Annotated in this window: 54 protein-coding genes and 2 tRNA genes (2 of these 56 only partly in view); 35 read left to right on the top strand and 21 right to left on the bottom strand. The window is 61.4% G+C overall.

Annotated features, from left to right (window positions below; translation table 11 throughout):
• The 3 genes in view from gmk to LCM24_RS08160 are tightly spaced (at most 51 nt apart) and all read right to left on the bottom strand, a layout consistent with a single transcriptional unit that may run on beyond the window.
• Positions 1-115, bottom strand: the 5' end (the start) of a protein-coding gene (gene gmk, locus LCM24_RS08150) for a guanylate kinase (RefSeq protein ID WP_224803583.1). 533 nt of this gene lie to the left of the window's left edge; 115 of the gene's 648 nt are visible here — the first part of the coding sequence; the start codon lies at positions 113-115; the stop codon falls past the left edge of the window.
• A 51-nt stretch (positions 116-166) separates the two neighbouring features.
• The gene (locus tag LCM24_RS08155; RefSeq protein ID WP_224803584.1) at positions 167-607 is read right to left on the bottom strand and encodes a hypothetical protein; all 441 of its coding nucleotides are present in this window, start codon (positions 605-607) and stop codon (positions 167-169) included.
• A gap of 36 nt (positions 608-643) precedes the next feature.
• Positions 644-1,144 (bottom strand): SspB family protein, encoded by a 501-nt coding sequence (locus LCM24_RS08160; RefSeq protein WP_090477681.1) that lies wholly within the window; start codon positions 1,142-1,144, stop codon positions 644-646.
• 113 nt (positions 1,145-1,257) lie between these two features.
• On the opposite strand from LCM24_RS08160, the gene hisB reads away from it, so the two are divergent.
• The 14 genes from hisB to LCM24_RS08230 all read left to right on the top strand — a co-directional run bounded on the left by hisB (position 1,258) and on the right by LCM24_RS08230 (position 10,267).
• Positions 1,258-1,851 (top strand): imidazoleglycerol-phosphate dehydratase HisB, encoded by a 594-nt coding sequence (gene hisB, locus LCM24_RS08165; RefSeq protein WP_090477685.1) that lies wholly within the window; start codon positions 1,258-1,260, stop codon positions 1,849-1,851.
• On the top strand, positions 1,844-2,470 hold the full coding sequence (gene hisH, locus LCM24_RS08170; RefSeq protein WP_224803585.1) for an imidazole glycerol phosphate synthase subunit HisH: 627 nt from the start codon (positions 1,844-1,846) through the stop codon (positions 2,468-2,470). Before hisB ends, hisH begins: the two co-directional genes overlap by 8 nt.
• Entirely contained in the window at positions 2,467-3,195 is a 729-nt protein-coding gene (gene hisA / locus LCM24_RS08175) for a 1-(5-phosphoribosyl)-5-[(5-phosphoribosylamino)methylideneamino]imidazole-4-carboxamide isomerase (protein WP_224803586.1), read from the top strand. Before hisH ends, hisA begins: the two co-directional genes overlap by 4 nt.
• Positions 3,192-3,965, top strand: coding sequence for an imidazole glycerol phosphate synthase subunit HisF (hisF, locus tag LCM24_RS08180; RefSeq protein WP_221562460.1), 774 nt, complete (start codon positions 3,192-3,194; stop codon positions 3,963-3,965). The genes hisA and hisF overlap by 4 nt, the downstream gene beginning before the upstream one ends.
• Positions 3,966-3,983: 18 nt before the next feature.
• Complete coding sequence (locus tag LCM24_RS08185) at positions 3,984-4,298, top strand: phosphoribosyl-ATP diphosphatase (protein WP_224803587.1); 315 nt, start codon at positions 3,984-3,986, stop codon at positions 4,296-4,298.
• Entirely contained in the window at positions 4,298-4,675 is a 378-nt protein-coding gene (locus LCM24_RS08190) for a histidine triad nucleotide-binding protein (RefSeq protein WP_224803588.1), read from the top strand. The genes LCM24_RS08185 and LCM24_RS08190 overlap by 1 nt, the downstream gene beginning before the upstream one ends.
• 98 nt (positions 4,676-4,773) lie before the next feature.
• Positions 4,774-5,229 (top strand): YbgC/FadM family acyl-CoA thioesterase, encoded by a 456-nt coding sequence (locus tag LCM24_RS08195; RefSeq protein ID WP_090477706.1) that lies wholly within the window; start codon positions 4,774-4,776, stop codon positions 5,227-5,229.
• Positions 5,226-5,924 (top strand): protein TolQ, encoded by a 699-nt coding sequence (gene tolQ, locus LCM24_RS08200; RefSeq protein ID WP_224803589.1) that lies wholly within the window; start codon positions 5,226-5,228, stop codon positions 5,922-5,924. The genes LCM24_RS08195 and tolQ overlap by 4 nt, the downstream gene beginning before the upstream one ends.
• Position 5,925: 1 nt before the next feature.
• Positions 5,926-6,402, top strand: coding sequence for an ExbD/TolR family protein (locus LCM24_RS08205; RefSeq protein WP_090477711.1), 477 nt, complete (start codon positions 5,926-5,928; stop codon positions 6,400-6,402).
• A gap of 9 nt (positions 6,403-6,411) precedes the next feature.
• Positions 6,412-7,212 carry an energy transducer TonB gene (locus tag LCM24_RS08210; RefSeq protein ID WP_224803590.1) on the top strand — a complete coding sequence of 267 codons (801 nt, stop codon included), beginning with the start codon at positions 6,412-6,414 and terminating at the stop codon, positions 7,210-7,212.
• The gene (tolB, locus tag LCM24_RS08215; RefSeq protein ID WP_224803591.1) at positions 7,209-8,594 is read left to right on the top strand and encodes a Tol-Pal system beta propeller repeat protein TolB; all 1,386 of its coding nucleotides are present in this window, start codon (positions 7,209-7,211) and stop codon (positions 8,592-8,594) included. The genes LCM24_RS08210 and tolB overlap by 4 nt, the downstream gene beginning before the upstream one ends.
• A gap of 81 nt (positions 8,595-8,675) precedes the next feature.
• Positions 8,676-9,191, top strand: coding sequence for a peptidoglycan-associated lipoprotein Pal (pal, locus tag LCM24_RS08220; RefSeq protein WP_224803592.1), 516 nt, complete (start codon positions 8,676-8,678; stop codon positions 9,189-9,191).
• A gap of 165 nt (positions 9,192-9,356) precedes the next feature.
• A complete protein-coding gene (locus LCM24_RS08225) occupies positions 9,357-9,890 on the top strand; it encodes a J domain-containing protein (RefSeq protein WP_090477725.1) in 534 nt (177 codons plus the stop codon).
• Positions 9,891-9,985: 95 nt separating this feature from the next.
• Positions 9,986-10,267 carry a PilZ domain-containing protein gene (locus LCM24_RS08230; protein ID WP_224803593.1) on the top strand — a complete coding sequence of 94 codons (282 nt, stop codon included), beginning with the start codon at positions 9,986-9,988 and terminating at the stop codon, positions 10,265-10,267.
• A gap of 8 nt (positions 10,268-10,275) precedes the next feature.
• Here the strand turns inward: LCM24_RS08230 and LCM24_RS08235 are convergent, their stop codons facing one another.
• From LCM24_RS08235 to pdeM, 7 genes are all read right to left on the bottom strand, one after another.
• Positions 10,276-11,166 (bottom strand): ATP-grasp domain-containing protein, encoded by an 891-nt coding sequence (locus tag LCM24_RS08235; protein WP_224803594.1) that lies wholly within the window; start codon positions 11,164-11,166, stop codon positions 10,276-10,278.
• A gap of 1 nt (position 11,167) precedes the next feature.
• The gene (locus LCM24_RS08240; protein WP_224803595.1) at positions 11,168-12,481 is read right to left on the bottom strand and encodes a cystathionine gamma-synthase family protein; all 1,314 of its coding nucleotides are present in this window, start codon (positions 12,479-12,481) and stop codon (positions 11,168-11,170) included.
• A 144-nt stretch (positions 12,482-12,625) separates the two neighbouring features.
• The gene (locus LCM24_RS08245; RefSeq protein ID WP_224803596.1) at positions 12,626-14,035 is read right to left on the bottom strand and encodes an SLC13 family permease; all 1,410 of its coding nucleotides are present in this window, start codon (positions 14,033-14,035) and stop codon (positions 12,626-12,628) included.
• An 86-nt stretch (positions 14,036-14,121) separates the two neighbouring features.
• Entirely contained in the window at positions 14,122-15,288 is a 1,167-nt protein-coding gene (locus LCM24_RS08250; protein WP_224803597.1) for a DUF547 domain-containing protein, read from the bottom strand.
• 78 nt (positions 15,289-15,366) lie between these two features.
• Positions 15,367-16,563, bottom strand: a complete 1,197-nt coding sequence (locus LCM24_RS08255; RefSeq protein WP_224803598.1) for a DUF547 domain-containing protein — start codon at positions 16,561-16,563, stop codon at positions 15,367-15,369.
• Between the two features lie 230 nt (positions 16,564-16,793).
• Positions 16,794-17,312 carry a translation initiation factor IF-3 gene (gene infC, locus LCM24_RS08260; protein WP_090477735.1) on the bottom strand — a complete coding sequence of 173 codons (519 nt, stop codon included), beginning with the start codon at positions 17,310-17,312 and terminating at the stop codon, positions 16,794-16,796.
• Positions 17,313-17,412: 100 nt separating this feature from the next.
• A complete protein-coding gene (pdeM, locus tag LCM24_RS08265; RefSeq protein WP_224803599.1) occupies positions 17,413-18,114 on the bottom strand; it encodes a ligase-associated DNA damage response endonuclease PdeM in 702 nt (233 codons plus the stop codon).
• Positions 18,115-18,159: 45 nt separating this feature from the next.
• Between pdeM and hemF the strand changes: the two genes are divergently transcribed.
• Entirely contained in the window at positions 18,160-19,017 is an 858-nt protein-coding gene (hemF, locus tag LCM24_RS08270) for an oxygen-dependent coproporphyrinogen oxidase (protein ID WP_224803600.1), read from the top strand.
• On the opposite strand, the gene LCM24_RS08275 is transcribed toward hemF, so the two are convergent.
• Complete coding sequence (locus LCM24_RS08275) at positions 19,018-19,917, bottom strand: family 16 glycosylhydrolase (protein ID WP_224803601.1); 900 nt, start codon at positions 19,915-19,917, stop codon at positions 19,018-19,020.
• A 177-nt stretch (positions 19,918-20,094) separates the two neighbouring features.
• Between LCM24_RS08275 and LCM24_RS08280 the strand changes: the two genes are divergently transcribed.
• The 4 genes from LCM24_RS08280 to LCM24_RS08295 all read left to right on the top strand — a co-directional run bounded on the left by LCM24_RS08280 (position 20,095) and on the right by LCM24_RS08295 (position 25,570).
• Positions 20,095-21,993, top strand: a complete 1,899-nt coding sequence (locus LCM24_RS08280) for a M1 family metallopeptidase (protein WP_224803602.1) — start codon at positions 20,095-20,097, stop codon at positions 21,991-21,993.
• 87 nt (positions 21,994-22,080) lie between these two features.
• Positions 22,081-23,064 carry a hypothetical protein gene (locus LCM24_RS08285; protein WP_224803603.1) on the top strand — a complete coding sequence of 328 codons (984 nt, stop codon included), beginning with the start codon at positions 22,081-22,083 and terminating at the stop codon, positions 23,062-23,064.
• Positions 23,065-23,114: 50 nt separating this feature from the next.
• On the top strand, positions 23,115-25,208 hold the full coding sequence (locus tag LCM24_RS08290; RefSeq protein ID WP_090477753.1) for a RelA/SpoT family protein: 2,094 nt from the start codon (positions 23,115-23,117) through the stop codon (positions 25,206-25,208).
• Positions 25,205-25,570: a VOC family protein gene (locus LCM24_RS08295; protein WP_090477756.1), complete on the top strand. Its 366-nt coding sequence runs from the start codon at positions 25,205-25,207 to the stop codon at positions 25,568-25,570. Before LCM24_RS08290 ends, LCM24_RS08295 begins: the two co-directional genes overlap by 4 nt.
• Here the strand turns inward: LCM24_RS08295 and LCM24_RS08300 are convergent.
• From LCM24_RS08300 to hspQ, 5 genes are all read right to left on the bottom strand, one after another.
• Positions 25,567-26,019, bottom strand: coding sequence for an META domain-containing protein (locus LCM24_RS08300; RefSeq protein WP_224803604.1), 453 nt, complete (start codon positions 26,017-26,019; stop codon positions 25,567-25,569). The genes LCM24_RS08295 and LCM24_RS08300 overlap by 4 nt on opposite strands.
• Positions 26,016-26,333 (bottom strand): DUF1905 domain-containing protein, encoded by a 318-nt coding sequence (locus LCM24_RS08305; RefSeq protein ID WP_224803605.1) that lies wholly within the window; start codon positions 26,331-26,333, stop codon positions 26,016-26,018. Before LCM24_RS08305 ends, LCM24_RS08300 begins: the two co-directional genes overlap by 4 nt.
• Positions 26,330-27,397 carry a peptidylprolyl isomerase gene (locus tag LCM24_RS08310; protein ID WP_224803606.1) on the bottom strand — a complete coding sequence of 356 codons (1,068 nt, stop codon included), beginning with the start codon at positions 27,395-27,397 and terminating at the stop codon, positions 26,330-26,332. The genes LCM24_RS08305 and LCM24_RS08310 overlap by 4 nt, the downstream gene beginning before the upstream one ends.
• 200 nt (positions 27,398-27,597) lie before the next feature.
• Positions 27,598-27,688, bottom strand: a tRNA-Ser gene (locus tag LCM24_RS08315).
• A 123-nt stretch (positions 27,689-27,811) separates the two neighbouring features.
• Positions 27,812-28,192, bottom strand: coding sequence for a heat shock protein HspQ (gene hspQ, locus LCM24_RS08320; RefSeq protein ID WP_090477763.1), 381 nt, complete (start codon positions 28,190-28,192; stop codon positions 27,812-27,814).
• Between the two features lie 161 nt (positions 28,193-28,353).
• Between hspQ and LCM24_RS08325 the strand changes: the two genes are divergently transcribed.
• The 11 genes from LCM24_RS08325 to LCM24_RS08375 all read left to right on the top strand — a co-directional run bounded on the left by LCM24_RS08325 (position 28,354) and on the right by LCM24_RS08375 (position 42,204).
• A tRNA-Ser gene (locus LCM24_RS08325) sits at positions 28,354-28,443 on the top strand.
• 94 nt (positions 28,444-28,537) lie between these two features.
• Positions 28,538-29,551, top strand: a complete 1,014-nt coding sequence (locus LCM24_RS08330; RefSeq protein ID WP_224803607.1) for a helix-turn-helix transcriptional regulator — start codon at positions 28,538-28,540, stop codon at positions 29,549-29,551.
• A gap of 92 nt (positions 29,552-29,643) precedes the next feature.
• Positions 29,644-30,489 carry an NAD(P)H-binding protein gene (locus tag LCM24_RS08335; protein WP_224803608.1) on the top strand — a complete coding sequence of 282 codons (846 nt, stop codon included), beginning with the start codon at positions 29,644-29,646 and terminating at the stop codon, positions 30,487-30,489.
• A complete protein-coding gene (locus tag LCM24_RS08340; protein WP_224803609.1) occupies positions 30,486-30,989 on the top strand; it encodes a DUF1772 domain-containing protein in 504 nt (167 codons plus the stop codon). The genes LCM24_RS08335 and LCM24_RS08340 overlap by 4 nt, the downstream gene beginning before the upstream one ends.
• Positions 30,990-31,186: 197 nt before the next feature.
• Complete coding sequence (locus tag LCM24_RS08345; RefSeq protein WP_224803610.1) at positions 31,187-31,891, top strand: CPBP family intramembrane glutamic endopeptidase; 705 nt, start codon at positions 31,187-31,189, stop codon at positions 31,889-31,891.
• Positions 31,892-32,023: 132 nt separating this feature from the next.
• The gene (locus tag LCM24_RS08350; RefSeq protein WP_160594196.1) at positions 32,024-33,220 is read left to right on the top strand and encodes an acyl-CoA dehydrogenase family protein; all 1,197 of its coding nucleotides are present in this window, start codon (positions 32,024-32,026) and stop codon (positions 33,218-33,220) included.
• Positions 33,221-33,248: 28 nt separating this feature from the next.
• Complete coding sequence (locus LCM24_RS08355) at positions 33,249-34,379, top strand: acyl-CoA dehydrogenase family protein (protein WP_224803611.1); 1,131 nt, start codon at positions 33,249-33,251, stop codon at positions 34,377-34,379.
• 207 nt (positions 34,380-34,586) lie between these two features.
• Complete coding sequence (locus tag LCM24_RS08360) at positions 34,587-36,272, top strand: BCCT family transporter (RefSeq protein ID WP_224803612.1); 1,686 nt, start codon at positions 34,587-34,589, stop codon at positions 36,270-36,272.
• A gap of 359 nt (positions 36,273-36,631) precedes the next feature.
• Positions 36,632-39,280, top strand: a complete 2,649-nt coding sequence (locus tag LCM24_RS08365; RefSeq protein WP_224803613.1) for a TonB-dependent receptor — start codon at positions 36,632-36,634, stop codon at positions 39,278-39,280.
• 80 nt (positions 39,281-39,360) lie between these two features.
• A complete protein-coding gene (locus LCM24_RS08370) occupies positions 39,361-41,328 on the top strand; it encodes a tetratricopeptide repeat-containing sulfotransferase family protein (RefSeq protein WP_224803614.1) in 1,968 nt (655 codons plus the stop codon).
• Between the two features lie 9 nt (positions 41,329-41,337).
• Positions 41,338-42,204 carry an aldose 1-epimerase gene (locus LCM24_RS08375; protein ID WP_224803615.1) on the top strand — a complete coding sequence of 289 codons (867 nt, stop codon included), beginning with the start codon at positions 41,338-41,340 and terminating at the stop codon, positions 42,202-42,204.
• Here LCM24_RS08375 and galK read toward each other — a convergent pair.
• From galK to LCM24_RS08395, 4 genes are read right to left on the bottom strand one after another with little or no spacing between them, the layout of a single operon-like run.
• Complete coding sequence (gene galK / locus LCM24_RS08380; RefSeq protein WP_224803616.1) at positions 42,201-43,283, bottom strand: galactokinase; 1,083 nt, start codon at positions 43,281-43,283, stop codon at positions 42,201-42,203. The two genes, LCM24_RS08375 and galK, sit on opposite strands and share 4 nt — an antisense overlap.
• A complete protein-coding gene (locus LCM24_RS08385) occupies positions 43,280-44,287 on the bottom strand; it encodes a UDP-glucose--hexose-1-phosphate uridylyltransferase (RefSeq protein ID WP_224803617.1) in 1,008 nt (335 codons plus the stop codon). The genes galK and LCM24_RS08385 overlap by 4 nt, the downstream gene beginning before the upstream one ends.
• Complete coding sequence (locus tag LCM24_RS08390) at positions 44,284-46,386, bottom strand: alpha-galactosidase (RefSeq protein WP_224803618.1); 2,103 nt, start codon at positions 46,384-46,386, stop codon at positions 44,284-44,286. The genes LCM24_RS08385 and LCM24_RS08390 overlap by 4 nt, the downstream gene beginning before the upstream one ends.
• Positions 46,383-47,876, bottom strand: coding sequence for an SLC5 family protein (locus LCM24_RS08395; protein ID WP_224803619.1), 1,494 nt, complete (start codon positions 47,874-47,876; stop codon positions 46,383-46,385). The genes LCM24_RS08390 and LCM24_RS08395 overlap by 4 nt, the downstream gene beginning before the upstream one ends.
• Positions 47,877-47,943: 67 nt before the next feature.
• On the opposite strand from LCM24_RS08395, the gene LCM24_RS08400 reads away from it, so the two are divergent.
• Both LCM24_RS08400 and LCM24_RS08405 read left to right on the top strand, forming a co-directional pair.
• Positions 47,944-49,800, top strand: coding sequence for a beta-galactosidase (locus LCM24_RS08400; RefSeq protein ID WP_224803620.1), 1,857 nt, complete (start codon positions 47,944-47,946; stop codon positions 49,798-49,800).
• 75 nt (positions 49,801-49,875) lie between these two features.
• The gene (locus LCM24_RS08405) at positions 49,876-51,300 is read left to right on the top strand and encodes an aldehyde dehydrogenase family protein (protein ID WP_224803621.1); all 1,425 of its coding nucleotides are present in this window, start codon (positions 49,876-49,878) and stop codon (positions 51,298-51,300) included.
• Positions 51,301-51,342: 42 nt separating this feature from the next.
• Here LCM24_RS08405 and LCM24_RS08410 read toward each other — a convergent pair whose 3' ends face one another.
• On the bottom strand, positions 51,343-53,313 hold the full coding sequence (locus tag LCM24_RS08410; RefSeq protein ID WP_224803622.1) for a glycoside hydrolase family 3 C-terminal domain-containing protein: 1,971 nt from the start codon (positions 53,311-53,313) through the stop codon (positions 51,343-51,345).
• Between the two features lie 317 nt (positions 53,314-53,630).
• Between LCM24_RS08410 and LCM24_RS08415 the strand changes: the two genes are divergently transcribed.
• The 3 genes in view from LCM24_RS08415 to LCM24_RS08425 are tightly spaced (at most 17 nt apart) and all read left to right on the top strand, a layout consistent with a single transcriptional unit that may run on beyond the window.
• A complete protein-coding gene (locus LCM24_RS08415) occupies positions 53,631-54,590 on the top strand; it encodes an ArsR/SmtB family transcription factor (protein ID WP_224803623.1) in 960 nt (319 codons plus the stop codon).
• Between the two features lie 17 nt (positions 54,591-54,607).
• Entirely contained in the window at positions 54,608-55,507 is a 900-nt protein-coding gene (gene metF / locus LCM24_RS08420) for a methylenetetrahydrofolate reductase [NAD(P)H] (RefSeq protein ID WP_263617997.1), read from the top strand.
• Positions 55,508-55,509: 2 nt separating this feature from the next.
• Positions 55,510-56,327: the 5' portion of a homocysteine S-methyltransferase family protein gene (locus tag LCM24_RS08425; protein WP_224803625.1), read on the top strand. 223 nt of this gene lie beyond the right edge of the window; only the first 818 of its 1,041 coding nucleotides appear in the window; it begins with the start codon at positions 55,510-55,512; the stop codon falls past the right edge of the window.

Consider the following 56,327-nt stretch of genomic DNA (forward strand, 5'->3'; position numbering starts at 1 on the left):
CCGCTTCCAGCAGCATGCGCGAGATGGTCGTCTTTCCCGCTCCGCTGGGTGAGGAAAGGATGAACATGAGCCCGCGTCGAGCGAGCGCTTCCTGTGCAGGTGTGGAATCGGCCATGCGCGCTGTTGGCGCATCTGACGGGCAATGATCAAGCCCGTGGACGAGAAATCACACGGCGCTGTCTTCTTTCGCCTGCTTGCGAAGCACCTTCTGGCCCGACCGGCGAGCCTTGCGCCGCGACTGGCTCCTGTCGAAGAGAACTTTCAAGGCCAGGGCCGAGGACACCGCAATCGCGCCGGGCACAGACTTGGTCGCGACCTTGGTCACGCCATAGGCTGCCAGCGTGTGGACGATGGACCGGTTCTCGACCGCGTCCTTGGCGAACTGGCTACCGTACTGTCGGCCAAGAACCATCTTTTCTACCGTCAGCCGCGAAAGGCGTCCGACGCTGCGAAGCAGGATGTCGTTGATGATGAGATTGGTCGACGGGTTTGAGCTGGGCCCCGGTACCGGATCATCCTGCGCCGGATTGCTATCGGTCGCCTTCTCCAGCGCATCTGCCGCGCGATCGGTGATGTGGTTCGGTTTCTTCTTGCTGGAAAAGCCCATGTCCTGCCCCTTGGTGGCGCGGGAAAGGCCGCGCGACTATTTCTTGCGGCCGAAGTCGACCGTGACGACATTCGAGCCGTCTTCTGCACCTTCAACGGGCGCGCCCTCGGCCTGTTCCTCGTCATTGCCGGCCGGGTCGGTCGGTGCGGGGGCCATGTCCGCCACGGTCGCCTGGAACTGGAGGCCGAAGTCGACCGCGGGATCGACGAATTGCGTGATCGCGGAATAGGGAATGTCGAGGGCAGCCGGGATCTGGTTGAAGGACAGGCCGACGCTGAAGCCGTCTTCGCGCACATTCAGGTCCCAGAACTTGTTCTGCAGGACGATGGTCATTTCGTCCGGGAATCTCTCGCGCAGGCTGTCGGGGATCGATACGCCCGCGGCGTGGGTCTTGAACGTTATGTAGAAATGGTGTGCGCCCGGCAGTTCGCTGCCGCCCGCTTCGATTTCGCCGAGTACACGGCCGACCACGGCGCGCAGGGCTTCCTGTACGATCGTGTCGTAGGGAATAAGGCTGTCGGGCGTCTCGTCGCTCATGCGCCCCTAGGTGATACTCCAAGGCCCTTGGGTCAAGCGGTTTAAGCCTGTGTTTGCCGCCCGCGTAGCTGCATTTTCTTGCGCGTAGCGGTGGCTCGCCTATAGCGCGGGCCATGCGAACAGGCCGTATCGAACGAAACACCGCCGAAACGAAAATCCTTGTCGAGGTCGATCTCGACGGGACCGGCTCCTACGATATCTCCACCGGTATCGGGTTCCTCGACCACATGGTCGAACAGTTTTCGAAGCACTCGCTTATCGACGTCACCATGAAGGTCGATGGCGACCTGCATGTCGACCAGCACCATACTACCGAAGACAGCGCCCTGGCGCTGGGGCAGGCGCTTGCCCAGGCGCTTGGGGACAAGGGCGGGATCGCGCGATACGGCAGCGCCTATTCGCCGATGGACGAAACGCTTGCGCGCGTCGCGCTCGATATTTCCGGGCGTCCCTATTTCGTATGGAAGGCCGGTTTCAGCCAGGAAAAGCTGGGTGAATGGGACACCGAGCTGATCGAGCACTGGTTCCACTCGGTCGCGCAAACCTGCGGCCTGACGCTGCATATCGAACTGCTTTACGGCACCAACAACCACCACATCTGCGAAAGCATCTACAAGGGCTTCGCCCGCGCAATGCGGATCGCCTGTGAAATCGACCCCCGAAAGGGTGGGGCAATTCCGAGCACGAAGGGGCAGTTGGGTGGCTGAGGTGATCGCCCTCGTCGATTACGGCGCGGGTAACTTGCATTCGGTCGAAAACGCGCTGCGCAAGGTCGGGGCACAGGTCACGGTGACCGCCGATCCCGACGTGCTGCGTGCGGCCGACCGGATCGTCTTGCCGGGCGTTGGAAGCTTTGGTGCCTGTGCAGCCGGTCTGCGCGCTGAAAACGGCGTGATCGAGGCGATGCACGAGCGGGTATTCGTCGGCGGGGCGCCCTTTCTCGGTATCTGTGTCGGAATGCAATTGCTGGCGACGCGCGGTCTAGAGCATGGCGAGACGCCCGGTCTCGACTGGATTGGCGGCGAGGTGCGCCTCATCCAGCCGCGCGATGAAAGCGTGAAGGTCCCGCATATGGGCTGGAACGACGTCGCGCTCACGCATCACGCCGAAGACCATGCGGTGGTCGAAGAAGGCGAGGCCTATTTCCTCCATTCCTATCACTTTCACGCCGATCGGGGCCGCGACGTACTCGCGATGACCGACCATGGAGGTGGCCTCGTTGCGGCGGTTGGCCGGGACAATCTACTCGGCGTGCAATTCCATCCCGAAAAGAGCCAGACCTTCGGGCTCGGCCTCCTCACCCGTTTTCTCGAGTGGAAACCATGATCGTATTCCCCGCCATCGACCTCAAATCGGGCCAGGTCGTGCGCCTTGCCGAAGGCGACATGGACCGTGCCACCGTTTACGGTGACGATCCTGCGGCGCAGGCGAAGATTTTCGCCGAAGCTGGCGCGGGCCATCTCCATGTGGTCGATCTTGACGGCTCTTTCGCCGGGTCGGCGCAGAACCGTGCAGCGGTCGAACGCATCGTCGAAGCTTTCCCCGGCCATGTCCAGCTGGGCGGCGGCATCAGGCGGCGCGAGGATGTCGAAGGCTGGTTCGATGCCGGGGTTTCACGCATCGTCATGGGGTCGGCGGCGCTCAAGGACCCGGAATTCGTCAAGGACATGGCCCGCGAATTCGAGAACGGCATCGTCGTCGCTGTCGACGCGAAAGACGGCATGGTTGCGACCGAAGGCTGGGCAGAAGTGTCCGATGTGCCCGTCGTGGACCTCGCGCGCCGGTTCGAGGATGCAGGCGTCGCCGCTCTCCTGTTCACCGACATAGGCCGGGACGGGCTGCTCAAGGGTGTGAACCTCGACGCGACAGTCGATCTCGCGCGCCGCGTGGACATTCCGGTCATCGCCAGCGGCGGCGTGAAAGGTATCGATGACATTCGTGTCCTGAAGCTGCACGCGCACGAGGGGATCGAGGGTGTCATCACGGGCCGTGCGCTTTACGACGGACGGCTGGATCTGGCCGCAGCTTTGGCGGTGGCGGGGCAGGAATGACCGTCCGCATCCGCGTCATACCCTGCCTCGACGTGCGCGACGGGCGCGTGGTCAAAGGGGTGAACTTCGTCGATCTCAAGGATGCCGGCGATCCGGTCGAGCAGGCGCAGGCCTATGACCGGGCGGGCGCGGACGAACTTTGCTTCCTCGACATTTCTGCCAGCCACGAGGGGCGGGGAACGCTGCTCGACATGGTGCGGCGCACGGCTGCGGTTTGTTTCATGCCACTGACCGTCGGTGGCGGCGTTCGCAGCGTTGAGGACGCTCGTGCCCTGTTGCTCGCGGGCGCAGACAAGGTTGCGGTCAATTCTGCGGCTGTCTCCCGTCCTGAACTCGTGCGCGAGATTGCGGAAAAGTTCGGGAGCCAGTGCGTGGTCGCGTCGGTCGATGCGCGCGCGAAGACCGAAGGCGAGGGCTTTCGCGGCTGGGAAATCTACACCCACGGCGGGCGCAAGCCGACCGGCATCGACGCGGTCGAACACGCGCAGAAGCTTGCCGAACTGGGGGCGGGCGAATTGCTCGTCACCTCAATGGATGGCGACGGAACGAAGCAGGGCTACGATCTCGAACTCACGCGCGCGATAGCGGACAGCGTCTCGGTGCCGGTAATCGCCAGCGGCGGTGTCGGCACGCTCCAGCACCTGGTCGACGGGGTGACCGAAGGCCATGCAAGTGCGGTTCTGGCGGCCTCGATCTTCCATTTCGGACAACACACCGTCGCCGAAGCGCACAGCGCCCTGCGTGCTGCGGGCTTGCCTGCGCGCGGCTGATCGGTGCAGGAGGACTTCATGGAAACCCTGACCCGTCTCGAAGCGACCATTGCAGAACGCCGCAAGGCCGATCCCAAGTCGAGCTACGTTGCGCAGCTCTCGCATCGCGGAACGCCCGTCATGGCGCGCAAGCTCGGCGAAGAAGCAGTGGAAGCCTGCGTGGCAGCGCTCTCCGGCAGCCGCGAGGAACTGGTCGGCGAAGCTGCCGATGTGATGTTCCACCTGATGGTGCTGCTAGCCGACAAGGGCGTCTCCCTTGAAGAGGTCATGGCCGAGCTCGACCGCCGCGAGGGCGTCTCCGGGCTCGACGAGAAAGCCAGCAGGAGTACGTGATGCCGATCGACCCGACCTTGCCCTATGACGACGACAATATCTTCGCGAAAATCCTGCGCGGCGAAATTCCGTCGACCAAGGTCTATGAAGACGAGTGGGCTTTCGCTTTCGAGGACATCAACCCCCAAGCCGAAGTGCACACGCTCGTCATCCCCAAGGGACGCTATGTCAGCTGGGACGATTTCAGCGCCCGGGCAAGCGATGAGGAAATTGGCGGTGTCGTCCGCGCTGTCGGCAAGGTCGCCCGCGACAAGGGATTGGTAGAGCCGGGCTACCGGATGATGGCCAATATCGGCGCGCATGGCGGGCAGGAAGTGCCCCATCTCCACGTGCATATCTTCGGCGGGCAGCCGCTGGGGCCGATGATCGCGCGATAGATTTCGTCGCGCGGGAATCTCGTTTCACCCCCGTTCATGTAAAACAGACGAAATGCCGCTTTGCCGCGAATCCTCGCTGCGCTAGAGCGCCGTCATAAATGTCACTGCCCAATTTCCCCGACGGTGTAATTCAAGGCGACCGGCATCTCTATGCCGTGCGCGCCTATTACGAGGACACGGACCTCTCGGGCATCGTATATCACGCGAATTACCTGCGCTGGTTTGAACGCGCGCGCTCCGATTTGCTGCGCCGCCTCGATATCGACCAGCGTGCCGCGATCGAGAGCGGCGAGGGCGCCTATGCCCTCTCGGAAGTAAATCTCAAATATCTCCGCCCGGCCAAGCTCGATGACGACGTCCTGATAGAAACACGCTGCACCGAGCTCAAAGCCGCCTCGTGCCGCATGCACCAGAAAGCTTTTCGCGGTGACGAACTTCTTGCCGAGGCACATTTGCGCGTCGGCTTCATTTCATTGGAAGGGCGGCCGAAACGCCAGCCCGACGAATGGCGCGCGGCCTTCGCGCGTTTTACAGAATCACCAGAGGACCGATGACCACACTCGAGACGCTTGCTGCGGCTGCTCCTACCCGGCTCGACCCTATCCAGCTTTTCCTCGATGCCGATATCGTGGTGCAGCTTGTAATGCTTGGCCTGATCCTCGCGAGTATCTGGGTCTGGACCATCATCGTCTCCTTCTCGCTGCGCATGAAGACGCTTCGCCGCCGCACCCGCAAGTATGAAGAAGACTTCTGGCAGGCGGAGAATTTCGATCGCTTCATGTCGGAGCGGGGCAACAAGGATGTCCCCTCCGCCCGCGTCGCGCAGGCGGCTGTCGGTGAATGGCGCAAATCCACCAAGGGCGAGATCCGCGACCGGGAAGGACTGCGCAGCCGCATTGCCACTGCCATGGAAAGCCAGGTCGCTCTTGAAGCCGACGACATTGCGGAGCGCCTGAACTTCCTTGCTACGGTTGGCGCTGTCGCGCCCTTCGTCGGCCTGTTCGGGACGGTGTGGGGCATCATGAACAGCTTCTTCCAGATCGGCGCGCAGGAAAGCTCCTCGCTCGCGGTCGTTGCGCCCGGCATTTCCGAAGCGCTGTTTGCTACGGCCATCGGTCTCTTTGCGGCAATTCCGGCGGTGATCGCCTACAACCGCTTCAGCCATTCGGTCGAACGGTTCGAGGCCGGTCTTCACCGGTTCTCGGACCGACTCTACGCGACCTTCAGCCGCCAGCTGGAGCAGCGCTGATATGGCGATGAGCCTCGCCTCCTCCAGGGGATCGCGGCGCGGGAGGGGGCGCTCGCGCCGTCCCATGTCGGAAATCAACGTGACGCCGTTCGTCGACGTCATGCTCGTCCTGTTGATCATTTTCATGGTCACTGCACCGCTGCTGACCGCAGGTGTACCGATCCAGCTGCCGGACAGCCGCGCCAACGCTCTCCCGCAGGAAGCGCAGCAGGTTTCGATCAGCATCGATTCCGAAGGCTACGTCTATATCGACGATACCCAGATCGCTGTCGGCGGTCTGCCTGCAGCGCTGGAAAATATTCCGCGCCAGGGAGAGGGACCCGACATCACGCTGCGAGCTGACAGGTCGCTCGATTACGGGCGGGTCATGGCCGTTATGGGCGAACTGAACCGCGCAGGCCTCAATCGCATCTCGCTGGTCACGAATGGCGGCCAGGCCAGTGCGCCGGTCAATTCCGGTTCATCCGGCGAGGAATAGCCAGCGCTTATGGAGAGGACAGGCATCAGGACTGAGGAGCGCACCGGGCTGCTGATCGCGGTCGGGCTGCACCTTGCCCTGTTTGCCGCGCTGCTCGTGCAGGCTTTGATGCCCGCCGCCGAAATCCCTCGCACGGAACGCATGACGGTTAGCCTTGCGGAAGATGTCGGCCTCGAAGCGACGGCACCCGAACCCGTGCCCGAAAGCCGTGCCGCTATCGCGCCGGAGCTTTCTGACAGCCCTGCTCCCGCGCCCGAAATGCTGGAGGCACCGGACACGCCGCAAGTCGACCGGCCAACACCGCAGGTTCAGCCCAATCCGGCCCCGGCTCGCGAAACGCGTCCGCAGCCACGGCGAGAACAGCCGCGCGAACAAGCCCAGCCTCGCCGTACCGAACGTTCCGGTGGATCGCGGGTGGGTGACAATTTCCTCGCAGGCGCGGGCGATAGCACCACGACCAACGAGACGCGCGTCCCGGCTTCGCAGATCGGCGCCAGCGCGAAGGCGTCGCTGGTCCAGCGCATCTCGCGCGAGATCAAACCGCACTGGCAGCCGCCGAGCGGTCCGGAAGTCGAACAGATCACGACCTTTCTGAGGTTCCAACTGAACCCCGACGGCAGCCTCGCCGGCAGGCCGACCGTCGTCCGCCAGACCGGGGTTAACGACACCAATCGTGCACAGGCAGGCCGCCATGGCGAGCAAGCCATTCGCGCCGTACAACTGGCCGCGCCGTTCGAATTGCCGGAAGAATACTATGAAGCTTGGAAGGTGGTTGGACCCTTCGGCTTCGACTGGAGACTTGCCCAATGAAATACCTAGCCCTCATCCCCCTCGCACTCTTCGCTGCTCCGCTCGCGGCGCAGAACCAGGATCTCGGCGAACCGATGCAGGAAGGCCAGGCGGTCGAAACAATCGAGGAAGAAGGCGGCCTTACAGGCTCGGTCAGCTTCGAGGGTAATCTCGATGATCTCGGGATCGCCATTCCCGCTTTCGCCACCGACCGGGATGTCGCGACACCGGCCAATGCAAACGGTACGGCGGCGCTCGGTGTGGAGCTTGCACGGGTCATCACCTCGAACCTGCGCAACAACGGATTGTTCAAGCCGACGGGCCCCGATTCCCTTCCGACTCCAGCCTTTGCGAACATCACCTCGCCGAACTGGGCGACCTGGTCGACCCGCGGCGCGGAAATGCTGGTCCATGGCTATGTCCGTGCGCGCAGCGACAATCGCCTGACCGTGGGCTGCTATCTCTACGACATGGCCTTGCAGGACCGGCTGGTGGCTGAAGGCTGGGTGGTCGCGCCTGCAGACTGGCGCCGTGCAGCGCACAAATGCGCCGATCTCGTCTATTCGCGCCTGACCGGCGAAAGCCCGTTCTTCGACAGCCGTATCGCCTATATCGCGGAGACGGGCCCCAAGGATAATCGCACCAAGCGCCTTGCCATCATGGACAGCGACGGGGCCAACCACCGCTTTATCACGACTGGCCGTTCGACAGCGCTGACGCCGCGCTATTCGCCGGATTATCGCCAGCTGGTCTACCTCAGCTATGTCGACGGCAATCCGCGTATCTACGTCTATGACATCGGCACCGGTAGGCAGACGCTCGTCACGCAGAGCGACAATCCGACCTTCGCCCCGCGATGGAGCCCGGATGGACGCTATATCCTCTATTCCATGGCGGTTGGCGGCAATACCGACATATATCGTGTGTCGGCCAATGGCGGCCGCAGTGAACGGCTGACCGATGCGCCCGGCATCGATATCGGCGGGTCGTTTTCGCCCGACGGCAGCAAGATCGTTTTCGAGAGCGATCGTTCGGGCAGCCAGCAGATCTACGTGATGGATGCTGACGGCTCCAACCAGCGCCGCCTGTCCTTCTTCGGAGGGCGTTCCGCAACGCCGGAGTGGAGCCCGCGCGGAGACCAGATCGCCTTCACCCACATTGCCGGTGACTTCAACGTGGCGGTCATGAACCCGAGCGGGCGTGGCTTCCGCAAGCTGACCCGCGGCTGGCAGGACGAAGCGCCGACCTGGGCACCCAATGGCCGCATCATCCAGTTCTTCCGGACGGAGCGCAACAGCGGGCGAACCTCGCTGTGGCAGGTGGACCTTACAGGAGAAAACGAGCGCAAGTTGCCCACTCCGGTGGATGCTTCCGATCCGGCTTGGGGACCGATCCTTCCTTAAGTGCATTTGAGTAAGCGTGGGGGCGCCATTCAATCGGGGGCAAACCGATTGCAACAAGCTGTTTTATAAAGGGGACAGCCAATGAATACACGTATTGCCACTGCCGCCGTGTTGAGTTCTGCACTGGCCCTCGCTGCCTGTCAGAAAAAAGCACCCGAAGAGCTGCCGCCGCCGCCGGAAGATGTGACGACGACCACGCCTACGACCACTACGCCCGCCGGCCCGGCTGTCGGCAGCATGGAGCATTTCCTCGCTGCGGTCGGACAGGTGAATACGGTCGTCTATTTCGACACCGATCGCTACAACATCGACGCGGAAGATTCTGCCAAGTTGCAGCGCCAGGCACAGTATTTCAGCCAGTATCCGAGCGTCACCTTCACCATCGAGGGGCACACCGACGAACGCGGTACGCGCGAATACAACCTCGCCCTGGGTGAGCGGCGCGCTAATGCGGCGAAGAACTATCTCGTCAGCGTCGGCATTCCTGCCAGCCGCATCCGTACGGTAAGCTACGGCAAGGAGCGTCCGGTTGCGCTCGGCTCGAATGAATCTGCATGGGCCCAGAACCGCCGTGCAGCGACTGTGACCATCAACTGATATCTGGGTAACGGCGGTCTGGAAGGGCATTCTTCCCGGCCCGCCGATGCCTTGCAGAGAAGACCGGTTTCAAGATGGATTTCCCGTGAGCCGTTGCGAAACCGGCCATCTCACCTAGATTGACCCACATGACTTTCCGCTCACCTTCATTTGCGCCCGTAGTCGATGCCTAAGGCACGGCGATCCAACGACTGGGGTTTCCCCAGGTGGCGCGGCTATGAGGCCAGCCGTGAAGCCGCGACCGTGCGCCTGTGCGATCGCCATGGCTGCGAAGAGGTAGGCGATTGCCCCGCACCAAAGGCACCGAACAGCCCAGAACGCTGGATGTTCTGCCAGGCTCACGCGGCCGAATACAACCGCAAGTGGGACTATTTCGAAGGTCTCGACAAGGCGGAGAAAGAAGCCCGCGCCAAGGCTGAGCAATCCGAGAATGCAGGCTACGCAGAAGCGCAGCACTATGGCTGGAGCGGGAGCGGGGACGGGTCGAGATCGGCCGATGAAATGCGTGCGCTCGAGATACTCGAGCTCGAGGCCGATGCAGACTTTGCAGCCGTGAAGAAAGCTTTCAGAGCCAAGGCCAAGGAAGTTCATCCCGACGTCAAGCCCGGCGACGAGGATGCTGCTGCGGAATTCCAGAAATACTCCCTTGCCTATGAGGTTCTGAAATCCGCTGAAGATAGGCGAGAGTGGAAAGGCTGATCGGCGGGTAAGCCCTTGTATTTGCGGCTTTCGATGGTGAAGCCCGCGTTTACCCTTTATTGCTTTTTGTTAAATATAAGGTCGTGGAACTAGCCATGACCATGCAACAACGCATCTTCGACCGGACGGCGAGCAACCTCGTCATCGACTGCATCGTGCAACGCCAGCGCGAGCGGGCGATCCTGTGCGATATCTCAGCCAGCGGATGCCGGATGGAATTGTTCGATGGCGTCGTTCAGATAGGTTCTACGATCATCTTCGAACTGGACGATCGCCTGGCCTTTGCCGGGGAGGTGGTCTGGACGCGTGGCGGGCAGGCGGGCGTGCAATTTACCAGGTCTCTCCCGGCAAGGGTTATGACAGCACTCGAAATGTAGGATTGGCTTCAAGCCAGGCGGGCACGGATAGCTGCCCCCATGCGCGGCCCGAGCTCTGGACCCTGCTCAGGATAGTAATAAGGCTCGATCATTTCCGCCTCCATTACCGCAAGATTGCCGTCAGGAAGGCGTGCCATGTCGATTCGGCAATAGAGCGGTTGAGCGAAGGGCAGGGCATCGACGACAGCGCTCGCTGTTGCCAGATCAGCAGGGGATGGAGTGTAATCGCACTCATACCCACCGTAGAGCGACTGGATCCGGTATTCTCCCTCAGCTGCGCGCTTGAGAACGCCGTGCGAGAAGTCGCCATCGATGAAGAAGAAAGTGTATTCTCCCTCTTCGACTACGCTCGGCAGGAACGGCTGCACCATGCAAGGCCGCCCCATGCTCCAGTCGGCGTTGGGAGAATCGCTACGCGAAAAGCTGAACTGCCCCAGTCCTCCGGCACCGACCTGGCGTTTCACAACGACCCGGTCGACGCCGAAAAGATCCATCGCGTCGCTCACTCCCGCCGCGTCGATCCTCTCCAGCCACAGGGTTGGCACGGTGGCCGCACCCTTGGCGGCCAGGTCTTTCAGATACCTCTTGTCGGCATTCCACCGCACGATCGCAGGGGGATTGTGGACCGCGACGCCGCCTGCATCCAGCTGGTCGAGCTTGGCAAGGAATTCGTCCGGATGATCCTGATAATCCCATGCCGTCCCGAGCAGGACGAGCGGGATGTTGGCGAAATCTTCCAGCGGTGCCCGCCAGTCGATTTCAACCAACTCCAGCCCGGCCCCTTCGAATGCCGGACGCAGCGCAGCCGTCACGAGATCGTGCTCGAATGCATCGCCGCGACGTTCGCCCGCGCCCGGAAGCGTATCCGCACAGGCCAGGAAGCCGATGCGTGTCGCCATTCTAGACCGCTTCCAGTGCCTGTTCGAAGTCGGCAATCAGGTCGTCCGCATCCTCGATACCGATGGAAATGCGCACAAGATTGTCCGAAATGCCCAGTTCGGCACGGCGGCCCTCGGCAACCGAAAGATGCGTCATCGAGGCCGGGTGGCTCGCCAGGGTCTCGGTTCCGCCGAGGCTAACCGCGAGCTTGGCGATCTTGAGCGCATCGAGGAAACGGAAACACTCGGCTTCGCCGCCCTTGAGCAGCAATGAGAAGGTGCTGCCTGCACCCATGCAGTGACGATCGTAGATGTCCTGCTGGCGTGCATCCTTGATCATGCCGAGATAGCCCAGCCCTTCGACCTTCGGGTGCTTGGCAAGGAAATCGCAGACCTTCTCTGCATTCTCGCCCGCACGCTGCATGCGCAATTCGACGGTTTCGAGGCTGCGGCATAGCATCCAGGCGGTGTTCGGATCGCAGATGCCGCCCATGGTGTTGCGCAGCATGCGGATGGCATCGATGAACCGCTTCTTACCTGAGACGCTGCCGGCGACCAGATCGGAGTGACCGCCGACATATTTTGTCAGCGAATAGACCACGAGGTCGGCACCGTGATCCAGCGGGCGCTGCCATAGTGGGCCGAGGAAGGTGTTATCGATTGCGATCGAGCACTTGTCCGGATCGAAATGCGCATCGCGCGCTTCCTTGACAGCTTCGATGTCGACCAGCGCATTGGTCGGGTTGCCCGGGCTTTCGAGGTAGATCATCGGCACTTCGCCGCCCTGTTCTTCGGCCATGGCTTTCGCGCGGACCATTACCTCGTCGAGCTGCTCGCGGCTCGCACCGGCGGGAAAGTCGATATAGGTCACGCCGTACTTCGCCAGCGTCTTGGCAATGAAACCTTCCGATGCGGCATACAGGGGGCCCGAGTGGACGATCACATCGCCCGCCTTGCACGCGGCCAGCAAAAGCACGGCGATTGCGGTCATCCCGCTGGAGAAGCTCAGCGCCTCTTCCGCTCCGTCCCACACAGCAAGGCGATCTTCGAGAATTTCCTGGTTGGGCGCGTTGAAGCGCGAATAGACAAGCCCGTCCGCACCACCCGGGCGCTTGCCGGTGATGCCTTCGAAATGTCGCTTGCCGTCCGCTGCGCTCGGGAACGCGAAAGTCGAAGTAAGGAAGATCGGAGCCTTGAGGCTACCTTCCGAAAGAGTGGGGTCAAAGCCATGACCCATCATCAGGGTGCTGGGCTTTAGGGGGCGTCCGCCCACTTCGGGGATCTTGCGCTTGGGCGCCATGCGGGGGCTGACGGGATCGATATCATTGTCGCTCATGGGGAGCATCCTTCCTGCAACGTCGCTCCCAGGAAGGCGGGAGCTGAATTTGGGGCCATGCGGCACCCGTTCCTAACCTCCGCAGGAACGCTTCTCCGCATGCCGTGGCAATGCGGCGTGGATTACGGAGCGTCAGGCGCCTTTTCAAGCGGCAAGCGAGGCCATTCCCCAAACGACGAAGACGATCAGGAAAATGCCCACGAGGTCGAGCAGGATTCCGGCCTTCACCATGCGCTCGATCCTTATCCGGCCGGTGGCCCAGGCGATTGCATTGGGCCCGGTCCCGGCAGGCAGCATGAAACCCCAACTTGCGGCGAGCGCGGCCGGCATCGCGAGCAGGACCGGGTCGGCGCCAAGGGCCACCACCAGGCTCGCCACGACGGGAATGATCCCGCTGGCCGTCGCAACGTTGCTCGCAAATTCGGTGATGAGGACAACCATCGCAACGATCGCCAGCGCTACCAGAACCATGGGCCAGCTTTCCAGCGGCAGAAGCGCATTGCCGAGCCAGTCGGCAAGTCCGCTGGCCGACATTCCTGCCGCGAGGGCGAGGCCACCCCCGAACATCATGATGACGCCCCACGGAGCCCTGTCGGCCTCCTCCCATTTCAGCATGGGGCGGCCCGTCCCGTCGGGAAGCAGGAACAGGAGCAGGCTCATGCCGATGGCGATGGTGCCGTCGGTCAACGATCCTGCCGGCAGGTACGGTGCAATCCAGCGCTGCCCCATCCAGAGCAGGAATGTCACGATGATCAGGGGGACAAGCCGCCGCTCCGCGCTGGACCATGCAGTGTGCGTGTCGATGGCCGCCCTGGCGGCTTTCGTATCGAAGGGATGTTCGGCTACACGCTGCACGCGGGCGATCAACCATGCGGCGATCGGGATACCGACTGCAACCACGGGCAAACCGTAGAACGCCCAGTCTGCAAAGGTGATACGGGTGCCGGTAAGCGTGTCGAGCAGCCCCACCGCAATCGCGTTCGTGGGCGATCCGACCAGCGTGCCAAGCCCGCCGATGCTGGCCGCGAATGCGATACCCATGGGGAGGGCACCGGCGAGCCCCTCCTGTTCGCTATCGGCGAGGCCTCCGCCCGCCAGCACCGCGACTGCCATCGGCATCATGATGAGCGCCGTCGAGGTGTTGGAGATCAGCATGGAAAGGATCGCTGCCGTGATCATGAAAGCAAGCAGCACGCCGGTCTGACTGCCGGATCCGACCGCTTTGAGCAAAGACAGTGCAAGGCGGCGATGAAGGCCGGTCCGTTCGATCGCAAGGGCGATGAAAGCTCCACCCAGGATCAGGAATAGGATTGGAGAGTAATAGGCACTAGCCGTTGCCTTCGCATCCATCACTCCGGCAAAAGGCAACACTAGGAAGGGCATCAGCGCCGTTGCCGTGAGCGGCATCGCCTCTGTCATCCACCATGCTGCCATCAGCACCACGAGGCCCGCGACGACACCGGCTTCGCGCGACATTCCGGCGGGCAGCGGCGCAAAAATACCGCAAAGAAGCGCAATTGCGCCCAACAATAGGCCAATCCGCCCTGCGGTCATTGAAATCCCCATCCCATCATATCGGGCGGGCTAACACCTACGGCAGGCTAGGCCAATCGGGATTTCGGCAACGGGTTATCTGGCGATCATTCGATTTCGCTGCCGATAGCAGTAGCGCTCGGGTCGTTCGGATCGATAAAGTAGACGCGTCCCCGCAGTTCGCCTTTCTTGCGCATGCGATTGAGCTTATCGACTTTTTCCTCCACCACCCTGGCAATGTGTATGGGCACACCAAGCGGCTTATAGCGTGGGAGTAGGCTATCCACGCCGAAACCGTAGGGGTCGAGTATCTGTCCGACTTCCTGATACTCCGGCACCCGGTCACCCTTGGCCAAATCGGAGATATCGTATTCGTAGATGGAGGGCCTGATCTCGCTGGTCCTGACGATTTCGGCGCGCACCTCCTCGCTCGCGAATTTTTCCAAATGCGTGCGCAGCGCGCCGTCCTCGGCGAAATAGAATGGCATCGCCTCTTCGAACAGTCGCGAGACGTGCAGGGTCTTGCCCCGTTTCTCGATACCGCGCATCGAGTTGACGAAATCGATTGCCGAGCTGTGGAGCAAGAGGTTCAAATTGTCGGCATTGAAAGCCGTCCGCTGGATCGTGGGTCCGCCTATTTCACCCCGGAAGAACCCATAGATGACGCGTGGATCCTTCCAGTTGGGATAGACGATCCGAGTACGGATATCTTTGAGGCTGAGAGCGGTGCCTCCAACGTTGAGGAACTTGGCTTCGTCGAGAAGCTCACCCTCTTCACCTACCTTGAGCTTCGAAGGCTGGCTTAGCGGATACGCCAGTGCGATCTGCTCGATTACCGCGACATTGTGCAGGTTGAGCCAGTAGGCGAGTTGTTCATTTCGAGGCAGGGCCGTGATGTCGAGCTGACCACCCAGGGCCTCGAGTTCCTGCCGGTAGGCCGTCAGCGCCTCCCGATGTTGGTCTTCCAGAAAGGAAAACGCGACGCGATTGCCTTCGAGCCGCAAGCCGGAGTTGTGACCCTTGATATCGCGAGTGCCGGTTTCGGGCTCCACCCGCGACATGAATCGACGTTCCGATGGTCCCATATGAAAGACGAAGTACCGCAATGCCTCGTCCCAGGCGGTATAGTCGATCCGAACATCTTCCGACGATGTAGAAGGGGCAAACCGAGTGGCAAGTGTATCGTCCGCTTGCACGGCAGAGCGGGATGAGGGGTCGGCCGCAGCGAAGGCCGGCATAGTCCATATCGAGAGCGGCAGGATACCACCTGCCATCGCGATAGCTACAAACCTCCGGTGCATTGCGCTTCTCCCCTTAGTTGTTCGGCCCTCTCCGAAACGTCATCTCATGCATCAGCCGGCGGAGGGGCTTTCGACCGTTTCGGTCACGGTTTCCTCGTCCTGCGTTTCCTCGCCCTCGGCACCGATCAGGTCGCTCCCGTCACCCGGCATGATGAAGACACGGCCGGTGCGGCCTTCCTTGCGGAGCTTCTCGTATTTCTGGGTGCGCTCGGCCAAGTAGCGGGCGACCGAGGAAGGAATGCGAAAACCGACGGCCTGCCCATCGCTGTATACCGTGTTGTATGTCGGTTCGCGCTGGCCGCCCGCGAGATCGGCGACGGTCTCTTCGTACTGGTTGACCTTCACTTCCGACTTGGAGGCGAGCAGTTCCTTCACCTCTTCTTCCGCGTAACGCGAGAGATGCTGTTTCAGGTCTGCGCCCATCTGAGGGAAGTAGAACGGCGCCGCCTCTTCGTAGATCGCAGAAACTAGCAGGTTCTTGCCATATCCTTCGACGCCGCGGAGCGAGTTCACGAATTCGTTCGCTCCTTCGAGAAGCAGACGGTCGATGTTTTCTGCGGTGTGCGCTTCGCGCTGGATTGACGGGCTGCCCACATCGCCGCGGAAGAAGCCGTAGATGACCTTGGGATCCTTCCAATTCGGATAAACGATCCGCGTGCGGATATCTTTGGGACTCATCGACACGCCGGCCACGGTGATGAACGGAGTGACATCCAGCGGTGTCTTGTTCTCACCGAGCAGCAGGCGCGACGGCGCCTTGACCGGGTAATTGAGCGCGATCTGTTCGATCATCGCGACATTGTGCAAATTGATCCAGTACGCGAGCTGTTCGTCGCGGGGCAGGCTGGCGATGTCCAGCTGCGTCCCGATCTGCTCCAGATCCTGGCGGTATTCGGTGAAAGTCGCGATCGCAGCTTCGTCCATCAGGGAGAAGGGAATGCGGTTGCCTTCCATCCTGACACGGGAATCATGACCCCAGACACGGCGGCTTCCAAGGGTCGGGTCCGGACGGGTCGCGCCATCACGGGTCGACAGGCCCATGCGCAGTACCATGTACTGCAGCGCGTCCTGCCAGATGGCGTAGTCGAGTGCGGTCTGTTTCGACGGGCGAGGGACGAACTTGTCGAAATCACCAGCGGTCGTTGCAGCATCGGACGCTACGTACGGCGTTTGCTCCTGAGCCAGTGCCGGGGCGGAAGTCGCGAAAGCTGCGAGCAGGGCTGCGGAACAAATAAAGCGGTTTTTCACGGTCAATCCCTGTCGAAATAGCAATGGCTGCAATTAATACGTGGTAATGCGTTCAACGTGCCAGTGACATTACAAGCTTCTTCAATAACAAAGCCATGTGGCTTGCCGATGAACCCATGCCTTTCGTCGATGTAAGATGAGCGTTCGTGGCAGACCGGCCCGCCTGAAGCAAAGAGGCGGAGCAATCACCAAGTGACGCCCCGCCTCTTAAAATCGTCAAGCAAACTTGCTTACTTCGGAGCCAGCACCATCAGCATCTGGCGTCCCTCGAGGCGCGGGAAGCTTTCCACCTTGGCGATCTCTTCCACGTCGTCGCGCACGCGGTTGAGCAGGTCCATACCCAGCTGCTGGTGCGCCATTTCACGGCCACGGAAGCGCAGAGTGCACTTCACCTTGTCCCCGTTTTCGATGAACTTCACGACATTGCGCATCTTCACGTCATAGTCGTGCGTGTCGATGTTCGGGCGCATCTTGACCTCTTTGATGTCCTGGGTCTTCTGCGTCTTGCGTGCGAGGTTCGCCTTTTTCTGCGCCTCGTAGCGATATTTGCCGACATCGAGGAACTTGCACACCGGCGGGTCCGCATTTGGGCTCACTTCGACGAGGTTGAGGCCCAGTTCGTTGGCCTGCTCGGTCGCTTCGCGGGTGTACATCACCCCCAGGTTCTCACCTTCGTGATCGATCACGCGGACCTTGGGGACATTGATCATGTTATCGTAGCGCGGGCCGCTTTTCACGGGCATTTGCATGCTGCGCCGGGGTGGACGGGCTATGGGGCATTCTCCTGATTCTGCCGTTTTGTGTGGTGGCTATGTAGTGAGAAACACCGCAAACCGCTAGTGGTGATAGCTATGCGGCCTTCCATAGCGGGAAACGGGCCAGTTTGCCCTTCGCCGGAACCACGGCGTCGATGCGTTCGGCAGGCTGCAGCGCCTTCAGGATTGCCGGGTCTGCCGCGTTCATGCCGCCGGTGTAAGCTCCGAATGCCGGGAGGATCATTCGCCCGCTGGGTTTTCCGTCGGCGCCTTCATTGGCGCTGACGACGGCGCAAGGGCGGCGGATCATGCGCTGGCGGATCTTGAGTTGGAGGCGGGGGTGGTAGTGACCCGACAGCTCCGGTCGGTTCTCCCCTTTCTTGGCACGGTGGCGCAGTATCGTGCCGCCGATCTCCAACTCTTCGGCCAGCGTGCCTCCGCAACGCGTCTCCATGTCGGGATCGTGGTTGCCCGTTATCCAGACCCAGTCGACGGCTTTGGTGAGAGCTTCCAGCATGCCGCAAGCGTGCGGTTCGAGCCGGGCGGACCCTTGCGAATCGTGAAAATTGTCGCCCAGCGTGATGACCCGCCGGGCGCCCGTCTCCTTGATCGCGAGCGCCACACGTTCCAGCGTCTCGCGGCTGTCGTAGGGCGGGATCATCTGGCCGTGCCCTGCAAAAAAGCTGCCCTTTTCGAGGTGAAGGTCGGCGACCAGCAGGGCACGCTCGCGCGGCCAATAGAGCGCACGACCCTCCGTGAGGAGCCATTCCTCGCCAGCGAACGAAAGGGGAACCATGGCTCGCTATTGCCGTAGCTGCCTGCGAATGGCAAGGCCTCTCGCATGACCGACTGGACCGAGAATACCCAAGCAGCACGCAGCTGGTTCGAGACCCTGCGCGACCGCATCTGCGCCGAGTTCGAAGCGATCGAGCGCGAAGCCGGATCGGATGCGCAGTTCCAGTACGATAGCTGGCAACGCGAAGAGGAAGGCAACACCGATCCCGGTGGCGGCACGCGGGGGTTGATGAAAGGCAAGGTCTTCGAGAAAGTCGGCGTGAACGTCTCCACCGTCCGGGGCAATTTCGCGCCCGAATTTGCCGGTTCGATCAACGGCGCGACGGCCGAAAATCCCGGTTTCTCCGCGACCGGCATCAGCCTCGTCGCACATATGGCCAATCCGCATGTGCCCGCGGTCCACATGAACACCCGCTTCCTGACGACCAGCAAAGCCTGGTTCGGCGGCGGTGCGGACCTTAATCCTCCGCTGCCCTATGAAGAGGATACCGAGGACTTCCACGCCCGCTTCCGCGCTGCATGTGCGGCCCATAACCCGACCTATTACGACCGATTCAAAAAATGGGCGGACGACTATTTCTACATTCCCCACCGCGGTGTGCATCGCGGGGTAGGGGGCATCTTCTACGATCACCTGGAATGCGAAGACAACGCCGCGTTCGAGCGCAATCTGGCTTTCACCAAGGATGTCGGTGAAGCTTTCCTCGACATTTTCCCGCAGCTGGTGCGCCGGCGCATGGGCAGCGAATTCGACGATGCGGACAGGCGCCAACAACTCGAATGGCGCGGCCGCTATGCCGAATTCAATCTTGTCTATGACCGGGGCACACTCTTCGGCCTCAAGACGGGCGGCAATATCGATGCCATCCTGATGAGCCTGCCGCCCGAGGCGACGTGGAGCTGACTACTCGGCCGGTGAGTAAACGCGCACCCAGTCGACGAGCATTTCAACTTCGCCGCGCTTCACGGCTTCTACCGTCTCGGCGGGAATGCCCGGATAAGGTTTCTCGATACGGTTCGTCTTGAACGGATAGGCCCCGCCCATCGCGAAATTCAGGATCAGGTACTTTTCGTTGTCGAAGCGCCAGTCGCCATAGTTTTCGACCATTGGCTTGGTGACGCGATAAAGGACGTGGTCGTCGATCAGGAAATCGATCTGCGTGTCGGTCCATTCGACAGCGTAGGTATGCCATTGGGTGACATCGACGCCTTCGGGAAAGAAGAACTTGTTCACGATGGGCGTTTCGCCCGAGTAGCCGGGGCCGTGAAGAGCGACGCCGATCCAGTCCTTCTCTCCGACGTACTCCATGATGTCGATCTCACCCGTGCCAGGCCACTTGTCGTTGCCCAGCAGCCAGAAAGCTGGCCAAACGCCGACATTGTCGGGCAGCTTGATGCGCGCTTCTGCCCGGCCATGCATGAAGTCGAACTTGCCCTGGCTTTCTATCCGGCCCGAAACGAAAGGCGCTTTGCGATCCTCTTTCGTGTCGGCGCCGGGCGTGAAAACCGGGCGCAGGATCAGCGCGCCACCTTCGGCACCTGCTGCATCATCCGTGAAGGCGATCACCGAAGGATCGTCGATGTAGGCCTGCTGTTCGTTGTTCACCCAGAAATCGGGGCCGATGACGATCCACTTGTCTCGGTCGAGCGCGCCGTCGTTGAATTCGTCTGCGAAGATCAGCTCGCGCTCCGGCGCAAGTGCCTGGGCCAACGCCTCGCCCGCATCTTGATTGTGCGCGTGTGCCGCCGGCGCGGTGCCGAGCGTGAGGGCGGATGCGAGTGCTAAGGTCCAATGGCGGGTCATAAATGCCTCTCCGAGAGTTCTGATAACGTTCACAATACGCGATCGAGTGCCTTTTGCGAGCCCCGTGGTTACGAATTCAATGCGCGGGGTGGAAAGCTGTGCCGGGATCGTGGATAGGGCGCAAGGATTTGAAATACGCGTCCAAACCGAAGGGGCGCATCCTGTTCGGAGAGTTCTATGTACCGCCTCGCATCCGGCATCGCCATCCTTCTTGCAACTGCGGCCTGCACCACGATGGAAGATCGTGACGGCATGCCTATCGTGACTGAACCGATGGTGGCACCCATCCTCACCACGCCGGAGGCGCAGGACAATCTCACCTATGCAGAGCCCGAAAAGGCTCGCGTCACGCATGTTGCGCTCGACCTCGCGCTCGATTTCGCGGCGAAGCGCGTCGGTGGGACCGCGGACCTTCGCATCCTCGCCGATCCCGGTGATGAAAGGCTCGTGCTCGACACCAACGGCCTCGAAATCTCGCGCGTTACGGATCACGTTGGCCGCGATCTGACATTCGAAATCGGTGAGCAGGTGGAAGAGGGAGGCAAGGGCGCTCCGCTGACCGTGATGCTCAATGGCGTACGCAACGTTCGCATCCATTACATGGCGCCTGCGGATGCCGAGGCGCTGCAATGGCTTTCGCCCGAACAAACCGCCGGTGGTGAATATCCTTTCCTCTTCAGCCAGGGCCAGGCGATCCTAAACCGCACTTGGATCCCCACGCAGGACAGCCCCGGCATCCGCCAGACCTGGGAAGCCCGGATCACCGCGCCCAAGCCGCTCGACGTGGTGATGAGCGGGGTGGCGCAGGGCGAACCGGAAGACCTCGGTGATGGCCGCCGTGCATTCCGCTTCGTGATGGACAAGCCTGTGCCGCCCTACCTGATCGCGATTGCAGCAGGAGACATCGATTTTCGCGCCATCGGTCCGCGCACGGGCGTCTGGGCAGAGCCTTCTGTCCTCCCGCGCGCTTATGCAGAAGTAGGTGATACCGAGGAAATGGTCGTCGCTGCGGAAGAGCTTTACGGCGAGTATCGCTGGGGCCGCTATGACATGATCGTCCTGCCGCCTGCATTCCCTTACGGGGGAATGGAAAACCCGGTCATGACATTCCTAACCCCCACCTTCATCGCCGGCGACCGCTCGAACAACGGCCTCGTCGCACACGAGTTGGCGCATAGCTGGTCGGGCAATCTCGTGACCAATGCGGTCTGGGGCGACAGCTGGCTCAACGAAGGCGTCACCACTTATTTCGAGAACCGCATCGTCGAGGCGGTTTATGGAAAAAAGCGGGCCGAGCAGGAGGCTGCGCTGATGTACGCCAATATCCTGGAAGTGCTGGCCGAGGTCGGCAGTGACGCTCCTGGCACGGCGCTCAGCACCGATGGCGGGTACGAGCTTGGCAGCGCGATCGCTTATGACAAGGGCGCATTTTTCCTGCGCACGGTCGAACGCATCGTCGGGCGCGAACGCTTCGACGCTTGGCTGCAGCAATGGTTCGACAACCACGCCTTCCAACCTGCCACCAGCGAGATGTTCTATGACGACATGATGCAGAACCTCGTCGCTTCCGAACAGGAGGCGAAGGCCCTGATGCTGCGCGACTGGATTTTCGCGCCGGGCTTGCCCTCCAACGTGGCCAAGCCCGATCCCGCAGCCTTCGCGGCGGTCGACGCGGCCGTAGAAGCCTATGCCGCAAGCCGGGTTATCCCTGCCGCCTACTCCGGTTGGACGGCTGCCGAGCAAATGCGTTTTCTCGACAATTTGCCCGCTACTCTCTCGGCACGGGAGCTCGCGCAACTGGATGCCAGCCTCGGCTTTTCCGGCACGGGCAATAACGAGATCCTGTTCCTCTGGCTCGAGATGGCGCTCGAAAATCGTTATGCGCCCGCCGTGCCCCTGGCCGAAGAGTTCCTTGCCCGTGTCGGACGCGCCAAGTTCGTTCGCCCGCTGTTCGGCGTTCTCTGGGACCAGGGCGACTGGGGGCGACCTATCGCGCAGCGCATCTATGCAAAGACCCGCGACAGCTATCACGCGGTGACACGTGCGGGAGTGGACCGGGTAATGGCAGCGGACTGATTGCGTTCGTTGCACGCGGCGGTGCAGCCAATGCCATTGAGCGGACCATGATCAACGATTAGGCAGGAGGGAACAGGGAGAAGCGCAATGACCTCAAGCCTTTCCGCCCGTCTTGCCCCGATCGCGATCCTTCTCGCTCCGCTGCTGGCCATTCTCGCTGCTCGCCTTGCGACCCATAGCGATCTCGCCGCGCGCCATCCGCGCACCGCAGCACTGTTGTTTCTCTGGATTGCCGCCGATGCGCTGACCCTGGCCGCGATTGCCAAGGCCCCCAAAAACCGTCCCGGACTGCGGGTCCTGTTGGGCACGATCGCAGCAGGCTGCATCGTCGCGACAGTGGCTGCCGCAGGTCCGGTGCGCGAGGCTTTGCTCGACATGCGGGCGGTCGTGGTCGCGATGGCGCTGACGGTGATCGCTTACCTCGGGTGGAGCGCTGCCGATGCGCTGCGTACCTATCGTAGAACCGGATCGGCCGAATTGGCGGCGTGCGAGGTGTTGCCAGCCAATCTCGTGCGCTTCGCGATGTTTGAAAGCAGCATGATGCGCCTGGCACTCTTCAAGTGGCGCGCGCGGCCGCATGTGCCCGAAGGCGCGCAAGGCTTTGCCTATCACCGCGTGATCAACCCGATGATCGCGGCTTTCCTCGTCCTGCAACTGATCGAGATCGTCGTCGTGGATCTTCTCGTCAGTCATTGGAGCCGTCTTGCGGCGCTCGTCCTGCTGGCGCTCGGCGTCTGGGGCGCCTTGTTCCTCATCGCGCTGATGAAAGGCTTCCGGCTCTATCCGGTCCTGATGGACGGGGATTACGTGCGTGTGCGCGCCGGATTGCTGATCGACCTGCGTGTCCCGATCGATATGATCGAAGAGTTGGAACCTTCGATTACCAAGGCCGAGGCAGATCGCGCGGATGTCCTCAACGCTGCGCTGTTCTCGCATCCTAACATTATCATGCGCCTGCGAACGCCCATTCGGCATACCGGCGTGTTCGGGAATTCGCGCGAGGTACGAAGGATCGCTTTCCGGCTCGATCAGCCGGCCCCCTTCATCGAGGCACTCGAATCCCGTCTGTAAGATTTTTGCGTTGCATTGCAGCACGCTTTGGCCACATCGTGTGAGCCGAGATGCTGCGACAGTACGAACTTGTTGAACGGGTCAAGGAATACGACCCCGACGCCGACGAGGCGATGCTCAACCGCGCCTATGTCTACACCGTACAAAAGCACGGCACGCAGACGCGGGCCAGCGGCGATCCCTACTTCAGCCATCCGGTCGAAGTCGCAGGGCTGATGACCGATTTGCAGCTCGACCAAGAAACGATCGCAACTGCTCTCCTGCACGATACCGTCGAGGACACGCTCGCCACGATCGACGATATCGAGGCGAATTTCGGCGGCGACGTTGCGCGGCTGGTCGATGGCGTGACCAAGCTTTCCAAGATCGAGCAGATGCCCGAAAATGAACGGGCTGCCGAAAACCTGCGCAAGTTCCTGCTCGCCATGAGCGAGGATATCCGCGTGCTGCTCGTCAAGCTGGGCGACCGGCTGCACAACATGCGCACGCTGCACTTCATCAAGAAGCCGGAAAAGCGCCAGCGCATCGCACGCGAAACGATGGATATCTACGCCCCGCTGGCAGAGCGCGTCGGCATGTACGAATACATGCGCGAAATGCAGATGCTGGCGTTCGAACAGCTCGAGCCGGAAGCCTACGAGACGATTACCCAGCGCCTCGACCAGATCAGGCAGGAGGATGGCGGACAGGTCGATGCCATCGCGCTCGACATGAAGCATGCATTGGCGGAAGCAGGCCTCACCGTAGAGGTTTCGGGCCGCGAGAAGCATCCCTATTCGATCTGGCGCAAGATGGCCGAACGCCACGTGTCCTTCGAACAGGTCACCGATATCATGGCTTTCCGCATCATCACGGACAACGTGGCCGACTGCTACCGGGCGATGGGGGTCCTGCACACGACGTGGCAGTTCCTGCCGGGCCGCTTCAAGGACTACATTTCTACGCCGAAGACCAACGGTTATCGCAGTCTCCACACCTCGCTGATCTACGGCAAGTCGATGCGCGTCGAAGTGCAGATCCGCACGCGAGAAATGCACCAGACGAACGAATTCGGCCTCGCTGCGCACTGGGCTTACAAACAGGGCGACAAGCCGGACGGCCAGGTCGGCTGGCTGCGCGACCTGATCGAGATCGTCGATGCCAGCCACGATCCCGAAGAGCTGCTCGAGCATACGCGCATGGCGATTTACCAGGATCGCATTTTCGCTTTCACCCCGAAAGGCGCTTTGTTTCAGCTGCCCAAGGGTTCGACAGCGGTCGATTTCGCCTTTGCAGTGCACACCGATCTGGGCGCGCAGACGGTGGGTGCGAAGATCAACGGGCGTCACATGCCGCTGCGCACACAGCTCAACAATGGCGACGTGGTCGAAATCCTGAAGGGCAAGAACGCAGAGCCGCAGATGAGCTGGCTCGGCTTCGTCGTGACGGGCAAGGCCCGTGCGGCGATCCGCCGCGCCGTACGATTGAAGGAACGGGCCGAAGTCGCCGAGATCGGACAGAAACTCTACGACGAGATCGCCTCACGGGTCCCGGCCAAGATCGGCAAGAAGGCCCTCCGCGCGGCGATCGCACGGCTTGAGATGGAAGATGAGGACGACCTCTACTATGCCATTGGATCGGCAAAGATCGCCGATCGCGAAGTCATGGAGGCGCTCGTCCCCGGCTGCACCGAAGGTCTGGCCGATGACGATGCCGAATGGCTGCGCAGCGGAAAGTCGCTGTCCATCCGGGGCCTGACTCCCGGAGTTGGATACAAGCTGGCGGAATGCTGTCACCCAGTCCCCGGCGATCGCATTGTCGGTATTCGCAAACCCAATGAAGGGGTGGAGGTTCATGCAATCGATTGCCATGAGCTTGCCAGCGGGATCGATACCGATTGGCTCGACCTGTCTTGGGGCAAGCGATCGCGGGGGGCAGTCGGTCGCCTGAGGGTTACATTGTACGACCGTCCGGGTACGTTGGCCGAGATGGCGGGTATTTTTGCCAAGAATGTCGTGAACGTGAAAAGTCTCGAGCAGGTACAGCTCGACCATCCTTTCACGACTTACGAAGTCGATCTGGAGGTGCAGGATCTCGCCCACCTCACCCGTATCCTGAGCGCACTGCGCGCCAGTGACTCCGTCGCACAGGCAGAGCGCGCATGAGCTTGCTAACCGGTATCGATCACGTCCAGCTCGCCATGCCCCATGGCGGCGAAGTCCACGCCCGCAAATTCTGGGGCGATCTGATGGGCCTAGAAGAAGTGGCGAAACCCGGCCACCTGGCCGTAAACGGCGGCTGCTGGTTCGAGGGCGAGGGCATCTCGATCCATTGCGGTGTGGAAGATGCATTCCTGCCAGCGCGGCGTGCGCATCCTGCATTGCTGGTCGAAAATCTCGGAGCCTTGGTGGCCAAGCTCCAGGCCGCAGGGATCAAGTTCAAGCCAGGCAAAGAACTGGAAGGATATCGCCGCGGGGACGTGGACGACCCCTTCGGCAACCGCATCGAATTGATGGAAAAGCTCTAGCGCGCGGGCGGACGGACCAGCACGGCGCGATGGCCGGGCAGGGTCAGGATCAGGCGATCGTTTTCGACCTGCATTTTCGGCGATCCAAAAGCAAAGCGCGCGAACAATACGTCGTTCGGTTTTTCCTCACACGCCTGCAAGGTGCAGATCATGCTCCGATCCAGGGCGCCGCGTGGTTGATCCAGATCTTCGAAGCCGCACGAATTGCACCCGTCGTGAAATCCGGAAATCTCGCCCCAGCGGACGCCCAAAGAATAACCGCCATCGCTCACGTCCACCCCGTCGATCTCGACGAATTTCCACCCTCCGTCCTCTTCCGGTGCGGCCACCATGTGCCACAGGGTCTCGCCCGGCGGCAGCGTAACGTCCACGATAACCGCTACCAGCGCGATGCCGAGCCCGCCCGCGGTGAGCCATGCCAGGCGTTTGTGATGCTGGCTCCGGCTCAAAGGAGCTCGAGTTCCAGAGTGAGCTCATCACCCACGATAAGGTCTTCCCGCTTCATCACCTTCTTCGACACAAGCAGCACCCATTCCGACTTCCGGTTCTGGGGAAACACCGAAGTCTTCCAATGGGTTCCGCCGATCCGGGCGATGACCTTTACCGAGCCGAAACCCCGGCGGCTGCCGAATTCAAGGCGAGAGAGGGTCTCGTGCATGGCGATGGCCTCGGCCTCTTCGCCGGTTAGCGTCACGAGATGATAGGTCCCGCGCTCTCCCCGCCATTGGCGCAAGGGGAGGGTGCAGGTGAGGGTTTCGCTCACTCGCCCGCGCGGCGGATGGGCACGGGGATATTGCAGATATCTGCGCCGCCTGCCGGCACGATGAAGAACGGATCGCGGCGATTGGCGCGCGCTGCGACGTACTTGGCGAAGGTCGCTCCCTCGGTCGACAGGTACTCGAAAGTCGGGCGCTCTGCAGCAGGCAGGTCGCTCGCCAGCCGCACGGTCACGATGGGCGTGCGCTTATCCGCTTCTTCCTCGGTATAGAAACCGAGCGCTCCCGATCCGCGCGGCAGCGATGAGAGATGCTCCATCCCTTCGATAATCCGTCCGACGAGCGCGATGTTGCGGTCGAGATGACGCGGAGCGTGACCTATCACGGTGTAGAGTTCTGCGCCCGATCCCGTGTCAGGCGAATAGTTGCGACCGACGCCAACCATGCCGTAGCAATGGACCGGCCAGATGCGGTCGGGACGTGAATTATTATAGGCATTTTCTCTGGCGTTACGCTTCTTCGCGGGCACGGCGGAGTTATTCCCCGCCACAGGCCAGCCCTGTGAAAAGCCGTCATAGCCTGCATAGCGGCCGAACAGGTTGACCATCTTGAGCGGCGGAGTGGAGCGGCTCTCGTGAACCTTCCCGCCGGGCTTGCCGTAGAAGCGGTAATGGCTGGCGGGTACGGTGTAGGCGCTCTCGTCCATTACCTTAAGGCCTTCCGGCAATAGCTTGGGCTCGCCATCGGCTTCGGGGTTGTCGTAATTGAGGTCGCCCCACTGGACGACGTAATTGTCCTGCACGCGGTTCACGGTGATGTCATCGTACCAGCCCGTGCGGGCGAGCGTGCGGATGTTCTCGACCCAGCCTTGGCTGAAGGGAGCGGGCATGAGTTGGATTACAACCTCTCGCTCCGTCCCGTCGGAGGACGGCGCCAAGGTCATCACCAGAAGGTCTTCAGCGGGTATGGAAACCCACTCTTCGGCCTCGGCGCCTTCGACGATCTCGTTCGGCGAAGGGGCTCCGGCAGGCTCCTCCTGCGCTGCGAGCGGAGAGGTCCAGGAAGCGGTAAGAGCGAACGCTGAGGCGAGCGAAATCAAGGGTTTGTTCATGGGCTCGAAGCCTGCCACGCAATCGGGCAAACAAAAAGCCCCTTTTCGCACGTTTTGAGGGGCGAAAAGGGGCTCTGAAGCGATGGTCGCAGGGAATGCAATTCCGCGCACCATCGCGACTTGGGGGGTGGTGTAGGTGCAACGAGCGCCCCGCACTCGGGTTCCAACGGTTCGTCGCAAATTTTCATGTTTGGGAAAAATGGCGGAGCAGGAGGGATTCGAACCCTCGATACGGGGTTACCGTATACACACTTTCCAGGCGTGCGCCTTCGACCACTCGGCCACTGCTCCGCGCTCTCGATCGGGCTTCCCTAAAGCGCGTATGGCAAGGGAGCGGCGTCAAGAAGGCGCGCCTCTAGCGGTCTTGGCAGCGTGGTGCAAGCAGGCAAACGCCATGCTTGACGCAGGCGCTCGTCAGTGGGTGAGTTTGCGACGCATGCGGTAACGCCCGTTTTCGAATTGCTCGAAATACTGGTGCACGTCCGGGTGAGAAACCGGACCGGTGAGTGCATCGTTCACCAGGTTCTGCTGGCTGACATATGCGACGTAATCGCTCTCGTCGCTCTCTGCCAGCAGGTGATAGAAGGGCTGATTGCGGTCCGGGCGAATTTCCTCGGGGATCGACGAATACCATTCCTCGCTATTGGCGAAGACGGGATCGATGTCGAAAATGACGCCGCGGAAATCGAAGGTCTTGTGTTTGACGACATCGCCGATGGCGAAGCGTGTCTTGATTCGGCGTGGCGCCTCGAGAGTGCGACCTGCCTGGGCGGAGAAAAACAAAGTTCTGTCCATGTCACGAGAGGATATGGGAAGTTCCCGCCGACGAACAAGCCTCGCCCCGCCTCCGTCCCCCGTTTTCTGGTCCGAAAGGACTTGGCAAGCCTGACACACACGGCTAATGGCCCCCTCGCTTCGACCGAGGCCCGAGGGCCCATCAGGCACACCCGACATGCGGAGAGGTGGCAGAGAGGTCGAATGCGCCGCACTCGAAATGCGGTATACGGGCAACCGTATCGTGGGTTCGAATCCCACCCTCTCCGCCAGTCGTTTCCCAAAGATTTTGCCTCCGCAACCTTCTGCGCTCGCAGGGGACGGGGGCTGCGTGTCAAAAACGCCGCGAGGTGCTAGGGTGGCTGGATGCCGCAATCCTCCTCCATCTACTCTTTGAAGGCTATTGCGCAGGCTCCGGACCATCTCGACCGGGAAGAACTCTACGCCCTTTGCAAACTTGACCCGGATGCGCAGCCCGACCTCGCCAAAATGGTAAGCGAAGAGGATTACATCGCCCTCTTGGCGCGGATCGCCGAGGCGGAAAACGGACTTCCCAGGGCGCACATCAAGCTGGGGACTTCCCTGCGCTGCGAGGATCTTGGCGCGGTGGGTCTCGCCTGGAAGAGTTCCCCGACCCTTGGCCACGGTTGGGACCGTGCGCTGCGCTATGTGAGCGTCGTCGCGGGAGTGCGAGCGCTGGAGATTTCGCGTGGAAAGGAAACGACCGAGATACGCTTCCTGCGACTTACCGACGAGAGCCCCAAGGGGGCCAGGCTTTCGAACGAGGCAACTTTCGCTTCGTTCACCGCCATCAGCCGGGAGGCGTCGGGCCGGCATTTCACCCCCGTACAGGCTATCTGCGGCCACGAATTCATCGGCGACAAGGCTTTCCTCGAAGAGTATCTCGGTTGCCCGGTTGAAGATCGTGCTGGTGTCAACGCGATGATCGTTTCGAACGCTGAAATGGCGCTACCCAATGCAGTCGGCGATGACGCGATATCGCGCTTCTTCGATCAGCGGGTCGAGGAAATGATGGCCGAGGCCCGGTCGGAACTGCCGCTGTCGCTCAAGGTGAAATCCGAAATCGGCAAGAAGCTTAGCGGAGGCGTTCCGAAGCTGTCGGACATCGCACTCGCTCTAGGCATGAGCGGTCGCACGCTCCAGCGCAAGCTGGGAGAACAGGATGCCGTATTCCAGGATCTGGTAGACCAGGCCCGGCGCGAGTTGTCCGAACGCCTGCTGCGCACGACCGATTACCCGCTCGTGGAAATCGCGTTCCTGACAGGCTTCGCGGAGCAGAGCGGCTTTACGCGTGCCTTCAAGCGCTGGGCCGGCGAGACCCCGCGGTCCTATCGGCTGGGAGCGGTGGAGGGGCGGTGACGCCATCTGCATAAAGGCTGTCGCGCTGAGGCAAGAAGCCGCTGCCCGGATTACCTAACCCATGCTCGTCTCCAACAAGAGGGAACGAGCATATGACCTATCAATCCAACGCTGAGCAATTGACGCTGGTGATCGGTGGAACCGGGAAGACCGGCGCCCGCGTTGCCGAGCGCCTAACCGCCATGGGACGCACGGTGAGGATCGGCTCACGGTCTTCGGCACCTGCATTTGACTGGGATCGCGAAGCCACCTGGGAAGCGGCGCTAGAAGGCGTTTCGAGCATCTACATCACCTACTCGCCGGACCTCGCGATGCCCGGGGCCACCGACGCTATCAAGGCGCTTGTATGGCGCGCAAGACTTGAAGGCGTGACCCGACTTGTCTTGTTGTCAGGGCGCGGCGAAGCGGAGGCGCAGGCCTGCGAGGAAGTGGTTCAGGAAAGTGGGCTCGAATGGACTATCGTGCGTGCCAGCTGGTTCAACCAGAACTTTTCCGAAGGGGCATTCATCGAAATGGTCCGCAACGGCACGATCACCCTGCCGGCGGGCGATACTCCCGAACCCTTCGTCGATACGGACGACATCGCGGATGTGGCGGTGGCGGCGCTGACCGAGGATCGCCATATCGGTGAGGTTTACGAGATGACGGGGCCCCGGCTTATGACCCTTGCCGACGTGGCGGCCGATCTTTCGGCGGCGACGGCTCGTAACATCGACTTCGTGGACGTACCCCACGAGGCCTTCGTCGACAGCCTGGCCAGTTCCGGTGCGCCGGACGATGTGGTGTGGATGCTCGACTACCTGTTCTCGACCGTCCTCGATGGCCGCAACGCTTACCTCACCGACGGGGTCGAACGTGCACTCGGCCGCAAACCCCGGGACTTTGCCGACTTCGCCCGCCAAGTAGCGGCGACTGGCGCATGGAGGAGGGCGGCATGACCTATGACTGGACTCTCTACGCTTGCCTGTTCCTAGCGCTTTGGAGCGCGATGGTCGCAGGTGTCTTTTCCGCATTTTCCGAATTCATCATGCCGGCGTTGAGCAAGGCTGAGCCGGCGAGCGGGATCGAAGCGATGCAGCATATAAACCGCGACGTGATCCAGACCAGCTTCGTCGCCGGTATCCTGGCGATACCATTTCTCTCAGTCGCTTTGGCGATCTACGCCGTCACGGCTTACGAGGGAACGGCAAGGGTGACCCTCGTCCTGGCAGCGGCAATATATGCGGTCTCGGTTTTCGGCACGACGATCTTGGGCAATGTTCCGATGAACAACCGGCTTGACGCCCTCGATCGCAAAAGGGCCGAGGCACGCGATTATTGGTCTGAATACGTCCGCGAATGGACACGCTTCAACCATGTCCGTGCGCTGGGCAGCGTGCTGACTGCCGGTCTCTACCTGGCCGCCGCGATCGCGCTCGTCTCGAGTGGGCAAGTGTAGCGGTAGCGAAGGTAGAATACTTTTCGTCCGGTGCGCGATCGAGAACCAAACTGTGGCGCCCGCGCGTACCGGCTCGTCGTTCTCAGCGGGGATCTTGCAGGCGCGGATCGAGCCAATGCAGCCATTCGTCGGTCCACGCTTCAGTACTGGAGCCGGCTTCGCCAAGGTCCAAGGAACTGGTTTGGAGTAACAGGGCAATGACTGCCGAGGAAGAGAAAGCGCCTTCATCGCCAAGGGCAAGATGGTCCGCCTTTCGGGATCTCCTGCTGGTGGTCGCAACGCTTGTAATCGTGAAGCAGTCGCTGCTGCCAATGACGCAGCTCTATGCCGGTCCCGCCTCGACCTTCAGCGCGATGATCGTTGCCACCGTCCTGCTGAGGCGCAGGGGAATGGGGTGGCGAGATTTGGGGCTGCGCTGGCCGGACGACTGGACGAAGACATTTAGCCTGACCGTGTTGACGGTGGTCTTCTTTCTCGTCTGCACGCAACTGATGGTGCCAGTAGCGGACCATTTCTTCGAGGACATCGGCACAAGCGACCGGTTCTCCCATGTCGAAGGCAATTGGGCCGCCTATCTGGTGATGCTCCTGCTCGTCTGGACCCATGCGTCCTTCTTCGAGGAACTCTTGTTCCGGGCCTTCATCATCCATCACACGAGCCGCGCGTTCGGAGGCGGGATGAAAGCCGATATCCTCGCCCTACTGCTTTCATCCATATTCTTCGGATATCGCCATGCCTATTATCAGGGCTGGCATGGGGCACTCGTCACAGGGGCGGGCGGTTTCGCTTTCGGCGTGTTCTACCTGTGGTTCGGAAGGCGAAATATTATGCCGCTGATCCTGGCGCATGGTGCTTTCAACACTTTGGGCCAGACCTTCCGCTTCCTCGGGATCAAGGACTAGGCTGCCGATCGCGGTCATCTGCAAGCTTAGCTTTGCCATGCCCGCGCGGATTTTTGCGCTGGGGGCTTTCGGCAAGGCGCTGCGCATGGCAGGTAGCCATGCCTGAAATGAGCCCGTGTGGAGACTGGTCCGATGAATCTTGAGTTCACCGCCGAAGAACTGGCGTTTCGTGATGAAGTGCGATCCTTCATCGAGGAAAACTATCCGAAGCATCTGGGCGATGCCGGGATGCGCGAGGACATGTCGCCCGAAGACATGGTCGCGTGGCACAAGATCCTGGGCGAAAAGGGCTGGTCGGTTCCGTCGTGGCCCGAACAATATGGCGGCACCGGCTGGACGCCGACGCAGCGTTATATCTGGCTCGAAGAAAACGCCCGCGTGAATGCTTTCATGCCGCTTCCCTTCGGTGTCTCCATGGTCGGTCCGGTGATCTACACTTTCGGCAGCGAGGAACAGAAGGAACGCCACCTGCCCGGCATTCGCAGCGGGGACGTGTGGTGGTGCCAGGGTTACAGCGAACCGGGCGCAGGTTCCGACCTCGCCTCGCTCAAGACCACGGCCGTGCGTGACGGCGATCACTACGTCATTAATGGACAGAAGACCTGGACCACACTGGCGCAATATGCGGACTGGGGCTTCTTCCTCTGCCGCACCGATCCCGACGCCGCAAAGCCGCAGGAAGGCATCAGCTTCATCCTGATCGACATGAAGACGCCCGGCGTCGAAGTCCGTCCGATCAAGCTCATCGACGGCGGATACGAGGTCAATGAAACCTGGCTTACGGATGTCCGCGTGCCGGTCGAAAACCTGGTCGGCGAAGAGAACAAGGGCTGGACCTATGCCAAGTTCCTGCTTGCCCACGAACGTAGCGGGATTGCAGGCGTTGCGCGCTCCAAGCGGGCGGTCGAAAAGCTTCGCGAAATCGCTGGAAAGGAACTGCTGGACGGCGAGCCGCTGATCGAAGACCTCGATTTCGCGCGCAAGGTCAGCCAGCTCGAAATCGACCTCGCCGCTCTCGAAATCACCGAACTGCGCACCCTTGCGGGCGAGCAGGCGGGCAAGGGGCCGGGACCGGAAAGCTCGATCCTCAAGATCAAGGGCACCGAAATCCAGCAGCGCCTGACCGAACTTACGCTGGAAGCGGTCGGCAATTACGGCGCCCCGATGTACGGCCAGATCGAGGATGCGGGCTCCAACCAGTATCCGATCGGTCCGGACTACGCGCAGCATTCTGCCGCGACCTATTTCAACATGCGCAAGACCTCGATCTATGGCGGATCGAACGAGATCCAGCGCAACATCATCACGAAAATGATCCTCGGCCTGTAAGGCTGGCGGCGTCACGCGGAGAGACACAGTGGACTTCAATTTCACCGAAGAACAGGAAATGGTGCGCGACGGGCTGTCGAGGCTGGTGCGCGAGCAATACGATTGGGAAACGCGGCGCAGCGCCGTCGAAAGCGATGCCGGCTGGCGTCCCGAAATCTGGGCTCAGCTGGCCGAGCTGGGCATTCTGGGAATGCCTTTTTCCGAAGAAGATGGTGGCTTCGGTGGCGGGGCCGTCGACGCGATGATCGTGATGGAAGAATTCGGCAAAGGCCTGGTGATCGAGCCGTTCCTGCCGACGGTCGTGTGCGCAGGCGGCTTCCTCAAGCATGCGGGCACGGATGCGCAGAAGGAAGAGCATATCGGCGGCATCGTCGACGGCAGCCGCGTCTACGCATTCGCCTATGCCGAACCGCGCGGCCGCTATGATCTCGCCGATCTGCAAACCACAGCGAAGAAAGACGGCGACAGCTATGTCCTGAACGGTCACAAGGCAGTCGTGGTCGGCGCCCCCTGGGCTTCGCACCTTGTGGTGACCGCCCGCACGTCCGGCGGACAGCGCGAGCGTGATGGTGTGTCGGTGTTCGTTGTCGCCAATGATGCAGAGGGCGTGGTCCGGCGCGATTATCCCACGGTCGATGGCCGCCGCGCATCGGAAGTCTATTTCGAAAACGTGTCGGTCCCTGCGGACGCGCTAATCGGGGAAGAGGGTGGTGCTCTACCGCTCGTGGAACAGGTCGCCGACGAAGCCGTCGCAGCCCTCTGCGCGGAAGCGTGCGGCGCGATGAAGGTCGCCCATGCAATGACGGTCGATTATTCGCGCCAGCGCAAGCAGTTCGGCGTTCCGATCGGCAAGTTCCAGGTGCTGCAGCACCGCATGGTCGACATGTTCACCGAGTACGAGCAGTCGGTCTCCATGACCTATCTGGCGACGCTAAAGCTCGACGCGCCGGAGAAGGAGCGTAAGCGCACGGCTTCCGCGGCGAAGGTTCGCATCGGCCAGGCGGCGCGCTTCGTCGGCCAGGAAGCGATCCAGATCCACGGCGGCATGGGCATGACCGACGAGCTGGCTATCGGCAGCTATTTCAAGCGGTTGACGATCCTCAGTTCCGAATTCGGCGACGTCGATCACCATATGAAACGGCACATCGCACTCGCCTGATAAAGACCTCAGCGAATTGGATGCGGCGGCGGCACTTAGCTGTGTCGCCGCCGCTTTTTGTTTGAGCCGCTTGCGCGCTGGGCCTTGCGCAAATTTGCATTGTTGCGCTGGCTTCCTATGCTGCCGCCGGAATTCAGACCGCCCCGGTCGGGACCTGCCAACAGCCAAATGCGCCCAGCGCCAGTCAAGCGAGCCACCTCCAGGATCATGGATCAACAAAGCGACGCACCCATCGCGCCCCCCATCGTCGAACTGCCAATCAGGACTGCCGAAAGGGGATTTTACGACGGTTTCAGCCGCGCCGTGACCATTCCTTCCAAGATCATTGTCTCACTGCTGATCATGTGGGCGATCTTCTTCCCAGTCAGTGCCAACGAGACCCTGACAGCGGCGAACTCTACGATCATCGCGTCCTTTGCAGGCTGGTACGTCTATCTGGTCGCTGCCCTGATCGCCGTGTGTTTCGTGGTGGCAGTGATACCGCAATCGGGACGCTTGCGTATCGGCGGGGCGGACGAAAAACCGGAGTTCGGCAGGTTCTCCTGGTTCGCCATGCTCTTCGGCGCGGGGATCGGGATCGGCATGCTGACCTATTCCACCGGCGAGCCGATGGCGCATTTCTCGACCAATCCGGAGATCATTCGCGGGGCCGTGGCAGGAGAGACTGCCGAAGCGGTACGTTCGGCCTATCTTTATACCTTCCTCCATTGGGGCTTCGCCGCATGGGGCTGCTACGCTCTGGTGGGTCTCGCGATCGCCTATGTTTCTTATCGCCGGGGCCTCCCCCTGACGATACGCTCTGCACTGGTACCGCTGTTCGGGCGCGTCCTGTCCGGGCCGGTGGGGCACTTGGTAGATATCGTGGCCGTGGTTGCGACCATCCTCGGCGTCGCCGTCACAATGGGACTGGGCGTGGAGCAATTCGTCGCCGGTCTGGCGCGGCTGGGGCTGGGCGACTGGCTGCTCGATGCGGATGGCTCCTCCTCCGCGTCAGCGGTCATCGTGGCTTTGCTGGTGCTCGTCGGCGCGTCGACGATCAGTGCCTTGTCAGGCGTCGGGCGGGGCATCAAGTGGCTGTCGAACCTCAACATGGCGCTCTCGTTCATGCTGCTGGCGCTCTTTGTCGTCGTGGGATCGGGCCTGTTCGGCCTGGAGCTGCTCGGCGTCGGGATTTACGATTACCTGCGCACGCTCATTCCTGCATCGCTGACACTCTATCCAGGTAGTGAAACCGAGATCGGGCAGGCATTGGTGCAGTGGCAACTCGACTGGTCGGTATTTTACTGGGCGTGGTGGATAGCGTTCGCGCCCTTCGTCGGCATGTTCATCGCCCGCATCTCGAGGGGGCGCACGGTTCGTGAATATGTGTTCGGCGTGGTGCTGGTGCCATCGCTCATGTGCTTCGTCTGGATGACCCTAGTCGGCGGCACGGCGATCGACCTCGAATTGAGCGGGGAAGCAGGCGGCCGCATTCTGGAGACCGGCATGTCCGACCAGCTGTACGCAACGCTGGCAGTGCTGCTCGACCCGGCTGTCGCTGCCATCGTCTCGGGCCTCGTGGTCATCCTCCTGATGACTTATCTCGTGACTTCCGCAGACAGCGCGATCCTTATCGTCAATACGATCAACGGCGCGGGCGAAACCGAGGGTGAGCGACGTCACCACATCGTTTTCTGGGGCGCGGCGCTGGCTTTCGTCGTTGGCAGCATGCTGATCCTTGGCGGAATTGATGCCATCCGGATAACCATGATTATCGGTGCGCTACCATTTTCATTCGTCGTGGCTCTGATGGCCATCGCCATTCTCAAGGCGATCCTCTTCGACCTGATCCGCAAACGTCACGGTGTGCCGACAACAAGCGAGGGCTGCGCCGCCCTTCCGCCAGCCGAATAAATCGAAGTAGTCGGCGGTTGATTTCGGACGGTCCTCCAGTCGAAAAATGAGTATATTTATCCGTTCTTGACGAACGGCAATACCGCACAAGTTTAGAACGCAAGTCTATTTGTCGAATGAATCTCTACTTGAGATCGATTTATTGAGTATTTGACGCCTTCTTGCGGGTGTGTGTTAATTGCAACACCCGCCTATTCAATCCGGAAAGACTCCCCGTTGCCGGTGGTCGCCCCAATTTTCGGTTGCTAACCGCAATCTGTTGCGCGGTTGATTTTTCGATCGCGCGAGAATTTCAGCGCGATCAGAATGTTCAATTGATCGTACTCCGGTTCGCATTGAAACTAAGGGGCAATTCCGACATGAAGAAACTTGCTAGCGGCGTATCTGCCGGTGCGATGGCGATTGCCATGGCCACGCCGGCGGCAGCGCAGGACGCGCAGCCGGCCGCCCAGGCACGTACGGGCGGCGTCGATGTCATCATCGTTACGGCCCAGAAGCGCAGTGAAGACCTGCAGGACGTGCCGGTCTCCGTTTCGGCCATCGGCGCGGAAGCGCTCGATGAACTGAACATCGACACGTTCGAAGACTATCTGGAACAGCTTCCGACGGTCACTGCAGGCGGCAGCGGCCCCGGCCAGAGCACGATCTATATCCGCGGTCTCGCGTCGACTACGCCGAACCTGACGACCGCCGGTGTCGCAGGTCTGGCTCCCAACGTGGCGCTCTACCTCGACGAACAACCACTGGCCCAGCCTGGTCGTAACCTCGATGTCTATGCCGCCGACCTCGAGCGCATCGAAGTGCTTTCCGGTCCGCAGGGTTCGCTGTTCGGTGCAAGTTCGCAGGCAGGCGTTGTTCGCCTGATCACGGCCAAGCCCGACCTCGCCGGTTTCTCTGCACGTGCGGCGGGCGGCATCTCCTTCACCAAGGGTGGCGAGATGAGCCACAAGGGCGAAGTGATGCTGAATGTGCCGCTGACCGATACCGTCGCGGTCCGCGGCGTGGCGTTCTATGACGACCAGGGCGGATACATCGACAATGTGATCGGCATCCGCGACCTCAGCGAGAGCGCTCGTTTCCGCGAGGCGGGCACGGTGCGGTCCAACGGCGTTCCGGTCAGCGATCTGCGCGAAGGCTTCCAGGCCGACGCCAATCTCGACGATGTTACCTTTCTCAAGGCCGATAACGCGGCGCTGATCGAGGAAAACTTCAACGACACCACTTACTCCGGTTTCCGCGCCACCGCGCTTTGGGAAGTGACGCCCGATTGGAAGTTGACTATCGCGCATTCGCGCCAGAGCCTCGAGAGCGACGGCGTGTTTTTTGCCGACCCCGAACTTGACGGTCTCGACGATCTCGAAATCCAGCGTTTCGAGGAAGATCGCCTCGAAGACGATTTCTCGAACACGAGCTGGACTATCGAAGGCCGTCTCGCGACGCTCGATCTCGTCTACACCGGTGCCTATACGGACCGCTCGACAGACCAGCGCGTAGACTACACCGACTACCTCTTCGTCGGTCAGTACCTGCCTTACTATATCTGCGATGGCGCGGTGACCTATCCGGGCGACAATGATCCGAGCGGTGTCTGCCAGCCGCCGAACCTCTACGTGAGCTCGGTCAGCAACACCAAGGTCTTCACCAACGAGTTCCGCTTCAGCACCGATCCCGACGTGCCTGTGCGCACTACCGGCGGCGTGTTCTTCTCGGATCTCGAGCTGGAAGAGCGGAATGACTTCGCCTATCCCGGCAACGTCGCTGCGGCACCGTTCGGAGAGTTCAAGCCGAACTTCCCGTTCCCCGGTTTCAGCACCGATCCCGGGCCGTTCCCTGCCGACACGATTTTCCGTAACGACATTCGTCGCACGGACAAGCAGTTCGGCATCTTCGGTGAAACGACGGTCGATATCGTCCCGGACCTCGTCTCGGTCACTGGCGGCATTCGCTACTACAATGTGCGGGTCGATTTCGAAGGCAGCGCCAACGCGTCGTTCTGCAACAGCTTCAGCGCCGAAGACCAGAACGCATTCGGTACGAACATCTCGGACCTGTACGATGGCGATGGCAGCTTCACGTTCATCGGCTCGTGCAACCCCGACCTGCGACAGACCTTCACGCTGAGCGACAGCCTGGCAGACATTCAGGCAGCCGGCCTGACAGCCGCGCAGGCCCAGCAGGTCTTCAACGCGGTTCGCGCGCCCGACGAGGCGAAAGCTGAAGGGGTCATCTACAAGGGCACCGTCAACGTCACGCCGACGGAAGACCTGCTCTTCTATGCGACCTACTCAGAAGGTTTCCGCCCCGGCCTGCTAAACCGGCCCGGCGGTGCAACGAATGGCGCGGGCTTTACCGTACCCTTCGAGCTTCAGACCGATGAAGTCGCCAACTACGAGCTTGGCTGGAAGATGGACCTGATGGACGGTGCACTGCGCTTCAACGGCAGTGCGTTCTACGTCGACATCAGCAACCTCCAGACGACGATCTTCGATCCTTCGATCACCAACCTGTTCTTCTCGGCTAATGCCGCCAATGCGGAGATCCGGGGTGTCGAAGCCGATTTCACCCTGGCGCCTTACAGCGTCCCGGGCCTGACCGTTGCCGGTGCCTTCTCGATCCTCGATACGGAGATCACGGAAGTCCTGATCCCGACGAATGACGTGGTCGTGGGATCGGATCTCGCGTTCGCGCCGTCCTTCCAAGGCAATATGCGCGTTCGCTACGAGTGGGATCTGAACGACAACCTCGAAGCTTATGTTCAGCCTCAGATCTCGCATTCGGCGAACAAGTTCACCGACGTCATCGAGATCAACAAGCTGGAACTCGACAGCTACACGATTGTCGACCTTGCGGCGGGTGTACGCACCCAGAGCGGCTGGAATTTCGAGGTTTTCGCAGACAATCTCAATGACGAGCGCGCCCAGATTTCGGGCAATTACGTCAATGACCGTCCGCGTATCTCGACCAACCGTCCGCGTACGATCGGACTACGAGTGTCCTTCGACTACTGATCCCGACAGGATCTGACGGAATTGACGGCGGGGGCGAGCTTGGGTTCGCCTCCGCCGTCTTACTTTGTTAGGGGACCGGCATGAGCTCTCGCGATGAAAATCTGGCCCAGGCCCAGAAGGCCATGCAGGCAGGAGATTTCACCAGCGGACTTGACCTTGCGGAGGCGTCGCTGGCGGTCAGGCCCGATGACGGCGACGCGCTCTATATGGCAGCAGTGGCATCGCGATACCTCGGACGTCCGGGCGATGCTGCCGATTATCTCGTGCGGCTGCATGAGGCGATGCCCGAATACGGGCGGGCGTGGCAGGAGGCGGGGCATCTGGCCCGCAAGAGCGGCAATTCGGACCAGGCGGTGTCAGCCTATCGCAAGGCGACGCGCTACAACCCTGCGCTCGAGGCTAGCTGGCGTGCGCTCGCCGATTTGCTGGCCGCAGAAGGGAATACCCAGGAAGCCCAGTCCGCCCTCATGCAGGCGCAGAGGATTTCGGATCTGCCCAGGGAATTGGTCGCCGTTAGCCACCACCTTCACGAAGGCCGGCTACTTCGTGCCGAAGAAATCTGCCGACATTACCTGAAGCGCAATCCGCGCGATGTCGAAGGGATGCGCCTGCTCGCCATGATCGGGATCAAGCTGGGAGTGCTGGATGATGCGGAATTCCTGCTGGAAAGCGCAGTGGCGTTCGATCCCGACAGCGTACAGCTTCGCCTGGATCACATCGATGCGCTCCGCCGTCGCCAGAAGTTCGACCGGGCCCGCGAAGAAGCCGAGGCGCTTTACAAGCGCGATCCGGAAAACCCGCTTTTCCAGTCACACCTCGCCATCGAGAGTATGCAGACCGGCGACTATGACCGCGCCTTCGAACTCTTCGAAGAAGTCTTGTCGAAACTGCCCCACGATGTCGCGACACTGACCAGTCGCGGGCATGCGCTCAAGACAACCGGCGCCCAGGATGAGGCGGTGGCAAGCTACCGGAAGGCAATCGCGGTGAAGCTCGACCACGGGGACGCATGGTACGCGCTCGCCAATTTGAAGACATATCGTTTCACCGATGACGAGATCGAAACGATGCGGTCGCTCGTGCAACAAGCCGATCTATCCTTCATGGACCGTGTGCATCTGTGCTTCTCGCTCGGAAAGGCGCTCGAGGACCGCAAGGAATACGAAGGCTCCTTTGCCTTTTACGAGCAAGGCAACGACCTCAAGCGCGCCCAGACCCGCTACAGTGCCGCGGCGATGAGCGAGGAACTCGCCAAGCAGCGCGAATTCTGCACCGCCGAATTGTTCGCCAAGCATGAGGGGGCCGGTTTTCCCGCTCCCGATCCGATCTTCATCCTCGGCCTGCCGCGCGCAGGATCGACCTTGCTCGAGCAAATCCTGGCATCCCATTCGCAGATCGATGGCACGCTGGAGTTGCCGAATGTCCTGTCTCTCGCCCATCGCCTGAGAGGGCGCAAAGCCGGCCAGTCGCTCTATCCGGCCATCCTGCATGACCTCAGCGCCGAACAATTGAGCGATTTCGGCGAAGCATTCATCGAGGATACGCGGGTTCATCGCCAGGGTGCGCCCTTCTTCATCGACAAGATGCCGAACAACTTCCGCCATATCGGGCTCATCCACCTGATGCTGCCGAATGCGAAGATCATCGATGCGCGCAGGGCACCCATGGATTGCTGTTTTTCCGGCTTCAAGCAGCTGTTCGCGGAAGGTCAGGAGTTCACCTACGGACTTAATGAGATTGGCCGCTACTACACCGACTACGTCGAATTGATGGACCATTGGGACAAGGTCCTGCCGGGCAAGGTTCTGAAAGTGCAGCACGAGGATGTCCTGGATGATCTGGAAGGCCAGGTTCGCCGGATGCTGGAGTATCTCGGCCTGCCATTTGAAGAGGCCTGCCTCACCTTCCACAAGACCGACAGGGCCGTCCGCACTGCAAGCAGCGAGCAGGTGCGCCGACCCATCAACCGCAGCGGCCAGAACGCCTGGAAACCATTCGAGCCGTGGCTTGGTGATCTCAAGAGCGCGCTCGGGCCACTCGCCGGATAGTCTTACGCCATGTCCTCGCTAGTCATCGAAGCGGACGATTATGCGGTCGCCATCAATCCCGAAATCGGAGGCAGCCTCTCGGCATTTCGGTGGCGTGGGCACGATATCATGCGGTCCGCCGTAGGCGACGGGGTCCTCGATAGCTCGTGCTTCCCGCTCGTGCCGTTCAGCAATCGTATCGCGGGTTCGCGCTTTGAATTCATGGGGCGGACAGTACAGCTGGACAGGAACCATCCGACAGCTCCACAAGAGCCGGTCTTGCATGGCTTTGGCTGGACCTCGCCTTGGGATGTGGTCGAGAAATCCGCCCGGCATGCGATCATAGGTCTGGAATATCGGGAAAGCCCTTGGCCTTGGAAGTTCAGAGCGCGCGCAGGATATGCCCTCGATGCATCCGGCCTGCACGCTTCAATGTCGATCAGAAACCTGGCGGGCAGTCCCATGCCGGCAGGTCTGGGCTTCCACCCTTATTTCCCGCGCACTTCGCAAACCATTTATCGCGGGTTTCATCATGGCGAATGGCAGGTCGATGAAGCGTGCCTTCCTCTCGGTTTGAAGCGCCATAGCCAACCGCGCGACTGGTGGGGTGGGCAGCCGGTCGACACACGGATCGTCGATACCGTGTATGCGGGCCGCGAAGGACACCTGGATATCATTTGGCCCGAGCGGAAACTGATCGCGCGAATTTCGCCCAGCGACGATCTCGATTGCACCGTTGTGTACGTGCCGCAGGGTGAAGATTACTTCTGCATAGAGCCGGTGAGCCACGCGACCGATGCGATCAACCGGATGCCGGACGAGGGTGGAATGCGCACGCTTGCCCCCGGAGAGGAATGGACAGTTTCAATGTCGATAGCGGTGCGCGGAACCTCCTAGAATACCGGCCTGACCGGACGATCCAGGTTTCGTTCCAGGTCCGGCAGCGCCGCGCGTTCCGCGATCACGACCACCGAGCCACCGAAGCCCGCGCCGGTGATCCTGGCTGCGCCACGCCCTTGAAGCACATTGTCGATGCGTTCGACGAGTTGGTCGACTGCCGGAATGCTTACTTCGAACAGATCACGCAGGGAGGCGTGCCCCTCTCGCAGGATCGACGCCATCGCCGAGAGGTCCGCTGCCATGATGGATTGCGTAGCTTTTTCGACGCGGTCGATCTCTTCGACGACATGGAGAGCTCGCTTGAATTCCAGCTCATTCAATTCCGCGCTTTCCAACATGGCACTGTCCGCATCCCGAAGGCTCGCAACTCCGATCTTGCGCGCAGCGGCTTCGCACTGTTGGCGCCGCAAGTTGTATTCCCCGTCGACAAGCCCGCGCGTCACTCCGCTATCGACAATCGCGACGGCCCAATCTGACGGCAGCTCAAACTGCTCGTAATCGAGGGTGCGACAGTCGAGGAGCAGCGCTTTGCCCGCTTCCCCTGCTGCTACTGCCATCTGGTCCATGATGCCGCAGGCAACGCCTGCCCAGTCGTGTTCGGTACTTTGGGCCGCTTTCGCAAGCGTGCGTGCGTCAAGGTCGAGACCCAAAGCAGCGCCAACCGCACGCCCAAGCGCGACACAGAACGATGCGGATGACGAAAGACCCGACCCACGGGGCAGGTCGCCGCGGACCAATAGGTCCAGGCCCGTGCCAGGCGGGAGATCGAGATGTGCGACCATCCCCCGCGCATAAGATCGCCAGTCGGTCTCGGTCGGCCGGGACGGTTCGAATGCAGCAAATCGGTCGCTCGCATCCAGATTGGCAGCGCGAACGGCAATTTCGCCATGGTCGGCAGGCGCCCATGCCACCGCGGTCCCTTCGCGGACGGGCATCGGCAGGACCAGGCCATCGTTGTAATCTACGTGTTCTCCGATGAGATTCACGCGCCCCGGCACAAAGGCTACGCCTTGTGCGGAACGTCCAAACGCCGCTGCGAAGTCATCTGCCGTATGCTCGATCAGGTTTGCGTTCATCGAAGTTCCGCCCTGATCCGCTCTGCCGCCGATTCTGGGGTAAGGTCGCGCTGGGCTTCTGCCAACAGTTCGAAGCCTACCATGTGCTTGCGAATGTCCGCCGACCGCAAGAGCGGCGGGTAGAAATGAGCATGGAGACGCCAGTGCCCGGTATCGTCCCCCAGTTGCTGCGGGGCTCCATGCCACCCCATCGAATAGGGAAAATCGGTATCGAACAGTCGGTCATAGGCGGGAAGCAGTTGGCCGAGAATGTCGACAAGCGCCTCTCGACCCTCTTCGTCTAGATCCTCGAGCCGGCGGTCATCGGCCCGCGCAATAAGCAGGGTCTCGAATGGCCAGGCGGCCCAATGGGGCACGATCGCGAGCCAGCGTTCATTCTGGGTAACGATGCGTTGCTGCGCTTCGGCCTCTCTTTTCGCAACATCGGCAAGCAGGTTCGTCCCGGATCTCTCGAAATATTCGCGTTGCCGGTCATCTTCGCTCCGGACTTCCGTAGGCACGAAATCACTGGCCCAGAGCTGCCCATGGGGGTGGGGCGATGAGGCGCCCATCATGGCGCCCTTGTTCTCAAACAACTGGACGTGGGCCCAGCGGGAACCGACGTCGGCTGACAAGGAGCACCAAGTGTCGACGACAAATCGCCTGTTCGTGGCGGACATGCGGGCGAGGGTCGCCGAATGGTCGGGAGAATAGCAAATGACCCGCGCTTCGCCGCACGCCGGTTCTTCGATGAAGAGGTCAGAATCCGCGCGCTTTTCGCTTTCCTCCAGAAGAGCGGGAAAATCGTTCGGGAAGACGTGGGTGCCTTCGTAGTCGGGGTTGACGATCCCGCCGCTTCGTTCGTTACCCGGACACAGATAGCAAGTGGGGTCATGCCTGGTCCGCTTTTCGTCCTGCGTTTTCTTTCGCTCTCCCTGCCAAGGCCTTGCAATGCGTTGGGGGGAAACGAGCACGTAGTCCCCCGTGAGGAGGTTCTTGCGGCGATGGGGCGCGGTTTCGCTCATGCTGCCTCCAGGTGGAATATGGCCACACCTTCTGCGTTCAACGCGGGAAGCGGAAGACCCGCACGCGCCAACCAGGACCCGCTGAAGGTGAGCGGTGTTTCCCTCATTGCGTCAATTGCCTTGCCGCTGCGCGCCGCCAGCACATGGTCACCTCCGACCAGGTCCAGCAGGCGCACCTGCCAGTCCTGCCCTGCCGCGAAGGGTAGCGGGAGCTGCGCATCGCGCCGTTGATGGGAGACGTCGGTGCGCATGATCCAGAGGATGTATTCACGTCCGTTACCTTGCGCCTGCCACGTCAGCCCATTGGGCCCTTCGCCAAGCAGGGTTTGCCCGCCATGCGCAAGACCGCGCCAGCGTTTGTAGAACGATACCCATTGATCCAGGTCATCACGTTCAGACGGATCGAGTTCAGCCGGATCGAGTTCGATGCCGAAATGACCCTGGCAGGCAACCGCCGCTCTAAAGCCGAGCGATTGTGATCGGCCAGTCGCGTGGCTTGGCGAAGCCCCGATATGGGCGCCCATCATTTCCGACGGGAAGAACGCCAGGAAACCGCGCTGCATCGGGATGCGGGCGATCGCGTCGATATTGTCGCTCGTCCAGAAGCGGTGGACATGGCGGACAATGCCCGCATCGATCCGGCCGCCGCCGGCTGCACAGCTTTCGATCTCGACATCGGGATGTGCCTCACGAATGCGTGCAAGCAGCGCGTAGGTGCCGCGAACCTGTGCCGATCCGCCCGAGGGGGCGTGCGCGCGGTTATGGTCCCACTTCAGGTAAGAGATCGGCGCCGAGGAAAGCAGGGTGTCGAGTTCTTCGAAGAGATAATCGCGAACGGCGGGTTGCCGCATGTCGAGGACCAGCTGGGAGCGTGCGGTCGGCCCGGGGGTGCCGCGGGTTGTGAGTGCCCAGTCCGGGTGAGCCCGGTAGAGATCGCTGTCCGGATTGACCATTTCCGGCTCTACCCAAAGGCCGAATTCCATGCCCAGGCTCCGGACGTGCTCGGCTATCGGTGCCAATCCCGCCGGGTATTTTCTTGGATCGGGTTTCCAGTCGCCCAGGCCAGCCCGGTCGTTATCGCGGCCCTTGAACCAGCCATCGTCCAGAACGAACCGCTCGACCCCGATTACGGCGGCAGCGCTCGCGAGCGCTTTTATGCGCGCCTCGTCATGCGCGAAATAGCACGCTTCCCAGCTATTGAGATGGACCGGACGCGGTCGCATCTCACCTGCCGGATACTCTGCGATCGCGCGAACCATGGAATGTTGCTGCGCAGCGACGCCATTGCGGCCCGCTCCGGAAATGGCGACCAGCAGCGTCGGAGAATGGTAGCTTTCTCCAGGCTCCAGCCGGACCTCTCCGTTGGAAATGCTTGCTTCGGCGGTCAGCAACCACATTCCCTCGTCATGCTTTTCTATTGCCAGGCGGCTGTCGCCTGACCACGCAAGCTGCGCAGAGAACGCAAGCCCAGAATGCCACCCGCATTCACCGGCCAAGATCTGGCAAGCAGGTGGTCCGCCGTGTCCCGTCAGCCCCCCGTGGGTCGTGCGATGCCAGCCATGCGCAGGCAGGTTCTCGACACATTCCTCAAATTCGGCGGCATGACGGCCACGCCAGGAAATGATCCGGTTAGCATTTGCGAAGACGGGAAGAAAGGCGCTGGCCAGACTGGAAACAACGACCTGATCGCGCCCCTCGTTGCGAATTGCCGTTTCGATCGTCAGCCCGGATGCCAATTTCGAGAACCGCAGCGAGCAGGACAGCTTTTCCCGGTCGTCGCCAAAGCGGAGTTCTATACAATCGCCGGATGACACGGCCTCGAAACTGGTGAATTCCGGATCGAGCGCACGCGCGTCTTTCGCGAGTAATGAGAGGATCGAGGGGCCGAACCAGCCGGAACCGTGGAGCGGGAAAACGGGGAGGGGTTGCGGCTCATCGATCGAGAAGGTCGTTGCACCAATCAGGTCTCTTGCGGCCGGCAGACTTCCCGGCTCGAGCCTTTCCCCGAGGTGACGCCAAGCAAATCCACCCTTGGGCAGGCGTTCGATGACGAGGCTCCACTCGTCGCCGTGCAGTTCCAGAAGTTCTGCCTCGCTCATGCCTGCGCGGAAACTTCGCCCTTGCCGCGGAACAGGGAAAGGCCAAGCCATTCCGCGCGCCGTCCCAGAACGAACCTGTTGAAACCGAGCGCGGCCAGAACCGACGTGAACAGGGTGACCACCATGAAGTCGATGTAGTGGATGCCGACCGCCTCGGAGAAGCCGGCATTGAACGTGAACAGGCCGTACAGCGAAATGCCCCAGACCACGCCTGCTATGGCCGAGCGGGCTGCAACGTTGCGGAACAGCAATCCGACGATGAAGGCCGACAGGATCGGCATCGAGGAAAGCCCGTTCAGCTGCTGGAGCAGGTTGATGATGCTCTCAGCGTTCTGGAACAGCGGGACCATGATCATGGCGAGGATGGTAGCGACCATGCTCATTGCCGCGCCCAGCTTCCAGTGGTTCTTCACTTCGCCGACGAAACGTTCGTGGAAATCGACCGAGTAGAGCGCGACGGTGGAATTGAGCACCGCGCTGAAGGTCGTGATCACTGCGGCAGCGACCATGGCCGCGAAAGCACCGGAGAGCCAGCTCGGCAGAACCTCGGCGACCAAGCGGCCGTAGGCGGCATCGCCCACGTCACCGAACAGCTTGAAGGCGACGACGCCCGGGATCACCACGATCGGCGGGACCACGAGGATACGCACGGCTGCGGCTGCGAAGACGCCCTTCTGCGCTTCCTTGACGGTGGGCGCGGCCATCGCCTTTTGCGTGATGTTCTGGTTGGTCGACCAGTAAAAGATCTGGATGAACGCCATGCCGGTGAAAAGCGTGTGGAACGGGATCGGACTGTCGGCACTGCCCACCATGCTCAGCCTTTCCGGCGGCACGCCCGTGACAATGTCGAAATCTACCGCCGCCAGCGCAAGGAACACGATGACGAGGGCGAGGAACAGAATCCCGATGCCGGAAAACGTGTCCATCACGGCCACGGCCCTCAACCCGCCGAAAATCGTATAGGCCGCGCCAATCAGGGCCAGGCCGAGAGAAAAGGCCAGCAATGGCACATTCGCGCCGAACAGCGATTGCAGGAACAATCCTCCCGAATAAAGCGCCGCGGGCAGGTAGATCAGCAAGTTTCCGAGTATGAAGATCGCCGAGATCAGCGTGCGGATCGAACGTCCATCATAGCGCCTCTCCAGCAATTCCGTGACCGTGGTGCAGTTATACCGATAGTAAAGCGGCACGAAGACGAAGGCGAGGGTCATCAGGCCGACGAAGCCCGCGATCTCCCACCATGCCAGCAGCAACATCTGGTTGCCGTTCATCCCGACCAGCTGGTCGGTCGACAGGTTGGTAAGCGTAATCGCGCCTGCCACGAAGACCCAGCTCAGGCCCTTGCCGGCAAGGAAGACGTCCTTTTCGGATCCATCGTGCTTTGCGCTTTTGACCTTCCACCAGGTCAGCAGCGCGACGAGCGCCGTCAACCCGACAAACACCGCGAGCTGCCCCGCATTTGCGAAATCCGCTGTATCGCCGAACACCATTCCCTCCCGAATAGGCTGGCATCCATCGCATATTCGGCGATAGACGCAAGCACATGGAGAGACACTGATGCACCTCGGCGTTTGCTATTATCCCGAACACTGGCCCGAGGAACGCTGGGCCGAGGATGCGCGCCAGATGCGCGAGATCGGGCTCACCCGCGTCCGGATCGGCGAATTCGCGTGGAGCCGCATCGAGCGCGAGCCCGGACAATACGATTGGGACTGGCTCGACCGGGCGGTCGAGACGCTGCACTCGGCGGGGCTGGGCATCATCATGGGGACGCCGACCGCAACGCCGCCGAAGTGGCTCGTCGACAGCATGCCGGACATGCTGGCGATCGACCGCGAGGGACAGCCGCGCGGGTTCGGATCGAGGCGGCACTACTGTTTCAGCCACGAAGGTTATGGCGAAGAAGCGCGCCGGATCACGCGCGTCGTGGCGCAGCGATACGGACAACATCCGGGCGTGGTCGGCTGGCAGACCGATAATGAGTACGGCTGTCATGACACGGTGCAGAGCTTCTCGCCTGCCGCACGCGATGCCTTCCGCCGCTGGCTTGCCGAACGATATGGCTCTGTCTCGACGCTCAATGAAGCGTGGGGCAATGTGTTCTGGTCGATGGAATACCGTTCCTTCGACGAAATCGAGCTACCCAACCAGACAGTGACGGAAGCCAATCCGGCACATTGGCTGGCTTTCCGTAGGTTTTCTTCGGACCAGGTTATCCGCTTCAACAGGGCGCAGGTCGAGATCCTGCGCGAGGCATCGCCCGGTCGCGACATCATGCACAACGCGATGGGTTTCTACACCGGTTACGACCATCACGACCTTGCGCAGGACCTCGATGTTCTGGGCTGGGACAACTACCCGCTGGGCTTCCTCGAGATGTTCCGCTTCACCGAGGAGGAAAAGCGTGACTTCGCGCGTCAGGGTCATCCCGACATCGCCGCGTTTCACCATGACCTTTATCGCGGGTGCGCGAAGGACAGGCGCTGGAACGTGCTCGAACAGCAGCCGGGGCCGGTGAATTGGGCGCGCTACAATCCCGCACCGCTACCCGGAATGGTCCGGTTGTGGACCATGGAAGCCTTCGCGCACGGGGCGGAAATGGTCAGCTATTTTCGCTGGCGGCAGTTTCCAAAGGCGCAGGAACAGATGCACGCAGGCCTGCTGAGGCCGGACGGGGAGCCTGCACCCGCTTATGCCGAGGCAGCGTCGGCCGGACGGGAAATCGCAGACCTCGGCGCGGTCGGCCAAGCGCCCAAACACGCCGCGCTCATCTTCTCCTATGACAGTGAATGGATCACCCAGATCCAGCCGCAGGGGGAAGGGCGCTCTGCCTTGTGGGCTGCATTCTCCGCCTACTCCTCGCTGCGGCGATTGGGCCTCAACGTCGATATCCTCCCTCCCGAACCCGAACTGGACGGGTATTCGCTCGTCGTGATCCCCTGCCTGCCGGTGATGACAGAGGGTCTCGCCGACGCCTTGAAGAGATTCGATGGCCAGATCGTCGTCGGCCCGAGGACAGCCACACGCGATAAGGATTTCGCAATTCCCGGCGGCTTGGTCGATCAGGATTTCGCTGATCTGATCGGCGGTAAGATCGTTAGGAGCGAGAGCCTGTCGGACCGGTTGCAGATGACTGGGGACGGATGGACTGCGAAGGGGTGGCTCGACCACTATGAAGGCGAGGCGGAGCCGGAATTCGTGGCGGGATCGGGAGAGGTTTGCAGCTATCGCCATCGCAACCTCCGGCTTTGCTGCACATGGCCCGAAGGGAGCATGTTCGAACGATTGGTCGAAAGGGCAGCAAGCGATGCGGGTTTGCCCCACGAAGCTTTACCGAAGGGGATAAGGTACCGCACTTGCGGAAGCACCCGATTCACCTTCGACTATCTGACCGCGCAGATATCCTTCGATTGAGTCGGATTGTCGGTTGGGCGTTCGACCTATAGGGTCTCGATAAGCAACCGATTCTTGCGTTTGAGGAGAGAGACGATGACCAAAGCCTATGCCAATCTGATCGACGGAGAGATGGTCACCACCTCCGACACCATCGAAGTCGTCAATCCCGCCAACGAACAGGTCATCGGGGTCGTGCCGTCGTGCACGAAGGACGAACTCGACCGTGCCGTCGATGCAGCCCGCCGGGCCTTCAAGACCTGGAAGAAAACGAGCGCGGAAGAGCGTCAGAAGGTGGTCCAGGGCATTGCGGCCGCGATCAAGGACAATGCGGAGGAACTGTACCGCCTCCTTACCAGCGAGCAGGGCAAGCCCCATGCGCAGGCGCAGCAGGAAATCTACGGCGCGGCAGGACTTGCCGCAGCGCAGTCGACCCTGACCCTCGATGATGTGATCAACCAGGACGACGACACGCGCCTGTCGCGCACGCGGCGTGTGCCGGTTGGCGTGGTCGGCGGCATCGTGCCGTGGAACTTCCCGATCATGATGGCGATCCAGAAGATCGTGCCTGCCCTGGTGGCAGGGTGCACGATCGTTCTCAAGCCGTCGCCGTTCACCCCGCTCACGACGCTGCGCATTGCGGAACTGATCAAGGACATCGTGCCTGCCGGTACGGTCAACATCATCACCGGCCCCGACGAACTCGGGCCGATGATTACCGAGCACCCCGGCATCGACAAGATCACCTTCACCGGCTCCACCGCCACCGGCAAGAAAATCATGGAGGGCGCATCACGCGACCTGAAGCGCATTACGCTGGAACTTGGCGGCAACGACGCCTCCATCGTCCTGCCCGATGCCGATGTCGAGAAGGTAGCCGAACAGCTTTTCTGGTCGAGCTTCTCCAACGCCGGCCAGGTCTGCATTGCGGCCAAGCGCATCTACATACACGAAGACATCTATGACGATCTCAGCAAGGCGATTGCCGAATATGCCAAGGGCGTCGTCGTCGGCGACGGTTCGCAGCAGGGCACCGGGGTCGGGCCGATCCAGAACAAGAAGCAGTTCGAGCGCGTTTGCGAGCTGATCCAGGACGCCAAGGACAATGGCTACCAGTTCCTGACTGGCGGAGATACCGATCCTTCGGGCACCGGATATTACGTGCCGATCACCATCCTCGACAATCCGCCGGAAGATGCGCGCATCGTGGCGGAAGAGCAGTTCGGGCCGGTCATGCCGCTGATGAAGTTCTCGACCGTCGAAGAAGCCATCGAGCGTGCGAACAATTCCGAATACGGTCTCGCCGGCGCGGTCTGGACGAAGGATACGGAAAAGGGCGTCGAGATTGCGGAGCAACTCGAAACCGGCACTGTCTGGGTCAATGAATTCATGCAGCTGTCGCCCTTCACGCCATTCGGCGGACACAAGCAATCGGGCATCGGTGCCGAATACGGTCTCGATGGTCTGAAGGAATTCACCAACCCGCAGGTCATCACGGTAAAGCGCGACGCTGCGGTTTGATCAGGTATCGAGCCGAGGTGTCGCGACCTGCGGCATCTCGGCTCACGCTCTCCGCTGGCCGATCCGGGGCGCGTATCCGGATCCGGCGAAAGGGTTGTTCATAGCTTTGGCGATGGCGTCCGGCAGCTCGATTTCACCGCCGAGCACGCGCTTGGACGAGAGGCCGATGCGCACGTCGTAGCGACCGCCCTCGGTGATATAACGCCCGTCCTCACGATGTTGGCCGATTTGGTCGCGACCGATCTCGAAGGTCACCGTCCTGCGCTCGCCAGGGGCCAGCTTCACCCGCTCGAACCCGCGCAGGTTCAGGCGACTGGGTAGGTGGTTTCCGCGATATCGGCGCAGGTAGAGCTGGACTGTCTCGATCCCGCCGACATCCGCCAGGTTCCGAACCTGGACGCTTGCCACCAATCGGTCGGCGGCCAGATCGAGGGTGAAATCGGTCAACGCGAAATCTGCATAGTGCAAGCCATGACCGAAGGGCAGGCCGCGGTTCCCGTTGCCCTCTTTGATGGCGACCGGAAGCTTGCCGGACGGGGACGCCTCCCCGGTTAGCACCTCTGCGATCGCATGGCCGCTCATGGTGCCGAGCTGTCCGGCGTGAAGGACGCAGGCAAGCGGTTCGTTTCCTATGATGGGATCGAGTGCCGCCGCGCCGAGGGTCACAAGGACGATGCGATCCGTTACCGTCCGCAGTGAGGCAAGAAGCTGTCGTTCGGCTTCGGCGAGAGCATTGCCTTCCCGGCCGCCGAGCACGACGATGACCGTGCGTGCCCGCTTGGCTGCTTCGCAAGCCATACCGATCGCCATGCTGTCCGCTTCGATCATCCGGCCGATGTTCCCCGCATCGTGACGAAGGGCGAGACCCGGCGCGAATTTATGCGGGATACCAAGCTGTTCGAGCCCGTCGATCAGGCTGGCGGCAAGCCCCTTGCGCCCGGCAAGGGGAGCACTGCGGTCTGTCGCGGCAGCGCCGATTACAAGGAGATCACCGGAATCGAAGCCCAGCGGCAGCAAGGCCGGCTCATTGCGCAGCAGGACGATCGAACGCCTCGCGAGATTGAGCGCCGTTTCCCGGTTCTGGATCGGCGTCGGCAAGCTGCCCCTGCTGCGTATCGCCTCTTTTCCCAGCGGAAGGGTGAAGAGCCCCAGCGCATATTTCGCGCGCAAAACCCTCGATACTGCGTCGTCGAGCCGTGCGAGCGGTAGCTTTCCTTTTTCGATCGCAGCAACGAGTGCATCGACCGGCATGGAATCGCCGCTTTCGATCGGTTCGCTGTCGCGCGCGGCGGCGGCAAGGGATTTCCATTCCGAAAGAATAATGCCGTCGAAAGCGCCGGCCTCTTTCAAAAAGGAAAACGCTTTTCGGGCGGCACGACGCCGTTGGACATTGCCTCCTCCGACGGAGATCGACCCGAGATAGCCCTGCCTCACTACGCTCGCAGCGACGCGCATGGCTTCCGCGATATTCTTCTCCTCGGCGACCCCGGAAGCAGCCCGCCCGACTATCGAGGCGAGGTCCAGGCAAGCGAGCACGCCTTCGCGCCCGGCCTCCCCGTTGGCCTGCAATCCCCGGACCCGCGCTGCGGCGATAGCGGCGACGAGATCGACCTGGTCATCGCGGGACGTGTCGGGCTGGCTCGAAAGCGGCAGATAACCGGCATCGGGTGACAAGGCCCAGTTGCAGCCCAGGGCATGGGCTTCTTCGGCAATGACGGCTTCGGCAGCAGCGATCGCTTCCATGTCCCAGCTTGCAGCTGCCGTCAGCGGGGTCGGGAAGATCGTTTCGATCCCCGTGCCGGTCTCCATCGGGAAGAGAAGTGGGATGCCAAGCCGGGATTCCTCTATCGCGATCTGCTGGAAGGCTTCCGCCTGGATCTTCGAGGAGATGCCCTCCACCGCCGTCACCCGGCCACTGCGCAGGGCTTGGGTGAAACGTTCGACCTCTGCACGGTCCTGGGGGTCCGGAGCAGACACCACGGCTAGCTGGCCTGCTTTCTCTTCAATCGTCATGTAAGCGAGAAGGTCAGCGACAACCCGCTCGCCATCAGGATCCGGAAACGCGTGAATCACGAGCCAGCGCCTTCCATCCAGCCCGCGTGGAGCTGGTGCACCGGCCGTAGCCAGGGCTGAAAACGCTTGGGCATCGATCCTCCCGAAAATGCGACCGCCGGCATCGGCGAAGCGCTGGAAATTCAGGGGTGGACTGTGCCAATCAGTGGTAAATTAACGGTTATCGCCCGACGCGGTTCGACCGTGCGAAACACTCGTCTCATCAAATTCCGGCGAGACGATTTACAGATATAAAAATATCTTTATATCTTCGGGAAATGCGGACCGAAGCGATCTTCCGTGCCCTTTCCGATCCGACCCGGATGCGTATCCTGCGCCTCCTGGGCTCGATGGAACTCGCGGTGGGCGAAATCGCACAGGTACTGGGCCAGAGCCAGCCACGGGTGTCGCGCCACATCGGCATCCTGTGCGATGCCGGACTGGCCGAACGGCGCCGGGAAGGTAGCTGGATATTCCTTCGCGCACGCAGCGATACGCCGATGTGCGGCGATGTCCTGGACCTTCTCTGCCAGGCGGAAGAGGTGGACGAGGAACTCGGGGCCCTGTGCGAGGGCGATCGACGCAAACTTTCCGAGATCCGTTCTGCAAGAGAGCATCAGGCCGAGCAGTATTTCGCAGATCATGCCCACGATTGGGACGAACTGCGCCGCCTCCATTCCTCGGACGATGAAGTGGAAAGCGCCTTGCGATCCGCCTTGGGCGAAGGAGGGCTCGGGCGACTGCTCGATATCGGCACGGGAACGGGCCGGATGGCGGAACTCTTCGCCGAGAAAGCGGATCACATCGTCGCGCTGGACAAGAGCCTTGCCATGTTGCGCGTGGCCCGTGCCAAGCTTCAGCACCTGCCTACCGACCGTGTGGAGCTGATGCAGGGGGACTTCGCTTCTCTCCCATTCCCGCAAGACAGCTTCGATACGGTCCTGTTTCACCAGGTGCTGCATTTCGCCACCGACCCACGCCCGGTTCTGGCGGAAGCGGCACGAGTTACGCGGGAAGGCGGCAGGATCGCCATCGTGGACTTCGCCGCACACCACCGCGAAGACCTGCGCGAGCGCCATGCCCACGCACGGCTGGGTTTTGCCGACGATCACATGGCGGGATTGCTGTTCGAGGCAGGATACGATCCGGCCGATCCGATATCGCTCGAGGATGGCGAGCTGGCGGTTAAAATATGGGTCGCGCGCCGCGATGCGACCCAAGCAAGGAAAGTAATGTGAGTCCGACACTCGACCAGATGCGTGAAGCGCAAAGAGCCCTGGAAACCCCGCTGTTTTCGGGCCTTCCTGGCGATATCGACGTCAGTTTCGAATTCTTCCCGCCCAAGAGCGACAAGATGGCGCAGACGCTCTGGGAAAGCGTCGAAACCCTGGCGCCCCTGTCGCCGCGCTTCGTTTCCGTGACTTACGGGGCAGGCGGTTCCACCCGGGAGCGAACCCACGCGGCGGTCCGCCGGATCGTGAACGAAACCTCGATGCCTGCCGCCGCTCACCTGACATGCGTCAACGCGACGCGCGAGGAAGTCGACGCAGTGGCCCGCGAATACTGGGAAGAGGGTGTGCGGCATATCGTCGCGCTGCGCGGCGATCCGCCGGAAGGCGGAACCGCCTACACGCCGCACCCTGGTGGCTATGCCAATGCGGTCGAATTGATTGCCGGCCTAAAGCGGATTGCCGATTTCGAAATCTCGGTCGCAGCCTACCCCGAAGTGCATCCGGATTCTCCCGATCGCCAGGCCGATCTCGACAATCTGAAGCGCAAGTTCGATGCCGGCGCGACCCGCGCGATTACCCAGTTCTTCTTCGAGCCGGAATGTTTCTTCGATTTCCGCGACAAGGCCGTCGCGGCCGGGATCGAGGGCGAGATCGTGCCCGGGATTATGCCGGTACTGAGCTTCGGCGCCGTCCAGCGCATGAGCGGCCTGTGCGGCACCGGCATTCCGGGATGGATGGAAGGGCTGTTTGCAGGGCTCGATGAGAAGCCCGATGCCCGCCAGTTGGTTTCGGCCACCATCGCCGCCGAAATGTGCCGCCGCCTGTATGCCGGCGGCGTTCGCCAGTTCCATTTCTACACTCTCAACCGCGCCGAGCTGAGCTACGCGATTTGCCATATGCTCGGCCTGCGACCGAAGGCCTGACAATGTCCAAGAGAGACGACTTTATCGCCGCTGCAGCGCAGCGCATCCTGATCAAGGACGGGCCCTATGGCACCGAGATCCAGCGCGCCAATCTCGCGCCCGAGGACTATGCGGCGGGCACAGACCTGACGCAGGACCAGAAGGGCAATAACGACCTGGTCAACCTCACCCAGCCGCAGGTGATCCGCAAAATTTGCGACAGTTATCTCGACGCGGGCGCACACATCCTCGCAACCAACACCTTCAACGCCAACCGGATCAGCCAGGCGGATTACGGCGCCGAGGGGCTTGTGCGCGAGATCAACGTTTCAGCCGCTCGCATCATCCGTGAGGCAATTGATGTACGCAACGACGGGGTCCAGCGCTTCGTCGCAGGGGCGGTGGGGCCGACCAACAAGACCCTGTCCCTTTCGCCGGATGTCGAAGACCCCGGTTACCGTGAAGTGAGCTTCGACGAGATCGTCGACGTCTACCGTGAACAATGCGCAGCGCTGATCGAGGGCGGGGCCGATTTCATCCTGGTGGAGACGGTTTTCGATACGCTCAATTGCAAGGCCGCGATCATGGCCGTGAAGCAGCTGGAGCGTGAGCTCGGGCAGGACATCCCGCTCATGATCTCGCTCACTCTGACCGACCTTTCGGGCCGCAACCTGTCAGGCCACACGGTGGAAGCATTCTGGCACACAGTGCGTCACGCCAAGCCTTTGACGATCGGCCTCAATTGCAGCTTCGGCGCTGAGCAATTGCGGCCCCACGTCCAGATCCTGTCAGACATCGCCGACACCTACCTCATGGCCTATCCCAATGCGGGCCTCCCGAA

The sequence above is a fragment of the Qipengyuania aquimaris genome (assembly GCF_020171965.1).
Lineage (GTDB): Bacteria > Pseudomonadota > Alphaproteobacteria > Sphingomonadales > Sphingomonadaceae > Qipengyuania > Qipengyuania aquimaris_A.

Excerpts from the sequence above, each read along its gene's own strand:
- LCM24_RS08400 (WP_224803620.1), top strand. The coding sequence starts at position 47,944 with ATGCACCTCGGCGTTTGCTATTATCCCGAACACTGGCCCGAGGAACGC.
- LCM24_RS08330 (WP_224803607.1), top strand. The coding sequence starts at position 28,538 with ATGCCGCAATCCTCCTCCATCTACTCTTTGAAGGCTATTGCGCAGGCT.
- LCM24_RS08415 (WP_224803623.1), top strand. The coding sequence starts at position 53,631 with ATGCGGACCGAAGCGATCTTCCGTGCCCTTTCCGATCCGACCCGGATG.
- pdeM (WP_224803599.1), bottom strand. The coding sequence starts at position 18,114 with ATGGTTCCCCTTTCGTTCGCTGGCGAGGAATGGCTCCTCACGGAGGGT.
- LCM24_RS08310 (WP_224803606.1), bottom strand. The coding sequence starts at position 27,397 with ATGAACAAACCCTTGATTTCGCTCGCCTCAGCGTTCGCTCTTACCGCT.
- LCM24_RS08250 (WP_224803597.1), bottom strand. The coding sequence starts at position 15,288 with ATGGCAGGTGGTATCCTGCCGCTCTCGATATGGACTATGCCGGCCTTC.
- galK (WP_224803616.1), bottom strand. The coding sequence starts at position 43,283 with ATGAACGCAAACCTGATCGAGCATACGGCAGATGACTTCGCAGCGGCG.
- LCM24_RS08185 (WP_224803587.1), top strand. The coding sequence starts at position 3,984 with ATGGAAACCCTGACCCGTCTCGAAGCGACCATTGCAGAACGCCGCAAG.
- metF (WP_263617997.1), top strand. The coding sequence starts at position 54,608 with ATGCGTGAAGCGCAAAGAGCCCTGGAAACCCCGCTGTTTTCGGGCCTT.
- LCM24_RS08210 (WP_224803590.1), top strand. The coding sequence starts at position 6,412 with ATGGAGAGGACAGGCATCAGGACTGAGGAGCGCACCGGGCTGCTGATC.
- pal (WP_224803592.1), top strand. The coding sequence starts at position 8,676 with ATGAATACACGTATTGCCACTGCCGCCGTGTTGAGTTCTGCACTGGCC.
- LCM24_RS08335 (WP_224803608.1), top strand. The coding sequence starts at position 29,644 with ATGACCTATCAATCCAACGCTGAGCAATTGACGCTGGTGATCGGTGGA.
- LCM24_RS08275 (WP_224803601.1), bottom strand. The coding sequence starts at position 19,917 with ATGACCCGCCATTGGACCTTAGCACTCGCATCCGCCCTCACGCTCGGC.
- LCM24_RS08240 (WP_224803595.1), bottom strand. The coding sequence starts at position 12,481 with ATGAGCGACAATGATATCGATCCCGTCAGCCCCCGCATGGCGCCCAAG.
- LCM24_RS08395 (WP_224803619.1), bottom strand. The coding sequence starts at position 47,876 with ATGGTGTTCGGCGATACAGCGGATTTCGCAAATGCGGGGCAGCTCGCG.
- LCM24_RS08285 (WP_224803603.1), top strand. The coding sequence starts at position 22,081 with ATGACCTCAAGCCTTTCCGCCCGTCTTGCCCCGATCGCGATCCTTCTC.
- LCM24_RS08340 (WP_224803609.1), top strand. The coding sequence starts at position 30,486 with ATGACCTATGACTGGACTCTCTACGCTTGCCTGTTCCTAGCGCTTTGG.
- hisA (WP_224803586.1), top strand. The coding sequence starts at position 2,467 with ATGATCGTATTCCCCGCCATCGACCTCAAATCGGGCCAGGTCGTGCGC.
- LCM24_RS08190 (WP_224803588.1), top strand. The coding sequence starts at position 4,298 with ATGCCGATCGACCCGACCTTGCCCTATGACGACGACAATATCTTCGCG.
- tolB (WP_224803591.1), top strand. The coding sequence starts at position 7,209 with ATGAAATACCTAGCCCTCATCCCCCTCGCACTCTTCGCTGCTCCGCTC.
- LCM24_RS08245 (WP_224803596.1), bottom strand. The coding sequence starts at position 14,035 with ATGACCGCAGGGCGGATTGGCCTATTGTTGGGCGCAATTGCGCTTCTT.
- LCM24_RS08205 (WP_090477711.1), top strand. The coding sequence starts at position 5,926 with ATGGCGATGAGCCTCGCCTCCTCCAGGGGATCGCGGCGCGGGAGGGGG.
- LCM24_RS08360 (WP_224803612.1), top strand. The coding sequence starts at position 34,587 with ATGGATCAACAAAGCGACGCACCCATCGCGCCCCCCATCGTCGAACTG.
- LCM24_RS08235 (WP_224803594.1), bottom strand. The coding sequence starts at position 11,166 with ATGGCGACACGCATCGGCTTCCTGGCCTGTGCGGATACGCTTCCGGGC.
- LCM24_RS08295 (WP_090477756.1), top strand. The coding sequence starts at position 25,205 with ATGAGCTTGCTAACCGGTATCGATCACGTCCAGCTCGCCATGCCCCAT.
- LCM24_RS08385 (WP_224803617.1), bottom strand. The coding sequence starts at position 44,287 with ATGAGCGAAACCGCGCCCCATCGCCGCAAGAACCTCCTCACGGGGGAC.
- LCM24_RS08155 (WP_224803584.1), bottom strand. The coding sequence starts at position 607 with ATGGGCTTTTCCAGCAAGAAGAAACCGAACCACATCACCGATCGCGCG.
- hspQ (WP_090477763.1), bottom strand. The coding sequence starts at position 28,192 with ATGGACAGAACTTTGTTTTTCTCCGCCCAGGCAGGTCGCACTCTCGAG.
- LCM24_RS08405 (WP_224803621.1), top strand. The coding sequence starts at position 49,876 with ATGACCAAAGCCTATGCCAATCTGATCGACGGAGAGATGGTCACCACC.
- LCM24_RS08365 (WP_224803613.1), top strand. The coding sequence starts at position 36,632 with ATGAAGAAACTTGCTAGCGGCGTATCTGCCGGTGCGATGGCGATTGCC.
- LCM24_RS08350 (WP_160594196.1), top strand. The coding sequence starts at position 32,024 with ATGAATCTTGAGTTCACCGCCGAAGAACTGGCGTTTCGTGATGAAGTG.
- LCM24_RS08230 (WP_224803593.1), top strand. The coding sequence starts at position 9,986 with ATGACCATGCAACAACGCATCTTCGACCGGACGGCGAGCAACCTCGTC.
- LCM24_RS08195 (WP_090477706.1), top strand. The coding sequence starts at position 4,774 with ATGTCACTGCCCAATTTCCCCGACGGTGTAATTCAAGGCGACCGGCAT.
- hisF (WP_221562460.1), top strand. The coding sequence starts at position 3,192 with ATGACCGTCCGCATCCGCGTCATACCCTGCCTCGACGTGCGCGACGGG.
- LCM24_RS08225 (WP_090477725.1), top strand. The coding sequence starts at position 9,357 with ATGCCTAAGGCACGGCGATCCAACGACTGGGGTTTCCCCAGGTGGCGC.
- infC (WP_090477735.1), bottom strand. The coding sequence starts at position 17,312 with ATGCAAATGCCCGTGAAAAGCGGCCCGCGCTACGATAACATGATCAAT.
- tolQ (WP_224803589.1), top strand. The coding sequence starts at position 5,226 with ATGACCACACTCGAGACGCTTGCTGCGGCTGCTCCTACCCGGCTCGAC.
- LCM24_RS08410 (WP_224803622.1), bottom strand. The coding sequence starts at position 53,313 with ATGACGATTGAAGAGAAAGCAGGCCAGCTAGCCGTGGTGTCTGCTCCG.
- LCM24_RS08390 (WP_224803618.1), bottom strand. The coding sequence starts at position 46,386 with ATGAGCGAGGCAGAACTTCTGGAACTGCACGGCGACGAGTGGAGCCTC.
- LCM24_RS08375 (WP_224803615.1), top strand. The coding sequence starts at position 41,338 with ATGTCCTCGCTAGTCATCGAAGCGGACGATTATGCGGTCGCCATCAAT.
- hisB (WP_090477685.1), top strand. The coding sequence starts at position 1,258 with ATGCGAACAGGCCGTATCGAACGAAACACCGCCGAAACGAAAATCCTT.
- LCM24_RS08370 (WP_224803614.1), top strand. The coding sequence starts at position 39,361 with ATGAGCTCTCGCGATGAAAATCTGGCCCAGGCCCAGAAGGCCATGCAG.
- hemF (WP_224803600.1), top strand. The coding sequence starts at position 18,160 with ATGACCGACTGGACCGAGAATACCCAAGCAGCACGCAGCTGGTTCGAG.
- LCM24_RS08290 (WP_090477753.1), top strand. The coding sequence starts at position 23,115 with ATGCTGCGACAGTACGAACTTGTTGAACGGGTCAAGGAATACGACCCC.
- LCM24_RS08280 (WP_224803602.1), top strand. The coding sequence starts at position 20,095 with ATGTACCGCCTCGCATCCGGCATCGCCATCCTTCTTGCAACTGCGGCC.
- LCM24_RS08160 (WP_090477681.1), bottom strand. The coding sequence starts at position 1,144 with ATGAGCGACGAGACGCCCGACAGCCTTATTCCCTACGACACGATCGTA.
- LCM24_RS08345 (WP_224803610.1), top strand. The coding sequence starts at position 31,187 with ATGACTGCCGAGGAAGAGAAAGCGCCTTCATCGCCAAGGGCAAGATGG.